A 56933-nucleotide genomic window follows, 5' to 3' on the forward strand; every position below is an offset into this window, starting at 1 on the left:
CACCCGGTTACATTCCGAACCCGGAAGTTAAGCTCTTCAGCGCCGATGGTACTGCACCGGGGACGGTGTGGGAGAGTAGGTCGCCGCCGGACAATCTTTTGTGGGGGGTCATCCTTTGGGGTGGCCCCCCACTTTTTTGTTATGGGTGGTGTGTGGGGGTGGCTGTGGGCCTCCCCCTTTTTTGTTTGTGTTTGGCTGTTGGGGGTGTGCCCTGGTTGTGGGTGGGGTGGTGTTCCAGGCGGGGGTGTCTGGGGTGCGGGGTGGCCGGCGGCTGCCCCTTTTGTGTTTGGCTCCTGGGTTCCAGGGGTGTTTTGATGGAGTCAGCCGGCACGATCGTGGTCGGCCAGGGCTTCTTCGACGAGGCCTTCCTCAACGTTCCTCGGGGAGACGGTCAGCTGCGGTTCAGGGCGACCTTGAGGGCGCCGCTGCGTGCCGGGTCGGCGAACACCTCGTATGCCTGCTCGATGTCGTCGAGGGCGAAACGGTGGGTGATCATGGGGCCGGTGTCGAGTCGCCCGCCGCTCAGCATGGTCAGCAGGTCCGGGGTGGAGAAGGTGTCGACCAGGCCGGTGGTGATGGTCACGTCGCGGATCCACAGTTCCTCCAGGTGGAGAGTGGCGGAGCGGCCGTGGACGCCGATGTTGGCCAGATGACCGCAGGGGCGGATCAGGGTGGCGCACAGTTCGAAGGTCTCCGGCAGCCCGACGGCCTCGATGACCACGTCGGCGCCGAGTCCGCCGGTCAGCGAGCGCACCACCTCCGACGGGTCGTCTTCGGGAGAGGCGGTGACATCGGCGCCGAATCGCCTGGCGGCCTGCAGGCGGGCCTCGGCGGTGTCGATCGCGATGACATTGGCGGGAGAGTACAGACGGGCGGTGAGGATCGCTGCCAACCCGATCGGCCCCGCTCCGACGACGACCACCGTGTCTCCGGGTTTGACCCGGCCGGCCAGCACACCGACCTCGTAGGAGGTGGGCAGGATGTCGGCGAGCAAGACGGCGGCCTCGTCGCCGATCTCGGGGGTGAGTCTGTGGGTGGACAGGTCAGCAAGGGGCAGCCGGGCGTACTGGGCCTGCACGCCGTCGACGCGGTGGCCGAGGATCCATCCGCCGCCTCCCAGGCACTGGCCGTAACGTGCCCGCCGGCAGTAGTGGCAGCGGCCGCAGGCGGAGATGCACGAGGCCAGGACACGATCGCCGGGCCGTAGTTCTGTGACGGCGTCGCCCACGTCGACGACGGTGCCCACGGCTTCGTGGCCCAGGATCCGTCCCGGTTTCACCTCGGGGACGTCTCCGCCGAGGATGTGCAGGTCCGTGCCGCAGATCGTCGTGGTGTCGACCTGGATGATCGCGTCCCGTGGGTCGGTGATCGCCGGATCGGGGACCTCGGTCCAGGTTTTCTTGCCGGGGCCTTCGTACACCAGAGCCTTCATGATTTCTCCTGCTCGTTTCTCCGATGCCGGGGGACGGCCTGTTTCGGTCACCGTCCGGCAGGACTCCTTCTCAGCGTGCGTGGGAGGTGGACGGTCCGGTCAGTGGCCAACGGTCATGCGTCGCGGGACAAAGGTCCCGGTGCTGTGGAGTGGCGTTGACCCCGGCCGTTTCCCACAACGGTGGATCGGCGCCACGTCACCGGACGAGTCGGCTGCCTACGATGCGCGGAGGAACAGTGGAAGGCGGTGTGGCAAGGACCAAGGTCGGTGGGTTCCGGGCCGAAAGGCGGCTCCCACGTCGGGTCCGTTGTTGATGGACTGAACAGGGAGAGGAGCTGCGATGACGAAGGTTCTGGTGGCCTACGGGTCCACACGCGGTTCCACCCGGGAGATCGCCGGATGGATCGGGCAGGTTCTCGCTGAACAGGGGCTGGAGGTCGAGGTCCGGGCCGCCGCCGGGATGAAGGACGTCGGCGGCTACGACGCGGTGGTCCTGGGCGGTGCGGTCTACTACGGCCGCTGGCACCGTCATGCCCGTACCCTGGTCCGGCGTTGCGCGGGGCAGCTGGCGCAGCGGCCTGTCTGGTTGTTCAGCAGCGGCCCGCTGCAGAGGGTCGATGATCGGGACGTGTCTCCGCCCGCGGGGGCGGAGCGGGCCAGGCGCAGAGTCGGTGCCCGGGAGAACGTCGTCTTCGGCGGCTGCCTGCGTGCTGACGCCAAGGGCTTTCCGGCCGCCACCATGGCCAAGACCGCGGCCGGGGACTTCCGCGATGCCGAACGGGTACGCGCCTGGGCCCGCGACATCGCCTACGACCTGAAAGCGGCAGGCTGACAGAGCTGAGTGAGCCATCGCCTTTTCGGCTCCACTTCTGACGAACGGGGACGAGGGTTACGTGGTGGGTCGCGTGTTTCCCGCATGAACCGGTGCCGAACGGAGGCGGAAGGTCCCACGCCGGGAGGACCTTCCGCCCTGCTGGAGCGGCCGCTCTGCGCCGACGATGGAGACGGAGGTGACAGGCCATGAGCGAGACACGCGAGGTCGTGGTCGGTTATGACGGTTCGGACTTCTCCATGCAGGCCCTGGAGTGGGCGATGGACGAGGCCGAGCTCAGAAAGCTGCCGCTGACGGTGGCGCACGCCTGGCGGTGGCCGTATGGGGAGACCGGCGAGGAGGCCAGGTCCCATCTGCGCAAGGCCGCAGAACACGTGCTCTACCACGGCGCCGACTGCGCCCGTTCGTGTAGTTCGATCACCGAGGTCACCACCGACCTGTACGAGGGGGCCGCCGCCGAGCGGCTGACCGAGCTGTCGGCCGGCGCCGAGCTTGTGGTGGTCGGGTCACGTGGCATGGGGACGCTGGCCAGGACTGTGGTCGGGTCGGTGGCCGGTTACGTGGCGGCCCACGCGCGCTGCCCTGTGGTCGTCGTGCGCGGGCCGGGGCCGATCCCGGTGCCGTTGCACCGTGGGGCCGTGGTACTGGGGATCACCGATGACACCCCCGACGTGGCGATCGCCTTCGCCTTCGACGAGGCGGCGTTGCGGGGCCTGGATCTGCTGGCGGTACACGCGGGACACATCCGGGCGGTGGCGTGGGGAACGGCGATGCCGCCGGTGTCCGACGTGGAGATCACCACGCACATGGTCGAGGAGGACCTGCTGCGGCGGCTGCGGCCGTGGCGTGACAGCCATCCGGCGGTGCCGGTGCGGACCCGGTTCGTCACCGCCTCGGCGAAGGAGGCGCTGGTGGAGTTGTCCCGGGAGGCGAGCGTCGTGGTGGTCGGCGGAGCCCGCGCGACCGGCAGGCTCGGCTCGGTGACCAGGGCGGTCCTGCGGCACGGAGCGAGTCCCGTGGCGGTCGTCCCGGTGACGGAGGACATGTCGCAGGCGGGGTCCGCCCCTCCAGGCGAAGACTGAGGGCAAAAGGGAGGCTATGACGTCGCAGGTGCAGGACGTCATGGAGCTGGTGACCATCGCGGTCCGCCCCGTCGGAGCCCCTCACCGTCCGGGAAGGGCCGCGGTGGGCGCTCTCACCGGTCGCGGTCCGTCTTCATCCGCGCCGCCAGCGCGGCCACCTGGGTACGGCGCTGCATGTTGAGCTTGGACAGCAGGTTGGACACGTAGTTCTTCACCGTCTTCTCGGCCAGGAACATCCGTTCGCCGATCTGCCGGTTCGTCAGGCCCTCGCCGATCAGCTCGTCGGTCACCGGCAGCCGCTTGACGCCGTGGTGTTCCATCAGGCGGCCCGCGGTCACCACGGGGGCGTCCACCGGGACGGTGACGGCCGGAGCGCTCATCAGGTCCCGGGCCGTCTCGCGCCCCGGCCGGGGCGACCCAGTGCGGAACCGCTCCCGGCGCACCAGGTCGGCCTCGGAGACGACGCCGACCACGTGGCCGTCGCCGTCCAGGACCGGTACGGCACTGACTCCGTGCTCCAGGAGCGTCCCGGCGATGTCCTTGAAGCAGGTGCCCTCGGTGACCGAGACCACCCGCCGGGTCATGACGTCCTTGACGGTGACACGCATCATCGCCTCTCATCGGATCAGCAGGCCCGGTCGCTCATCGCAGTCTCCTGCGGAAGGGCGACGGCGGCGGGGCGGCGGGTGCGAGCCGTATCCGGACGTCCACGGCGAGCGCGCCGGACGTGGTGACGATCACCGGGTTCAGGTCGAGTTCGGCCACCTGCGGAAGGTCGTCCAGCAGCTGTCCGACCCCGGCGATCTGTTCCCGGAGCGCGGCGACGTCGACGGCGGGGCGTCCCCGGTAGCCCGAGAGCAACGGGGCGCATCGCAGTTCGGCGACCATCGCAGCGGGATCCTGATCGTCGAGCGGAGGTACCCGGAAGGAGTGGTCGGCCATGAGCTCGGCGGCGGCGCCGCCCATGCCGACCATGAGCAACGGGCCGAAGGACTCGTGTGCGACGCCACCGATGATCATCTCCACACCGGGCTCGGCCATCGGCTGGACGATCGCGCCGGTCATCGCCGGTCCGATGGCGTCGGCCATCTCCTGGTAGGCGTGGCGGACCTCGCCGGGAGTGGAGAGGCCGAGGCGGACTCCGCCGACGTCGCTCTTGTGCACCAGGCCGGGCCCGGTGGCCTTGAGCGCGACCGGTAGCCCGGTGGACTCGGCGGCCGCCGCGGCGGTGTCGGGGCCGTCGGCCTTGGTCGAGGCGATGACACGGACGCCGTAGCAGCCGAGCAGGCGGGCCGCGGTGGCGTGGTCGAGCCATCGGCCGCCGGGATGGCGGGCCAGGTCCGCCGCCACGAGGCCACGGGCGGTGACGGTGTCGGCCGCCGGTGGCTTGGCGGGCGCGGCCTGTGGCCTCGCGCGCCACGCCGCGTACCCCACCGTGTGACGCAGTGCCCCCACGGCCTGTTCGGGAAAGGCGTAGCACGGGATCCGTCCGTCCAGCAGGCCGTCGTGCCCGGCGATACAGGCGGCCACGGTCTTGGTCGTCGTGGCGGTCGCGGCGATGATGGCATGGCGGGTGCCGGCCAGTCCGGAGCCGAACGGCGGGGTGTAGACGATCAGGACGGCGTCGATGTCGGGGTCGGCCAGGACGGTCTCCACGGCGAAGGCGAGATCCCGTGCGCTGCCGCCGGCGGTGAGATCAACGGGGTTGGCCACGGCGGCCGAGGCAGGAAGCCGGGAACGCAGGCGTCCACGGGTGAGGGGCGACAGCCCGGGAACCAGCAGGCCGTGCCGCTCGCAGGCGTCGGCGGCCAGGGCTTGAGGTCCGCCGGAGTTGCCGACGACGGCCACCCGCCCGCCACGGGGCAGCGGCTGGGTTCCCAGCAGGCGCGCGGTGTCGAGCATGTCCTGGACGCTGTCGACGCGGATGACTCCCGACGCTTTGAGCAGGGCGTCGACGGCGACGTCCGGGGTGGCGGCGGCCGCGGTGTGGGAGTGGACCGCCCGCTCCCCGGAGACGCCCCGGCCGCTCTTGATCACGATGATCGGCTTGCGTCTGCTCACCCGCCGTGCGATGCGGCCGAATCTGCGGGGGTTGCCGAACGACTCCAGGTACAGGGCGATCACGTCGGTCGCCGGGTCGTCCTCCCAGTACTCCAGCAGGTCGTTCCCGCTGACGTCGGCCTTGTTGCCGACCGAGGCGAAGCCCGACAGGCCGACCCCCAGGGCGTTGGCCCGGTCGATCAGAGCGACCGCGACCGCACCCGACTGCGACATCAGGGCCAGGCGCCCGGGAACGGGAGGATGAGGCAGGAAACTGGCGTTGAGATGGGCCCCGGTGTCGGCGACACCGAGGCAGTTGGGGCCGATCAGACGCATGCCGGATTCACGGCAGATCCTCAGCAGCTCGCCTTCCATACCTGTCTCACCCGCCTCGGCGAATCCGGCCGTGACGACGACGAGGTCGCGCACGCCGTGGCCGGCGCAGTCGCGGGCGATCTCCAGCACGGTACGGGCCGGGGTGGCGACGACCGCCAGGTCGACCGGGCCGGGCACCTGCCGCACGGTCGCGTACGCGGGCAGGCCGAGGATCCTGTCGGCGTGCGGGTTGACCGGGTGGACGGGGCCGGAGAAGCCGGCGTCGAGAATGTTGCGCAGGATGCGGTGGCCGATCCCGCCCGGGGCGCGTCCCGCGCCGATCACCGCGATCGACTCCGGGTGGAACAGCCGCTTCAGGCAGGCGGAGGTCGCCTCGTGGGCGCGTTCCTCGATCCGCTCCAGCAGGCCCGGAGTGGGATGCGGATCCATCCGGATCTCCACCGTCCCGTCGAGGAAGGCCCGCCGGGTGGGCAGTCCGAGATCGTCCAGCACTCGCAGCATGGGGCGGTTGTCGGCCAGTACCTCGGCGACCAGCTCGCGCACGCCCTCGTCGGCGGCCTCCAGCGCCAGGTGCTCGACCAGCAGGGTGCCCAGGCCACGGTGGTGCATCGTGTCGTCGATCAGGATCGCGAGCTCGGCGTCGCCGTCCTGACCGGGGACGTACTCCGCGACCGCCACCAGGCCGCCGTCCACCGCGGCGACCAGGACGCGGCCCGGGTGGTCCGGTTCGGTGACGCGGTCCATGTAGGCGTGGGCGCCGGCCTTGCCTCCGGTGAAGAACCGCAGGTAGGCCGAGCGTTCGGACGACCTGTCGACCAGCCTGTGCAGGGACGGCCCGTCGCCGGGACGCAGGGGGCGGATGTGGGCGATGCCACCCTCACGTAACAGGACATCGCATTCGTCGGGGACGGTTCGCCTCATACCAGCAGCCTCCGCCACCGCCGCGCCGGATCCTAGGGCCGAAGTGCCCTGGTGGCAGGGCCGGTCGTCGTCGGCTACCTGGTCCTGGTCGAGCCGGCCAAGAAGGTGTTCTCCGCGTTCCCGGAGGGTGGTGGGCCCGCCGTCCGGCGCCGTGGACACGCCCACCACGCGCGGCGCCGGGCGTCCCGGCTCAGCCACACCGGCCCCCTGCCGAGTGGAGCCGCGCGGCCCTGACGGTCACATGCGCTAGCCGGTGGTGCTCAGGGCCTCTCGAACAGAACGGCCACCCCGGCCATCGCCCCCAGATGGACCCCCTCCGCCGTGGTTCCGCCCTGCAGGTCCCGTACGTCGTTGTTCAGCGCCTCGACGAGGAAGGGCTGGGAGGCGCCGGGACGTACGTGGGCGAGGACCCCGGCGTGCACGACCGCACTGAGCGTGGAACCGTGGCAGGTGCGGGCCAGGTAGTAGTCCACGGTGCGTGCCGCCATCGCGGAATTCCACGTGTGGCCCAGGCCGGTCAGCGCCTCGCCAAGCCCGTCGGAGCCCAGCAGGTGGAACAACATCAGCACGTCGGCCTGTTTGGAGATCTTGTACCGGTTCGGAGTGTCTCCCTCGGCCTCCAGGATGCGATCAAGCCGCCGAATGTCACCATATTTCCTGCGATAGGAGGCCCAATCCAGCTCCTTCAGGGCGTCGTAGCCCTCGAACTGGCTGATCACCCCGTCGTGGAAGTCCACCCGCATCCGTGCGGCCATGGCGGTGAAGCGGTCGACCTCCTCCTGGCTCACCCTTCCGGCTCCGACCAGGGCGATCATGTCCAGGACGCGGCGCATCAGCCAGGCGGTCATCACGTTGGTGTAGGCGTTGTTGTCCACTCCGGGCTCGGCGCGGTCCGGGTAGCCGTCGTGGTACTCGTCGGGCCCCATCACGCCCCGGATGGAGTACCGATCTCCCTCCCGCACGGCGAGGCAGGCGAAGAACCGGGCGATCTCCACCAGCAGCTCGCCGCCGAAGCCGGCCAGGAAGGCGGTGTCCCCGGTGGCCAGGTAGTGCCGCCAGACGTTGTAGGCCACGGCCAGGCCGATATGCCGCTGCAGATGGGAGTGGTCGGGCAGCCAGCGGCCCGATCGGGGGTTCAGGTGCAGGCGGGGGGTCTCCTCCCGGCCGTCGCTGCCGCTCTGCCAGGGGAACATCGCCCCGGTGTACCCGGCTTCACGCGCGGCCCAGCGCGCCTCGGGCAGCCGCCGCCACCGGTAACGCAGCAACGCCTCGGTGACCTCGGGCAAGCGCGGCGCCAGGAAGGGGAAGGCGAACACCTCGTCCCAGAACACGTGTCCCCGGTAGGCCTCGCCGTGCAGGCCGCGAGCGGGAAGCCCGGCGTCGAGTTCGGTCAGGTGCGGGGAGGCCGTCTGCAACAGGTGAAAGACGTACAGGTTGAGGACCTGCTGGACGTCGGCGTCCTCGGCTGTCACGTGAGCCCGCTGCCAGAGCCGATCCCAGGCTCGCGTGTGCCGTCCGAGCAGTGCCTCGAAGGAACCCGCACGTGCCACCGCGGTCCTGGCGGCGCTCTCACTACCGGCGATGGCCCGGTCACGGGAGGTGTGCAGGGCGACCACCTTCTCCACGACGATCTCCTGGCCCTCGGCCACCTCCACGGTCCGCTCGTCGCTCACCCACTCCTTCCGGGCGTCGTGTGAGACACCGCCGTCGGCATGGTCGCGTCCTCCGGTCAGGGTGGTGCGGGAGGCCAGGGCGATCTCCACGCGAGAGGTGGCGGTACGCGTCAGCAACCCGATCACCCCGTGGGCGGCGTGCGAGCTGATCGGCACCAGGTGCCGACCGGCCAACCCCTGATAGCGGGCGACCCCGGAGTTGACGACACGCCCGTCCAGAGCGGAGCGGACCCGGAGCGTGCCGCTCCAGTTCTCCGGGACGATCGTCGTCCTCAGGGCGGCCAGGTGCGGATCGTCCATCGAGACCAGCCGTCGCTGCTCCAGCCGGGTGATCCGTCCCCGGAAGTCGCGGACACGCAGCAGCCGGGTCAGCACTCCCGCACGTATGTCGAGAACGCGGCGGGCGGTGAGGAACTCAACCGTGCCGGGGGCGAACCAGTCGTCATCGTCGACGCGGAAGGTCAGCGGCAGCCAGTTCGGCACATTGACGAGATCCTCGTTGCCCACCGTACGGCCCGCGACCCGGGAGAAGAGCCGGTCGTAGCAGCCGGCCACGTAGGTGCCGGGATAGCGCACACCGTCGGCGTGCGCCTCCGGTGCGGCTCCGCGGGTGGCGAAGTAGCCGTTGCCGAGCGTCGTCAGTGCCTCCCGCAGTCCCTCGGAGGCGGGATCGTCATCGTCATAGATGAGGAGCCAAGGGTTCACCGCTTCTCCCGGCCAGTCGTAGCTCCGCCAGATCGCCGACGACGATGTCGGCTCCCGCCGCCCGTAACGCGTCCCCCGAGCCGTGCCGGTCGACGCCGATGACGAGGCCGAACCCACCCCGCCTGCCCGCCCGCACCCCGGCGAGGGCGTCCTCGACCACCGCCGTCCGCCGCGGCGACACTTCAAGTTCCTCGGCCGCCTTCAGGAACAGCGCGGGGTCGGGCTTTCCGGCCAGTCCCAGCCGAGCTGCCTCGACACCGTCGACTCGGACGTCGAACAGGTGGTCGGCCGCCGCCGCGCGGAGCACCCGCGCGCAGTTACGGCTCGCCGAGACGACGGCCGTACGCACCCCACGACGCCGGAGCTCACGAACGACCTCGACGGTCGAGGGGAAGGCGGCGACACCGTTCCTGCGGATCTCGGCCAGGAAGAAGGCGTCCTTGCGCGCGGCCAGGTCGGCCACCGTTTCCGGGTCCGGCGCGATGCCCCGGGAGCGGAGGAAGTCCTCCACCCCGTCGCGGCGGGATTTGCCGTCGACATGACGCAGATACTCCCCACCGGCGTCGAAGGGCCGGAACCGCCCCCCGGATCGGTCGGCGTGTTCACGCAGGAAGGGGTCGAACACCTGTTTCCACGCGGCGGCGTGCACCCCGGCCGTGTCGGTGACGACCCCGTCGGTGTCGAAGACCACCGCGGCGATCCGCCCAAGGTCGACGACCGCGGGCAACGGCATGGCGCACCCCCTCACTCGCACGGTACGGCGGCGCGCGCCGCCGCCATCAGGGCTGACCGATCATTGGAGGATCGCGCACGTGGTGGATCACCAGCCACGAGACGGTCGTGCGGCCTCACAGGACGTGCTGGATGCGCCGCCCGCTGATCTCCGCGGGGGTGATCGAGACGTACAGCTCGCGGTCGCCGCCCGCCCACGGCTGGACGCCGGAGGTCTCCGCGTCCGCCTGTTCGTCGCCGGTCACGACGTGGTGGAGACCGCCGCGGATGAGCACGCTCCAGCCCTCTCTGCCGGCCTCGTCGATCCGGTCGACCTGGAAGGCGACCTTGAACTCGGCCCCCTGGACGCCGGTGCGCAGATTGCCGTCGAGCGGGCCGCCGAAGGCCGTGCGGAAGACCACGGCACCGTTGTGCACCGCGTAGTTGACCGGCAGGACCACCGGCCCCTCAGGCTCGTTGAAGGCGACCCTGCCCACGCCGCCGGGAGCGATCAGCCGCAGGCACTCGGCGGGGTCGAGCCTGTTCAGGCGGGGACCCGCGATGGGGCGGCCCCGGCCGGGAGGCAGATCGACCGTCCCACCGAGCAGTTCGGCGACGCCGACGCCCAGAGCGGTGGCCAGCCTGCGCACGGTCTCGGCCGACGGCGCGGCGGGCGTCTCCTCCAGGTACGCCAGGTACAGGGCGTCGATTTCGGCGTGGTCGGCCAGCTGGTCGCGGGTCAGCCCCAGGTCTTCACGCCGTCTGCTCACCCGGCGGCCCAGGTCTCCCGGGGTCGTCATGTGTCCGGTCATCGAGATCTCCCAGCGAGAAAGGGGCGGACCGCCGCAGGTCCGCCATGCCCTCCATTCCATCGCAGGGAAAAGGAGGAGGTGAGGGCCGGAAGTCCCAGGACGACGGGCCTTTCGGGCCGCCGGGAAGGAGAGGCAGCCGGGTGCAGGATGCGCGGTGACACTCACCGCGCCGGGATTTATGGAGAAACGGGTCCAAAGTCACCAAATAGCAGGTCTGTCGTCTCTGGGTTCCTTCACTCCCGCGTCCGACGCTTGATCTGACCGTGGGCTTGTACATGAGGACTCCTGTCCCGCCGATACCTCCAGCAGGGTGGACCCGGTCGTTGTGCGCCTCTCTGCGGCACCGAGGAACGCGGCACCACGTTCACTGTCCGGTGGCGATCCGGTCCTGGGCCCGTGCGGGCCGGCGGATCCGGGCGAGCCGGTTCGCAGCGGGAAGGCTGAGAACATGCGAAAGTTCGGCGGCACCGCGTTCGTGGTGGTCACCGTGGCCGGGCTGGCGGCCGGGGCCGTGTGCCATCTGGCCGGAGCGTCCCCGGCTGGAGACGCCGTGTGGGCGACCGTCACGGTGGTGGCCCTGCTTCCCGCGCTCTGGCAGGTGCTGTCGGCGCTGCGCGAGCGCCGGCTGGGCGTGGACGCCATCGCCGTGCTCGCCCTGGCCGGGGCGCTGGCCGTACGGGAGTATTTCGCCGGTGCGGTGATCGGCGTGATGCTGGCCACCGGCCAGGCGCTGGAGGACTACTCCCTGCGCCGGGCCCGCCGTGACCTGACCGGCCTGTACGAACGTGCTCCGCGCTCGGCGCGTCGCTACGAGGACGGGACGCCCCGCCAGGTGGACGTCGGCCTGGTCCGCCCCGGTGACCTGCTGCTGGTCCCCAGTGGTGAGACCGTCCCTGTGGACGGGGTGGTCGCCGCGGGCCTGGCGTCGCTGGACGAGTCGGCGCTGACAGGGGAGGCGCTGCCGGTCGAACGCCCCGCCGGGCAGGGGGTGCGCAGCGGCGTGGTGAACGCCGGTGCCGCCTTCGACCTGCGGGCCACCCGGATCGCGGCCGAAAGCGCCTATGCGGGAGTGGTACGGCTGGCACGGCAGGCCGAGGCGGGCAGCGCTCCCGTGGTGCGGCTCGCCGACCGGTTCGCCGCCTGGTTCCTGCCCGCGACGTTGCTGCTGGCCGGGGGAGCCTGGCTGCTGTCCGGAGATCCCGTCCGGGCGGTCGCGGTCCTGGTCGTCGCCACCCCCTGCCCGCTGTTGCTGGCCGCGCCCGCCGCCATCGCCTCCGGTCTGTCCCGTACGGCGCGTCATGGCGTGGTGGTCAAAGGAGGGGGAGCACTGGAGAGGCTGGGGCAGGCCCGCACGCTTGTCCTGGACAAGACCGGCACGCTGACCGCGGGGCGCCCCGAGGTGGTCGACGTGGTGGCCGCCCCCGGTGTCCAGGCCGACGACGTGCTGCGTCTGGCGGCCGCGCTGGACCAGATGTCCTCCCACGTGCTCGCCGCCGCGATCGTCGACGCCGCTCACGCTCGCGGCCTCACGCTGCCCCAACCAACCGAGGCGCAGGAGAAGCCGGGCACCGGGACCACGGGGTTGGTCGGGGGACGCCGGGTAGAGGTCGGCAAGGCGGCGGCCCGGTCCGATTCCGAATGGGAACGAGCCCAGCGGGCCAGGGCCACGCTGGACGGCGCCATGACCGTCTGGGTCACGGTCGACGGCCGGACGGCCGGGGTGATCCTGCTGCGCGACGCCGTACGGGCCGACGCCGCGCGGACCCTGCGGCGGCTGCGCACCGCCGGGATCGAAAAGGTGATCATGCTCACCGGAGACAGGGCCGAGGTCGCGGAGAGCGTGGGCACGGTGCTCGGCGTCGACCGGGTGCTGTCCGAGCAGACGCCGGTGGCCAAGGTGGAAGCGGTACGGAGGGAGGTGGCCGAGGCGGTGACCGTGATGGTCGGCGACGGGATCAACGACGCTCCGGCGCTGGCCGCCGCCGACGTCGGGGTGGCCATGGGCGCCCGAGGGTCGGCCGCCTCGGCCCAGGCCGCCGACGTGGTGCTCACCACCGACCACCTGGACCGGCTCGCCGACGCCATGGACGTGGCCCGTCGCTCCCGCCGCATCGCCGTACAGAGCGCCGCCGCGGGGATGGGACTGTCGCTGCTGGCCATGGCTGTGGCCGCGGCCGGAGCACTGCCTCCGGCGGCCGGTGCCCTGTTGCAGGAGGCCATCGACGTCACGGTGATCCTCAACGCGCTGCGGGCGCTGCGTCCCACCAGGGGGACCAGAACGGTGGTCGACGCGGAGACCGAGTCCCTGCTGCGCCGCTTCGAGATGGAGCACTCCTCGCTGAGGCCACCCCTGGAACTGATCCGTGAGACGGCGGACCGGCTCGGCCAGAGCCCCCCGGAGGTGGCTCTCGACCGGCTGCGGGAGGTCCACGACTTCCTCACCGAACGCCTGCTGCCCCACGAACGCGCCGAGGAGAGACGACTGTACCCGGCCATGGGGCAGGCACTGGGTGGTTCGGAGGTCACGATGACCATGAGCAGGGCGCACGCGGAGATCGAACGCCTCATCCGCCGCCTGGACGGCCACCTCGCCCTCACCGGAGCGGAAGGGCTCCGTCCCGAACAACTCGACGACCTGCGTGCCTGCCTCTACGGCCTGTACGCGGTCCTGGTGCTCCACTTCGACCAGGAGGAGGAGGCCTACTTCTCCCTGACCGCCGCTCCGGACTCCGCGCACCCGGTTTTCTCCTCCCTCCGCTCACCGTGAGCCGAACCGGTTGCTCCTTGGTCTCCTCCAGAACAGGACATAAGTCCCACAAAGGGGTGACATCAGGCGGCTGTGATCAATCGGTCCAGAGCATGGGATGGAGTGGAGGCGGGCCTGCCGCGTTCCCGCAACGGTGGGGCGCCCGCCACCAAGAATCCGTGCCGTCCGGCCGCGCGCCGGATGTGAGAACCCCGTCAGGGGGGACGCCATGGCTGCACCGAGTTTTCCCGCCCGCCGCGTAGGTCTCGCGGCTCTGGGCGTCAGCGCCGTTCTGATGGCCTGCGGTGGCCCCGGCGACCTTCATGTCGCGCTCGTCGGGCCGTGGATCGGCGCTCCGGCCGTCTCGTCCACCGGCGTCCTGGCCGAGGAGCACAACGCTCAGGACGTACGCTTCGCCCAGGAGACGATCCTTCACCACCGGCAGACATTGATCATGACCGGGATGGCCGGGACACACACCTCGAACCCCCGGGTCAGGGCATTGGCCGAGCGGATCGGACGGGCCGAGGAAGCCGAGATCGCCCAGCTGACCGCCTGGCTGAGGAGCTGGGGAGAACCGGCTCCCGGCCTGGGTCCGTGCATGACGGGACCACCCGGCGGAGGGGACGACGAGCGGGGTCCGTGCAACCGAGGGCCGGAGGACATGGGACCCGGTATGCACCGGGGCCCGCACATGATGGGCTGGACTGACCTGGAAACCCTGGATGAGGCGTCCGGGACCGACTTTGACCGGATATTTCTGGACATGATGGTCTGGCACCATACTGACGCGATCGGCCTGGCCGCGGCCGAGCGGCGAGACGGCCTTTCTCCACGCGCCACGGCACTGGCCGCCTCGATCATCACCCGCCAGAAAGCCGAGCTCGTTCAGATGCGTTCCATGTTCACACGGCTCTGAACGCCGGCGACACTTCGCGGCAGAGGCCGGTTGACGGCCATGGTGGCCCATCCGTCATTCATCGTCTATCGTCGATGGACGATGAATGGCGAGAAGAAGTCACTGCCCCGTGCGGAGGCCGAACAGTACGCGAGCTGGTTCAAGGCCCTCGCGGACGCCACCCGCATCCAGATCGTGTCGTTGCTGGCCCGGCGGCGCACGCCGATGAGTGTGGGCGAGATCGTGACCGTATCCGGGGTGGGGCAGTCGACCGTCTCGCACCACCTGAAGGTTCTGGCCGAGGTGCGGTTCGTGCTGGTCGAACGGCAGGGCACCACCAGCCTGTATCGGATCAACGAGGCATGCGTGAGCTGTTTCCCCACCGCCGCTGACGTGGTGATGGGCAACCCCGTTCCGGCCGTACCGGTTTGTGAGTGAAGGGAGCCCATGATGACGCACGAGGAGATCGTCCAGGCAGCCAAGCCCGCCGGGCCGGGCCTGGGGATCCGGCCGATGCTCCAGAGCGACGCCGAGCAGGTGCTGGCCATCTACCAGGCGGGCCTGGATACGGGACAGGCCGGCTTCGAGACGACGGCGCCCTCCTGGGAGGGGTTCACCGCGGGCAAGCTGGCGCACCCGCGGTACGTGGCCGTCGACACCGCGACCGGCCAGGTCGTCGGCTGGGTGGCCGCCTCGCCGGTCTCGGCCCGGCCGGTGTACGCCGGGGTGGTCGAGCACAGCGTCTACGTCCACCCGGGTTGCCAGGCGCACGGCATCGGCCGGGCACTGCTGGAGGAGTTCATCGCCGCCAGCGAGGACGCCGGGATCTGGACGATCCAGGCCGGGGTCTTCCCCGGCAACACCGCCAGCCTCGCCCTGCACGGCAAGCTCGGTTTCCGCGTGGTCGGCACCCGCGAACGCGTCGGCTGCCACCGCGGCCTCTGGCGGGACGTGGTCCTGCTGGAACGGCGCAGCGCCGTCACCGGGCAATAAGGCCAGAATGCCCCCGGGGTGGTGGGCGTCCAGGAGATGACGAAGTCGGCGCCCGCTCGTCGCAGGTGGTAGCCCGCCGCGAGCCCGGCTGTACGGCGCCGACGACCACGACATCCGTCAGACGAGCCGCGTCGGGTCATACGGTGAGCAGTTCCACGTCCACCGGGCCGTTCTGTGCTGCGGCGGGGGTGGCGAGCGGGGTGAACAGCGCGCCCAGCTTGTTCACCGCCTCGGGGATGATCCGGTAGTAGACCCAGGTTCCGCGGCGTTCGCCGTCGATCAGCCCGGCGGTGCGCAACACCTTCAGGTGGTGGGAGATGGTGGGGGCGGTCAGGTCGAAGACGCCGGTCAGATCGCACACGCACGCCTCACCGCCCGCGTGGGAGCCGATCATCGACAGCAGCCGCAGCCGCACCGGGTCGGCCACGGCCTTGAGCAGCGTGGCCAGTTCGGTGGCGTCGGCTTCGCTGAGGGGCTCGCGGGCGATCGGCGCACAGCACTGCGCGCCGGTGGAGGCGGGGGCGGTGACGGCCATGGGCGATTCCTTAATTCGATGCTGGTCTAAATTATAGGCGGTGCTAGGCGACCAGCGCGAACACGGCGTACGGCTGTGGCGGGCTCGCCACCCGGGACCCTGGGCGATGGCGGGACATCCGTCGGACACCGGCCTACCGATGGCTGCCACCTCACAGGTGCCGGGCGTCGGCACCGGCCCCGCGCAGAGCGTTGGAGGAGGAGGGGGCTTGCGCGTGGAACGCCTGGGCGACGAGAGCCACCCCTTTTCGCGGCACGAATAAGCCCGCCCGGTGGAGGAGGAGCCGGGCGGGCTTGCTTCGGAGGGGAGGCGGCGAAGTTCTTCGGCGCGCCGTACCCGAGGGGACCGTGCCCCTGTCAGACGGCCCCCGTCAGGCGGCGACGGGCGTGACGGAGGCGATGGGCGAGTAGATCGAGGCGTCGCCGGACAGCACCTCGCTCGGGCGGCCGTCGACGCCCACGGGGACGTCGCCGGCGACGGTGACCCGGTGCAGGCGGCGCGGTTGTGCCCCGAAGTCGTGCACGACCCGGTGCTGGGTCGCCCGGTTGTCCCAGATGGCGACGTCGCCGGGGGACCAGCGCCAGCGGACGGTGTTCTCGACCAGTGTGACCTGCTCCTGGATCAGGCGGATCAGTGAGGCCGACACGTCGTTGGGCAGGCCGATGATCCGTCTGGCGAAGTCACCGAGCAGGATCGAGCGTTCTCCCGTCTCCGGGTGGACGCGGACGACGGGGTGTTCGGTCTCGAAGGAGATGGAGGAGAAGACCTCGGCGTGCCTGCGGGCCTTGTCCGGATCGTCGGAGGCGTTGACCCGCGCGTAGTCGAACTGGTTGGTGTGTACGGCGCGCAGCCCGTCGATCAGCCTCGCCAGCTCCGAGGGGAGGTTCTCGTAGGCGGCCACCGTGTTGGACCACAGGGTGTCGCCTCCTGAGGGAGGGACGACGACGGCCCGGAGCACCGAGGCCAGTGGCGGACGGTCGACGAACGTGACGTCGGTGTGCCACCGGTCGACCTTCTGCCCGCTGCTGTAGTCCAGGTCGAGGATGGGGAAGTCGTCGTTGAGGGCGGGGACGGTCGGGTGGGCGGTGGTCAGCGGGCCGAGCAGGCGGGCGAAGGCCACCTGGCCGGGTTCGTCGAGGTGTTTCTGACCACGGAAGAAGATCACCTTGTGGCGGAGCAGGGCCGCACGGATCTCCTTGACGACTTCGGCGGGCAGTTCACCACCGAGCCGGACGCCGACTATCTCGGCGCCGATGCGCCCGGCGACGGGGGTGATGACGAGTGACGACATCGTGTCTTCCTTCCAACGAGCCAATGGAACCTTCTCAAGACCGGGTGGAAGGACACAGCGCGCTGGCCACGCGGCAGAGGTCCACGTGACCTCGTGTCGTGAGGTACAGCGGGGAGGTCATGCCCTCACGGTAGGCTTCCTCGCCGATAATTGTCAACTAATACGGTAGGAAATTAGGGTTATTGCGGAGGGTCCCGCCGGGTCCGTCCGGCCCATCGGGGACGGACCCGGCGAAAGCCGTATTCGGATGTCAGCCCACGAGGTCGAGATCCTTGACCCGGGGGTCGCCCTCGTCCGCTGTGTAGTGGGCGGGGCTGGTGAGGTCCCCGCCGTCGGCGAGCCTGGCCGCACGGGCGGCGAGGGTGCCGATCGCGGCGACGAGCAGGTTGACGGCCAGGGCGAGCAGGCCCGCGTAGACCGTCATCCTGGTGTCCAGGCCCAGGTTGCTCAGCGGGAACGCGGACCCGGCGAAGTGCGCCTTGCCGGTCACCGGGTTGCCGATGCTGTAGAGCATGAGCACCCCACAGGTCATGCCCGCGGCCCACCCGGCGACCAGGCCGCCCCGGTGGAACCAGCGGGTGTAGAGACCGAGCCCCACCGCGGGCAGTGTCTGCAGGATGATGACGCCGCCGACGAGCTGGAGGTCGATGGAGAAGCCGGTGTCCATGAACAGGATGAACAGCACCGCGCCGACCTTGACGAGCAGGGACACGATCTTCGAGACTCTGGCCTCGTCCGCGTCGGTCGCGGCGGGCTTCAGGAACTCCCGGTAGATGTTGCGGGTGAACAGGTTCGCCGCGGCGATCGACATGATGGCCGCCGGGACCAGCGCGCCGATGCCGACCGCCGCGTAGGCGACGCCGGTGAACCAGTCGGGGAACATCTGGTCGAACAGCTGCGGGACGATCGTGTTGCTGTCGGGCCTGCCCGCCGTCACGATCGGCTTCACCCCGGCCGCGATCGCCATGTAGCCGAGCAGCGCGATCACGCCGAGCAACAGGCTGTAGGCGGGCAGCGCGGACATGTTGCGCTTGATCACGTCGCGGTTCTTCGACGCGAGCACGCCGGTGACGCTGTGCGGGTAGAGGAACAGCGCCAGTGCCGAGCCCAGAGCCAGCGTGATGTACTGCAGCTGGTTGCCACCGTTGAGCAGGATGCCGTCACCCGGCGCGGGCGTGGCGGCGAACTTGGCCTCGGCCGCGTCGAAGATCGCGTCCCAGCCCCCGAGCTTCAGCGGGATCACGACGAGGGCTGCCAGGATCACGATGTAGATCAGCGAGTCCTTGACGAAGGCGATCAGGGCCGGGGCGCGCAGCCCCGACTGGTAGGTGTAGGCGGCGAGGATGGCGAAGGCGATGATGATCGGAAGGTGTCCGGTGACGCCCATCGACTTCAGTACGGCCTCGATGCCGACGAGCTGGAGCGCGATGTAGGGCATGGTCGCCACGATGCCGGTGATCGCGATGAGCAGCGCCAGCGTCGGGGAGCCGAAACGGGCCCTGACGAAGTCGGCGGGCGTCACGAACCCGTGTACGTGCGAGACCGACCAGAGTCTGATCAGCACCAGGAACACGATCGGGTAGGTGATGACCGTGTACGGCATCGCGAAGAAGCCCGTGGCGCCCGCCCCCCACAGCAGGGCGGGCACGGCCACGAAGGTGTAGGCGGTGTAGAGGTCGCCGCCGATGAGGAACCAGGTGACCCACGAGCCGAAGCTCCGGCCGCCGAGTCCCCACTCGTCCAGGCTGGCGAGGTCGTCCGGGCGGCGCCAGCGTGAGGCGACGAACCCCATGACGCTGACGGCCAGGAACAGCACGGTGAAGACGATGATCTCGGTGAGGTGGGCGTTCACGGGTCACCGCCTCCGTTTGGTCATCTGGTAGACGGTCGCGGTACAGGCGACGCCGAGGGCGACGAAGGCGAGCTGCAACCAGTAGAACCGTGGGAAACCCAGAAACCGGGGGTCGAGGGCGTTGTAGAGAAAGGGCAGCAAAGGCACGACGATCGGAATGATCAGCAGCCGGTTCCACGGGCTGCGATCGCCTCTGTCCTTGTCCGGAGTGGCCAATACGGTCTCCTCGGGGCTGGAGAACGGACAACCGAATGGGGGGTTGACTCCTTCGGCTGACCGGAAGCGTAATTACGTGGTTGTTTCATTGCGGTCACGGAGCGCCGAACGGGGTTCTTTACGCGGCGAACGGTAGGTCGATACCCCGGCGACCGGGGCAATTGTGGAGAATTCGCCCTCTCGGTCGAAATATCCGATGCCTTGACAGGATTAGTGGAGGTATGGCGGTCGGCCGCGTCCGGCGAATTCGCAATAGGCTGGTGCCATGCCGAATTTAGGGCCTACGGAACTGGTCATCATCGGTCTGATCCTCATCCTGTTCTTCGGCGGGATCATCGCCGCCCTCGTCCTTCTCGTACGGCGCTCCTCCAGGCCCGCGACGTTTCTGCCGCACCCCGCGCAACCCCCCTCCGCGACTCCGCGTCGCGGCGGCGCCGATCTGGCCTCCCGGGTCCACGACCTCAAGACCTCCGGCCGAGCCGAACAGGCCGTCCTGCTCGTCAGAGGAGAGACCGGTATGACCGAGCCCGACGCGCGGCGCTTCGTCGACGCCGTCGGCTGACCCGACTCCGGCCGCCGCCGGACACGGCGCGAAAACATGACATAAGGTGTCCTGTTTCTTGGGCAGGGTCAGTGGCATGCACACGACACTGCGAGAGAAGGTCGCCCTGGTCGCCGGGGCGACCAGGGGGACGGGCAGGGCCATCGCGACGGCGCTCGGCGAGGCCGGAGCCACGGTCTACTGCACGGGCAGGACGACCCGCGAGCACCGCTCGGAGATGAACCGCCCCGAGACCATCGAGGAGACAGCCGAACTGGTGACGCGGGCCGGCGGCCGGGGCATCGCCGTACAGGTGGACCATCTGGAGTCAGAGCAGGTGCGCGCGCTGGTGGAGCGGATCGACCGTGAGCAGGGCAGGCTCGACCTGCTCGTCAACGACGTCTGGGGCGGCGACCCGCTGGCCGCCTGGGACACCCCGCTCTGGAAGCACTCGCTTGAGGACGGCCTGCGCCTGCTCAGGCTGGCGATCGACACCCACGTCATCACCAGCCACCACGCCCTGCCGTTGCTGACCAGGAACCCCGGCGGCCTGGTCGTCGAGGTGACCGACGGAACCGCCGAGTACAACGCCGTCAACTACCGCGTCTCGTTCTTCTACGACCTGGCCAAGGTCTCGGTCAACCGCCTGGCCTTCTCCCAGGCCCACGAACTGAGGCCGTACGGCTGCGCGGCCGTGTCGCTCACACCGGGCTGGCTGCGCTCGGAGATGATGCTTGAGCACTACGGCGTCACCGAGGAGACCTGGCGTGACGCCCTCGTCAGGGAACCGCACTTCGTGATCTCGGAGTCGCCCGCCTACACCGGGCGCGCGGTCGTCGCCCTGGCCGCCGACCCCGACCGGGTCCGCTGGTCGGGACAGTCCCTCTCCAGCGGGCAGCTGGCCCAGGTCTACGGCTTCACCGACGTGGACGGCAGCAGGCCGGACGCCTGGCGCTACATCGTCGAGGTCCAGGACCAGGACAAGCCCGCGGACGCCACCGGCTACCGCTAGACCTGTCGGTCGTACAGGCCGTGCAGCCGGGCGGCGGCCTCGGCCACGCGGGCGCGCAGGGACGGCGGGTCGAGGACCTCGGCCTCCGGGCCGAACCTGAGGATCTGCGCGTAGGCGACCTCCGGGGACTCGACGGGCAGGTGGAGCGTGACCCACCCCCGCTCGTCGGGCTCCCCGGCGGAGGCGAGCGCGTCGTCGAGGGCCGCCGGGTCGGCGAAGACGGGCAGCGCGCGCAGGCCCTCGGGGCTGAGCCGTACGGTCACCCGCGTCTTGAGCAGGGAACGGGCGAACTCGGCGGCGCGCTCGTTCCAGAAGGCGGCCAGGTCGAAGCCGGGATCGCGGGTGAAACACCGATCGGCGTGGACCTCGACCTCGCTGAGCCGCTCGACCCGGTAGATCACCGAACGGGCCGCGACGTACCAGACCCCGGCCTTGAGCACCAGGCCGTACGGTTCCAGGGTCCGCCGGGCGCCCCGGTAGGCGGCCGTCACCGGATGGTCGCCCCACACGGCCCTGGCCAGCGGCAGCAGGGACTCCGGCGGCGGCCGGTCACGGGCGAACCAGCCGGGAGCGTCCAGGTGGAAGCGCTGCGCCGCGTCCGCCTGGGCGTCCCGCGCGTCCGCGGGCAGCGCGGCCGACGCCTTCAGGCGCGCCACGGCCCCGACCTCGCCCAGGCCCATCTCGCGCAGTGCCTCGGGCACACCGGACAGGAACAGGGCCTGCGCCTGCGCCCGGTCGAGGCCGGTGAGGCGGGTGCGGTACCCGTCGAGCAGGCGGTAACCGCCACCCCTGCCCCGGTCGGCGTAGACCGGGATCCCGGCCTCGGACAGGGCCAGCACGTCCCGGTGAACGGTCCGCTCGGAGACCTCCAGCTCCTCGGACAGTTCGGCGGCGGTCATCCCGCCACGGGCCTGGAGCAACAGCACCAACGACATCAGCCTGGCCGCGCGCACCCTCCGACCCTAACCCCGCCCCGCTCTCAGCCGGCCACGAGCGGCAGCACGACCGCCGAGGGACGGACGGGGTCGTGGAAGACCTCGTGCAGGCAGGCGACCATCGCGCTGCCGGTACCCAGCGGCTCTCCGGTACCGAGGTTGCGGGCGATGCGGGGGTAGGCGCCGCCCGCGACCTGCAGACGGATGCGGTGACCCCTGCGGAAGCGGTGGCCGACCGGCCACAGGTCGACCAGGACACGGCGCACGCCGTCCACGTCGGGCTGGGGAGAGCCGGGAAGCAGGCGGCGCACGCCGTCGCACACGTCGTAGGAGGTGCCGTCGGGGTGCACGTCGCAGACGCGGACGACCACGTCGGCGTGCTCGGTACTCGTCCTGACGTACAGCTCGGCCCGGACCGGGCCGATCACGTCGGTGTCCTCGCGCAGCTCGGGCCCGGTGTAGACGAGCACGTCACGGCGGGCCTCAAGGCGCCGGTTGTCCCGCGGCTCGGAGTTGCCCAGCAGGACGGGGCCGCCCAGCGCGGGGGTCGGGTGCGCGGGGTCGTAGCGGTAGCGGTCCGGCTCGCCGGGGGAGGGGCTGTCCGGGGAGAGAGCCCGGCCGGGCTGCAGGTGCCAGCGTCGTTCCCGCATGCCGGGAACCGGCCAGTCGGGGTAATCGCGCCACTCGCCCGCGCCCGTGACGTACAGCCTGACCGGCTGCCGGCGCAGGCCGGAGGGATCGCCGAGCAGGTGCGCCCTGAACCAGGCGAGCGCGTCGGCATTGGCGGCCCTGCCGTGCCGGACGTCGGCGTGGTACCACGGCCCGATCGTCAGCTGGGGGCGTCTGCCCGCGGCCCGCATCGCCGTGTAGTCCTTGATCTGCCACGGCAGGAACACGTCGTACCAGCCGCCGACCATGGTGACGGCGGCCCCGACCTCGCCGACGGAGGCGGAGAAGTCACGTGCCGCCCAGTAGGACCCGGGGTCGGCGTGGTGGGTCAGCAGGTCCTGGAAGAACGGCAGATCCCGGCCCGCCGACAGCACGTCCATCTCCCCGAGGGGCCGCCCGGACAGCGCCGCCCGCCTGGTCCTGCGCGGCGCGAGGAGGGCGGCGGCACCGCCGAACGGGCCGTCGATCGAGGCGGTCAGCGTGATCCACATCAGCGTGGACTCCAACGCGAACGCCCCGCCCACGTAGGCGGCGTCACGGAACTGGGAGGCGGTCACCGAGGTCGCCATGGCCTTCAGGTCGGGGCCGGCGAACGGGGCGATCGCCCACTGGGCGTAGCCGAGGTAGGAGGGGCCGTGCATCGCGAGGTCGCCGCCGTACCAGGGCTGGGCGCGCAGCCAGGCGAGGGTGGCCAGGCCGTCGTCGTGCTCGTCGCCGAGCGGGTCGAGCAGCCCGCCGGAGCCGAACCCGCCCCGGCAGCTCTGCAGCACGACCTGGAACCCGTGCCGGGCGAACGCCCTGCCGTAGGCGAACCCGAACATCCCCCGCCTGCCGTACGGCGAGCGGACCAGGATGGTCGGCGGGCGCACGGCGCCGACGGGCGCGTAGCGGTCGGCCAGCAGGACGACCCCGTCGGCCATGGGCACGGGCAGATCGCGCTGGATCGTGACCCGGTGCGCGGACCGCGGCCATGTGATCGTCATGCGGCCTCCTCACCTGGCCTTTTACTCGCCGGTAACGAAACTGCCCTCCTCCCTACTGGTAACAGAAGAAGGGGCGTGACGGCTACCCGGCCGCCACGCCGCAGGGGCGGTCACGTTGCATGATCACAGTTTCCGCCGCTAGTCTTGTGGCATGCGACACCCCGAAACCCAGCAGTGGTGGCGCCGCTTCTAGGCGGCGCGGGTTTCGCATTCGCGAGAGCACACAGACGGCCGCCCCGAGTGAGGCGGCCTTTTCTGTGTCAGCCGCCTCTTTGAGGGCCCAGGAGAACCTAGAGGGACGAGGCAGCAGTGGAGACGAGCGGATATACCACCGCGGGGGGCATAGAGGTCGAGGTCACCGCCTCCGACGTGCCCGAGACGATGCTTGAGGATGTCGTCACGACGCTCGGTGAGCGTCGCGGCGGCGTGCTGTCCTCCGGCATGGAGTACCCCGGCCGCTACAGCCGGTGGCATCTCGCCTACGTCGACCCCTGCCTTGAGATCGTGGCCCGGGGACGCAGGATCTCCGCCCGCGCCCTGAACGCCCGCGGCCGGGTCGTGCTGCCCGCCGTCGCCTCCTGCCTGCTCGCCGCGGGCAAGCCGACCGGTGAGCCGACCGCCGACCACGTCGAGGTGTACGTCGCCGAGTCCGAGGACATCCTCCCCGAGGAGATGCGCAGCCGCCGTCCCACCGTCTTCACCGCGATCCGCGAGGTGGTCGCGGCCTTCGCGGGCCAGGACGAGCACCTGGGGCTCTACGGCGCCTTCGGCTACGACCTGGCCTTCCAGTTCGAGCCGATCAGGCAGGTGCTCACCCGCGCCAAGGACCAGCGTGACCTCGTGCTGCACCTGCCCGACCGGGTGATGGTCATCGACCGTAAGCGGGAGACCAGCAAGGAGTTCCGCTACGAGTTCACCGTGGACGGCGTCTCGACCAGGGGCCTGCCCCGCGAGGGGGAGAGCGTCCCGCTGCCCCCGGTCCCCACCGAGCTGCCCGCGGACCCGGAGCGGGGCACCTACGCCCAGGTCGTCGCCGCGGCCAAGGAGAAGTTCGTCCGCGGCGACCTGTTCGAGGTCGTGCCCGGCCAGGTCTTCCACTCCTCCTGCACCGACCCGGCAGCCTTCTACCGGACGCTGCGCAAGGTCAACCCGGCGCCGTACGAGTTCCTGTTCAACCTCGGTGAGGACGAGCACCTCGTCGGCGCCTCCCCCGAGATGTACGTCAGGGTCAACGGCGACCGCGTCGAGACCTGCCCCATCTCCGGCACCATCGCGCGCGGCAGCACCCCGATCGAGGACGCCGAGGCGATCCGCACCCTCCTGTCCAGCGTGAAGGAGGAGTCGGAGCTGACGATGTGCACCGACGTCGACCGCAACGACAAGTCCCGTATCTGCGTGCCGGGGACCGTCCAGGTCATCGGCAGGCGCCAGATCGAGATGTACTCGCGGCTCATCCACACCGTGGACCACATCGAGGGACGCCTGCGGCCCGGGTTCGACGCGCTGGACGCCTTCCTCACCCACATGTGGGCCGTCACCGTCACCGGCGCCCCCAAGACCTGGGCGATGCAGTTCATCGAGGACCACGAGGCGACCACCAGGCGCTGGTACGGCGGCGCGGTCGGCTACATCGGCTTCGACGGCTCCATGAACACCGGCCTCACCCTGCGCACCGCGCAGATCCGCGGCGGGGTCGCCACCGTCAGGGCCGGCGCCACGCTGCTGTTCGACTCCGACCCCGAGGCCGAGGAGCGGGAGACCGAGCTCAAGGCGAGCGCACTGCTCGGCGCTCTGGCGGCGGTCAGCGCGGGACAGACCGACCAGGCGGTCGAGGAGCGGGCCCCCGCCGTACGGCCCGGCGAGGGCATGAAGGTGCTGCTCGTCGACCACGAGGACTCCTTCGTCAACACGCTGGCCGACTACTTCCGCCAGCAGGGCGCCGAGGTCGTCACGCTCAGGCACGGGTTCCCGGTGCGGATGATCGACGAGATCGCGCCGTCGCTCGTGGTGCTGTCGCCCGGACCCGGCTGGCCCTCCGACTTCGGCCTGAGCGGGCTCATCGAGGCGCTCTACGAGCGGGACCTGCCGGTCTTCGGCGTCTGCCTCGGCCTGCAGGGCATGGTCGAGCAGGCGGGCGGAAGCCTCGACCTGCTGTCCTACCCCGAGCACGGCAAGCGGGGCAGGGTCAGGAGGCTCGGTGAGAGCGCGCTGCTCGACGGCCTGCCCGAGGAGTTCACCGCCGCCCGCTACCACTCGCTGCACGCCAAGCAGCCGGGAGTCGCGGGCTTCACCGCGACCGCCCTCACCCCGGACGGCGCGGTGATGGCGATCGAGGACGTGGCCAGGCGGCGCTTCGCCGTACAGTTCCACCCCGAGTCGATCCTCACCGCGGAGGGCGGCGCCGGGGCGAGGATCATCGCCAACGTGCTGGAACTCTGCAGGACCTCGCACTGAGGAGACGCCGGACCGCATGGGAGGGCCGTGAGGCGCCGCTCCCGGTGTGAGGCCGGTGTCGGGCCACGGGCGGATCGGTGCCGGTTCGCCCGTGGCCGCCCCGTGGCCGCCCCGTGGCCGCTTCGCGGCCGGGTTCGGGAAACGCGCGCCGCGTCTGTGGTCTTCTGGGGCCGCCGGTAGGGTTGAGCCGCCCCAACCCCGACGCAGGAGGTCTTCGCCCGTGGACGACAGCAGGCCCCGTTTCCTCGACGACGTCACCGTCGAACTGGTCAAGCACAGCGCCTCGGACTCCGACGTGCTCTGGGCGGCCCGGGTGTCCACCGCGGGGGAGCAGTCCATCGAGGAGATCAACAAGGACCCCGAGCGCTCGAAGGGCCTGATCAACTTCCTGATGCGCGACCGTCACGGCACCCCTTTCGAGCACAACTCCATGACCTTCCTGGTCAGGGCGCCGATCTTCGTCTTCCGTGAGTTCCAGCGCCACAGGGTCGGATGGTGCCTCGCGGGCGACTCCGAGATCACGCTGGTAAGCGAGAAGGGACACATCCGGCGGCGCACGATCGAAGAGCTCTACCGGCTCTGGCATCACGGTGTGCAGGACGCCGTGCCCCGGTCGGGCGGTGGCGTGACCTGGCATCGGAAGGCCGGAAAGTGGAACGCTCAGGTCAAGCGCGCGAACCAGGTGCACTACCTGGGGCTGTACGAGGCGCGGGAAGCCGCTGAGCAAGCGGTGGCGGCTTTCAGGGCGGCGAATCCCACAAGGCGGCTGAGAAGGCTTGAGTCGGTTCGCCGTAACCATGTCCGGTGCTATGACGAGACGACGTTGCTGGCCTCCCGCGCGAAGATCCTCGACGTCATGGAGTCCGGGGTCAAGCAACTGATCCGTCTGACCACCGCGAGCGGGGAGACGCTGAGATGCTCCGTGGACCACGCGGTTCTCACCCCCGACGGATGGCGGAAGGCAGGAGAGCTTGAGGCCGGGGACGCTCTCATGGTCGGGGGAACCGCTCCGAAGCCCTCCGAGGCGCTGATTCCTCCCTCACTGCGCAGAGGAATCGGAGTCTGGACCTCCATGAGGAGGAGCCGGCTCATCAAGGAGTCGGATACGTGCTACCTCTGCTCGGGAGAGTTCGCACGCGATGACCTGGTTCTCGACCATGTAGTCCCCGTTGCGGCCGACCTGCTGAAGGCTCTTGACGAGAGCAACCTCATGCCTGCCTGCCGATCGTGCCACCGCGAGAAGAGCGACACCGAGCAGGCGCTCGCCAAGCGCGGAGGCAAGGTTTCGGTCGCCAAATCCAGCCTGATCGTCTCCATTGAGGAAGACGGTGAGGAAATGACCTATGACCTGGCGGTCGAGGGGCCCTGGCATAACTTCCTCGCCAACAACGTTGTCGTTCACAATTCCTACAACGAGGAGAGCGGGAGATATCGGGAGCTCCAGCCTGACTTCTACGTTCCCGGTCCCGAGCGCAGGCTGGTGCAGGAGGGGCGGCCCGGCAAGTACGTCTTCGTCGAGGGCACCGAGGAGCAGTACAAGATCGTCACAGAGGCGATGGAGTCGGCCTACCGGCAGGCCTACGAGGCCTACCAGGAGATGCTGGAGGCCGGGATCGCCCGCGAGGTGGCCAGGGCCGTGCTGCCGGTCGGCCTGTTCTCCTCGATGTACGCCACGTGCAACGCCCGCTCGCTGATGCACTTCCTGTCGCTGCGCACCAAGAGTGAGCAGGCCAAGGTGCCGTCGTTCCCGCAGCGGGAGATCGAGATGGTCGCCGAGCGGATGGAGGCGGCCTGGGCGGGGCTGATGCCCCTGACCCACGCCGCCTTCGTGACCAACGGCCGGGTCGCCCCGTAGGGGCCTGCCGGGTCTCAGTGCGTGGAGGCCCGGTAGAGGTAGAACCCGAAGGACCAGTAGCCGCTGTTGTCCCCGGGGTTGGGGTCGTTGACGCCGAACAGCAGCCGGACGGGCGGTCCCGACCAGACCGTGCAGCCGCCGAACGCGGTCGCCTGGTGGATCGGCCCCACCCAGCCGCCGGGGTCGTTGTTGAACCGCAGGATCGCCGAGTACTCCAGCGACCCCGGGTACGGCCAGCCGGTGCTCGGCGCCGGGACGCCGTTGCCGTCCGGTGGGTAGCTCGGCCCCCAGGGCCAACTGTCGAACTTGACCTTGTAGTAGCTGGACGACAGCAGGAGGAAGACGTCGCCGTCCTGGAGGAGGTTGGGCGGGTTGCTTCCCTGGGGGATGCCCCCGCCGCCGTTGCCGTAGACCCTGAAGTCGCCGATGCTGAAGTCGGCCGACTCGCTGCGCCGGCAGGCGGCCAGGGCGCCCGCGGTGTCGGCGTGCGCGACCTGTGGTGCGGCGGGTACGGCGGCCAGGGGGACGAGCGCCAGCGCGGCGGAGGCCAGCGCCCTGCCGACGCGGGATCCGCAGGGCCGGGTGCCGGTGTGACGTGACGATCCGGACGGGGACATGGCGAGCCTTTCGAGGACGAGGACGGGACGCCCGGCCGGGGCGTGCCCGGAGGCCCGCCAGAGGCGGCCGGTCGTGTCCTGAGGATCCGGCCGGGTCCGTCCCCGGGAGAAGGGGGAGGCCATATGTCCGTACAAGGCCGTACAGCCTCCCGGTCGCGTTCATCCCAGGCGTTTCTCCAGGAGGGTGCCACGGCGCAGGGTGACGGACATCAGGTCGCTGGGGCCGTCGAGTTCCAGGCGGTGCCAGCGGCCACGCGGGACGACGAAGGCGGTTCCCGCGGTGAGCGTGACCGCCGTCTCGCGCTGTTCCCGGTCCTGCGGCCGCAGGTAGAGCCGGGCGCCGCCGCTCAGCACGCACACCGCCTCGTCGGCGGCCGGGTGCATCTCCCAGTGGTCGGCGTGGACGTCCTCGTCGGTCTCGACGTGGAAGGCGGCGACGGTCCAGCCGCCGGAGTCGCCGGTCATCCGCCGTGGTCCGGGCAGGACCGTCCCGTCGTCGTCGAGGTGGATGCCGAGGGAGAACATGTCGATGGGCGTGGTGTTCACGGTGAGGTCGCCTTTCTGTGGTTATTCGTGGGTTCCGGCTGTGGCCACGGCCTCCGGCGGAGCCGTGGCCCGCAGGGGGTTCGTGGCTTCCAGAGGGGCCTCCAGAGGGGCCTCCGGCGGGGTCTCGGGGGCGGGCCTGACCGTACGGCCGCGCCTGGGCAGCACCGTCACGGCGACGGCGACCGCGGCGGCCAGCAGGACGCCGGAGACGGCCAGGCCGAGGGAGTAGCCCGAGGTGACGGCGGCGGGGGTGGTGCCCGTTCCGGTACGGCCCGCCGCGACGGTGGTCAGGGCGGCCAGGCCCACGGAGCCGCCGAGCTGCCTTGAGCTGTTGAGCAGTCCGGAGGCCATGCCCGCCTCGTGTGGCGCGACGCCCGCCGTTCCCGCGGCGGCCAGCGGGGCGAAGCACATGCCCAGGCCGACGCTGGTGACCAGCGAGGGGCCGAGGACGTCCACGGCGAAGTTTCCCGAGGGGTCGATCAGGCTGAACCAGCCGAAGCCGATCGCGGCGAGCACGCCACCGGGGATCAGCAGGGTGCGGGGAGCGTGCCGGGCGGAGACCCCGGTGGCGATGACGGTTCCCACCACCGTGCCGAAGGTGAAGGGCAGGAACGCCAGGCCGGTCGCGGTCGCGCTCATGCGCAGCACGCCCTGCATGTAGAGGGAGACGAAGTAGAAGGCGGCGAACATGCCCGCGCCCGCCAGGAAGATGAACAGGTTGGCCCCGGCGATCGAACGGTTCCGCAGCAGGCCGAGCCGGATCATCGGGGTTCTCGGGCCCCTGGACCGTGCGGCCTCGACCAGGACGAACACGGCCAGCAGCGCGACGGCCGCCGCGAGCGTGCCCAGCGTGACCGCCGAGGTCCAGCCCTCCTCGCTCGCGCGGACGACGCCGAGGACCAGCAGGGTCACCCCGCAGGTGCCGAGGAACGCGCCGAGCAGGTCGGGACGCTCCCCCTGGGCCCGGCGCCGGTCGGCGGGGACGGACGTCACGGTGAGCGCCAGCGCGGCCACCACGACGGGCACGTTGACCAGCATCACCCAGCGCCATCCCACGTGGTCGGTCAGCAGGCCTCCGGCGAGCACTCCCGTGGCTCCGCCGGCGGCGTTGACCGCGCTCCACACCCCCAGCGCCCTGGTACGGCCCGGGCCTTCGGGGAAGGTCGTGGTCAGTGTCGCCAGTGCGGCGGGGACCAGTGCCGCGGCGGCCAGGCCCTGGACCGCGCGGGCGGCCACCAGCAGGTCCGCCGACTGGGCCAGTCCTCCGGCCAGGGAGGACAGGCCGAACAGGCCGAGGCCCACGGAGAGGAGTCCGCGTCTGCCGTACAGGTCGGACATCCTGCCGCCGAGCAGCAGCAGGCCGCCGAAGGCCAGCGTGTAGGCGTGGACGACCCACTGCAGCCGGGCGGCGCCGAAGCCCAGGTCGGCGCGGATCGCGGGCAGCGCGACATTGACGATCGAGATGTCGAGGGCCGCCATGAACTGCGCGGCGGCCACCGCCGTCAGTATCAGCCCGGGGTGGCCGATGCCTTTTTTGTACATGTATAAAAACTAGCCCGGCCGGGACGCGGGCGTCAACGCCACGGGGTGGGCCATCATGGATCCCATGTCACAGTCGGTTCCGCAACGCCCGCGGGTGGGCAGGCCACCACGGATCTCCCGGGAGGAGGTCCTGGCCGCCGCCCGCAGGATCGTCGAGGAGGGCGGCGTGGGAAGCCTGACGATGCGGCGGCTGGCCGCGGAGGTCGGCAGCACGCCGATGGCGCTCTACCACCACGTCAAGGACAAGGAGGAGTTGCTGCTGCTGCTCCTGGACGACTACGCCGCGGGACTGGCGCGCCCGGCACTGCCGGAGGAGCCCAGGGAACGGCTGGTCACCGCCGCGCTGGCGATGCACGACGCGCTCGCCGGATGCCCGTGGGTCGTCGAGGTCCTCGTCGCCGACGACCTGATGTCCGACGCCGGGCTCTGGTACGCGGAGCACATCGTCGAGGCGGCCGTGGCCTGCGGTCTCACCCCGGAACAGGCCGTTCACGCCTACCGGTCCGTCTGGTACTACACCGCCGGGGAGATCATCATCAGGGCGGCAGGGCGCAGGCGCGCCGCCGAGGACCGGCCGACCCACCGCGAACGGGTCTTCGCCGACCTGGACCGGGAGGCGCTGCCCAGACTGGCGTCGATCGGCGGTCGGTGGACCGCGCTCACCGCGGAGGACACCTACCGCCAGGGGCTCGAAGCCCTCGTCGGGGGACTGCTCCCACGCGCGTAGGCCGCCGGGGGCCGCGTACTCGGGCTGGGTGCCGGAACGATCCTCAGCCGCCTCGGCCGCGGCTCGTCGGCGGGACGCCGCACCTGGCCGCCAGGCGTTCCTCCAGACGGGCGTGCCGGAACTGGTACACCGCGCCCACCTGGCGCAACACCCCCCGCCGGTGCGCGTCGTCGAGGAAGCGCATGAGGTGGAGCGGGATGTGCCCCCGGGCGGCCAGCCAGAGCCGGACGACGGTGAAGGCGCCCCACGCGCGGGCGAGGCCGACCGTGAGTCCCCCCGCGAGGCCGAACAGCGCGCCCACCGTCAGGGCGTTGGCGAGGCTGGGCGCGCGGGAGAAGATCAGTCCGCCGACCACGGTTCCGGCGAGCCCGTACGCCGCACCGCCGAGGTTGCCCAGCAGGAAACGGCCCAGCAGTCCCGACGCCAGGCCTGCGGCGCAGGCGAGTCCGAGGTCGAAGGTTCCCCCCAGGACGGGGACGAACCGGATCTCGCGTGTGAAGGCGAAGGCCACGGTGTAGAACAGCCCCAGCGACGCCATGAAGGACAGGGTGAACGCCCAGGTGGCGATGCGGTCGTTGCGCAGCACGAGGGGCGGGCTGGAAACGCGGTTGACGTCGACCGGGGTGGCCAGCCAGACGTGCAGGCCGACGCCGAGACCGAAGACGGTGGCGAGCAGGCCGATCATCTCCGCGGACAACGACCAGCCGAGGCCGAGGCTGACCCCGATCACCACTCCGATCCCGAAGCGCCCCAGGAATCTCGTCGCGGTGCTGCGAAAGTGCAGCTCCACCCGCAGCGGCCCCGGACGCCGCCCCAGCGTGTGGACGCCGCAGCCCGCCGCCGCGAAGAACAGCCCGTAGACCAGTCCGATCAGCGGGCCGCCCGCGAGCCACCCGGTGATCCAGAACAGCAGGGCGGCGGGCATGCCGAGCAGCAGGCCGCCGACGGGCCTCGGCACGGCGCGGTCGAGCCGCCACCAGGCGAGGTCGTGGGTGCGGGTCCGGTTCAGGTGCCGGGCGAGGAAGGCCAGCCACCGTTCGGCGTGGTCGACGTCGTAGGCACGCGCGGGCACGGGCCGCTCGTGCCGCAGGGGCGGCTCCGGCCAGGACGCGTAGACGGCCGGTAGGTAGGCGTCCAGCAGGTGCCCCTCTATCGCGGCCCGATCGCCGAACCGGGCCGGGTCGCACAGCTCGGCGGGCACGGTCGACGGGTGGGCGTAGGCCGTACGGGCGAGATCGATCATCAGGGGGGTGCGCAGTGACTGGGCGAGCGCGCCGCCCGGGTGCCGCCGCAGGTGGTCGATCACGGGCTGCCAGCGCTCCTCACCCACCCGCCTGCGCGCGGTGAGGAAGTCGACGGCGTCTTCGAGGGCGACGGGCTCGATCTCCACGACCGCCGCGCGCGCGAGGATCGCGCCCGCCTGGTCCGCCGCCAGCTCGTACTCCTCGCTACGGCAGGTCACCACCAGGGGCCGGTCACCCGCCACGGCCCTGTCGAGGGCGTCGATGGCCGCCGCGCGCAGGCCGGGCGGTATCTCGTCGAGGCCGTCGAGCACGGGCAGGACCCGGTTCTCGACCACCAGCCGCGTCGTCGCGTCCCGTCCGTAGACGGCGGTGTTCGCCAGCCCGGGGTACTCCTGGACGAGCGTGCGGGCGAGCCAGCGGTGTATGTGCTCCCGGTGCGGGTTCCACGAGGCCAGCGAGAACAGCACCGGCACCGGCTCGCCGGGCCGGTGGTCCGCGAGCAGACCGAGGGTGAACAGGATCGCCAGCACCGACTTGCCCGCGCCGGGGCCGCCCAGCACCACCAGTTGGCGCGTGGGCACCTGCCGGAACCTGGCGAGCAGGTCGGTGAGGCCACCGCTCGGCATCGGCCGGTCCGGGTCCTCGGCCGATCGGCCGTACGGCGGTGCGGCGGCCACCGCCGCCACCTGACGCCTGGTCTCCGACCATCTCAGCGGCACCGGTTCCGGCCGGTTCAGCGAGCGCACCTCGGCCTCGGCCGTCCACTGCCGGGTGATCACCATGACCAGCTCCTGCACCGCCCGGTCGAGACGGGGCGGCTCCGGGGCGGCGGGCCCCGGTCGCGGAGCCGGCGCGGATCCCGGCTCCCGCACGGCGGGCACGGGCGGGGAGAGGTCCACCTCGCCGCGCAGGACACGTTCGTACAGCTCACGGACCTCGGCCCCGGGGTCGACGCCGAGTTCCTCGGCGAGCCTTTCCCGCAGCCGGTGGAACACCTCTATCGCCTCGGCCTGCCTGCCGCAGCGGGTCAACGCGAGCATCAGTTGCGCGTGCGGCCTTTCCCGCAGCGGGTGCTCGGTGACGAGTTCCACCAGCTCGTCCGCGACCTCGCGGTGCTCACCCAGCGCCAGTTGCCAGTCCACGCACTGTTCGAGCGCGTCGAGCCGCTGCTCGTCGAGCCGCCTGGCGCGGGCGGTCAGCGCGGCGGTGCCCAGGCCGTCGAGCGCGGGGCCGCGCCACAGCCGCAGCGCCGAGCGCATCTCCAGTACGGCCTCCGCCGGCTCGCCGGCCGCCGCGAGCACACGCGCGGTGGCGATCCGGCGGGTGAAGCAGAGCAGGTCCAGTTGGTCCTCGGTCACGGCCACGCGGTATCCCCGGCCGTCGGTGGCGATGACCTGGCATTCGGTGTCCCCGAGACGCCCCCGCAACGCCGAGACACAGTTCTGGATCTGCTTGGTCGCCGTCGCGGGCGGCTCGTCGTCCCAGGTCGCCTCGACCAGCTTCGACACCGGTACCACGGCGCCGGGCGTCAGCAGCAGCATCGCGAGCACCCGCTGGTGCCGGGTGCTGGGCAGGGTCACCCTGTTCTGGCCGTCCCAGACTTCCAATGTCCCGAGTACGAGAAATTTCATCTCAATGATTTCCCCCCAAAACCGATGCTATCTGGCCAATTAGCGGCCGGGAGTGATTTCGAAGGACGCCGTGATGACGGCGCGATGACGCCGTGAGGACGGTCTCCGCCACGGTGGGAGTCGTCCGGTTCGCACGCCGGACGACGGAAAGAGGCGAGAAGTCGTGGATCGCGAAAGGAGAATGCCCGTGGCCTGAATCTCGCGGCGAGAACCGCTCACGGTGACCGTGACATCGGCGGTGGTCCGGCCAAGGACGGACGCCACCGCCGGCGCTCCGCGCGGAAGATCCCTTCACCGGATCGTCCTCTCCTCCCCTCGGGTGAAGTTCGACGGGGACCACCGAACTGTCCTTACGGGGATCGAGGGCGCCTCACCGCACGACGGAGCGCTGCGTTGGAACTCCCTGCTTTCTTCGTTTTCGGGCAGCCGGAAAATCCGGAACTGCCGGAGGCGTTCGGTTTATACGGCCCCGGGGGCGGTCGCGGATATTTCGAATCGCCGAACAAGCCAAGAAAGCGTGGCAACGACGGTTTTCCCGTCATTCCACCACAACCGGTACGAATCTCTTCAGGAGGACTCATGAGCAAACTGAGCGCGTCCGCGCTGGCACTGTTCGCCGCGGCCGGGCTGAGCCTGGCGGCCGTTCCGGCGGCGCAGGCCCAGTCCGCCGCCCAGCCGGCAGGCGTGACCGCGCAGGTGCTGGGCAACGCGCCCTCCTGCGTCACCGTCTGGCAGAAGACAGGCAGGATCACCAAGACCGGCTACGCCCGCAACGACTGCAGAGGCCGTACCCTCAACCTCAAGATCGTGTGGGCGCACGGCGCGGACGGCTCCTGCCAGACCGTGAGGCCGGGCGGGACCATCAGCAGCAAGGTCGCGCGGGGCGGCCGCACATTCGACGGCGCGAACATCTGCTGAACCGAAGGCGCGGGGCCCCTCCGGAACCACTCCGGAGAAAGGCGGTGAGATCCCGCTCCCGGTCGTCCCGGCCGGGCGGGATCTCCAGGGAGGCCGCCGGACGAGGGACGTGGTGACACGAGGACGGGGGCCGGTCATGGCCCGCCACGGTGGCGGGCCATGACCCACGGCGTCCTCCTCCGGCAGGAGGGTCAGTGGTCGATGACGTGGAAGGCCGGGGAGGTCGTGGTGAGGCGGGTGGCGCCCTGGGGGGCGCAGACCGCGATGTCGGCCACCCTCGCGCCGAACAGCTCCGGCAGGTAGATCGACGGCTCCAGGCACACCGTCATGCCGGAGGTCAGTACGGTCTCGTCGCCGGGGACGAGCCAGGGGGCCTCGTCGGGGCCGAGGCCGATGCCTCGTCCTGGGCGTGGCCCGGCGTAGTTGCCGTAGCCGCTGCCCTCGATCACCTCCCGCGCGATCCGCCCGACCTCCGCCGCCGTCACGCCGGGCCGCAGCGCGTCCAGGGCGGCGTGTTGCGCGGCGAGGACGACCGAGTACATCGCCTCGAAGTCCTCCGGCGGCTCGGCGACCGCGAACACGCGGGCCACCTCGGAGCAGTAGCCGCCCCACCTGCCGCAGACCGAGACCAGCAGCGCGTCGCCCGGGTTGATCACCCGGTCGCACGGCACGTGCCGGGGCAGGGCGGTGTGCTCACCGGCGGCGACGAGCACCGACAGCACCTCCTCGCACCCCGTCTCGACCATCATGGCCCACAGCCTGCGCGCCATCGCTCGCTCGGTGGTGCCGAACCACGCCAGCTCGCGGGCCATGAGCAGGACGGCGTCCGCCGCCGAGGCCGCGCGTTCCGTCGCCGCGACCTCGGCGGGACCTCTGCGCGACCTGAGCGGGGCCAGCACGGCCGAGGCCAGCACGACCTCGGCCTCGACGCGCAGGGAGAACAGCTCCCACGCGCGCATCTCCGGGTCCACGCCGACGCGGCGCGCCGAGGGCGGGATGAGCGCCGCGGCCTCCAGCGGCTCCGCCGCGGCGGTGGGCGGACGGTCATGGGTCAGGACGAGGTATCCGTCGCCCTGGCCGCCCAGATAGCGGAAGTCGGGGGAGGGGCGCAGCACCAGGGCGTCGATCCCCTCCTCGGCCATCCTGAGCCGCACCTCGTCGATCATGCGGCGGTCACGCGGGCTCGTGCAGCCAGCAGGCGACCGGTCCGAAGGCCGGTTCGCGCTCCCGGCACACGTCCATCGCCACCGGGCAGCGCGGATGGAAGCGGCACCCCGGCGGCGGGGCGGCCGGGTCGGGCACGTCACCGGGCAGCTCCGCGGGCAGCGTGCCCGCGCCGTCGGGGGCGGGGATGGCGCTCAGCAGGGCCCGGGTGTAGGGGTGGCGGGGGTCGTTCCACACCTCCTCGGTACGGCCCACCTCCACGATCTTCCCGAGGTACATCACCGCGATCCGGTCGGCGATCAGCCGTACCACCGACAGGTCGTGACTGATGAACAGCAGGCCCGCGCCCGAGGAGACCGCGAGGTCGCGCATCAGCCTGGCCACCTGCGCCTGCGCCGAGGCGTCGAGGGCGGAGATGGGCTCGTCGCCGATCAGCAGGGACGGCCTGGCGGCCAGGGCCCTGGCGATCGCGATCCGCTGCCGCTGCCCGCCGGAGAACTCGTGCGGGTGCCGCCCGGCGAAGTCGCGGGGCAGCCCGACCCGTTCGAGCATGTCGGCGGGGGAGGAGGCGGTGTCGCGCCCGGTGCGCAGGCCGTCGGCGATCTGGGCGCCGACCCGGCGCCGGGGGTTCAGCGACGAGTAGGGGTCCTGGAAGACCATCTGGATGCCGGACAGCGCCGGGTTCCTGCGGCGCAGTCCCAGCGGGGTCACCCGGTGGCCGTCGAAGGTGATCGACCCCGAGGTCACGGGGTTGAGCCCGCACACCGCGCGGGCCAGTGTCGACTTGCCGCAGCCGGACTCCCCGACCAGGCCGACGACCTCGCCCGCCGCGACGCTCAGGCTCGCCCCGGCCACGGCACGGACCAGGGGACGGCCGGGGGTGCGGTGTTCGACGACCAGGTCGTCCACGGTCAGCAGCGTCGTGCTCTCCGTCATGCCTTCTCCCCGGGCAGCGAGTCCAGCAGGGCACGGGTGTAGGGGTGCTCGGGATCGCGGAGCACCCGCCCGCGCGGGCCCGTCTCGACGACCAGGCCCTCCTTCATCACGCTCACCTCGTCGGCGACCGCCGACATCACGCCGAGGTCGTGGGTGACGAGCAGTACGGCCAGCCCCAGGTCGTCGCAGAGGCCGCGCAGCAGCCGCAGCACCCCGGCCTGGACCGTCACGTCGAGGGCGGTCGTCGGTTCGTCGGCGATGAGCACCTTGGGCGAGCAGGCCAGCGCGATGGCGATCGCGATGCGCTGGCGCATGCCGCCGGAGAACTGGTGCGGGTAGCGGTCGATCGCCGACTCCGGGCCGGGGATGCGCACCTGCCCGAGCAGTTCGATCGCCCTGGCCCTGGCCTGCTTCCTGTCCAGGCGCAGGTGGTGACGCATGTGCTCGGTGAGCTGGCGGCCGATCGACAGCATCGGGTGCATGCTCGTCGCCGGGTCCTGGAAGACCATGGCGACCTCGCCGCCGCGCACCGTGTTGAGCTCCTTGGCCGACATGCCCAGCAGGTCGCGCTCGCCGAGGGCGATCCGGCCGGTGGCCCTGGCGCCGTGCGGGAGCAGGCCGAGCACGGCCAGGCCGGTCATCGTCTTGCCCGAGCCGCTCTCGCCCGCCAGGCCGTGCACACGCCCCGGCTGCAGGTCGAGGTCGACGCCCCGCAGGATCTCCCGGTCGCCGACGGCGACCTTCAGACCGGAGATGGTGAGGGTCATAGCGCACGCTCCTTGATGGCGCGGGCCGTACGGGGGTCCAGGGCGTCGCGCAGCGTGTCGCCGAGGAAGTTGAAGGCCAGGACGACGGTCAGGATGGCCAGGCCCGGGAAGGTCGCCACCCACCAGCTGTCGAAGACCTCCACGCCGGAGGCGACCATGGCGCCCCACTCGGGGGAGGGCGGCTTGGCGCCGAGCCCGAGGAAGGACAGGCCGCTCAGCAGCAGCAGCGCGGTGCCGATGTCGAGGGTCGCGAGGACCAGGATCGGGCCGGTGATGTTCGGCAGCACGTCGACGCGCAGGGAGCGCCAGGCGGAGAAGCCCAGCAGCCGCCCGCTGATCACGAACTCCCGCCCGCGCACGCCGAGCACCAGCCCGCGGGTCACCCTGGCGTAGGAGGGCCAGGCGACGACGAGTACGGCGAGCACGGCGTTGGCCAGGCTCGCGCCGAGCGCGGCGGCGACGACCATGGCCAGGATGACGGTGGGGAAGGCGAAGACGAGGTCGGCGAACCGCATGATCGTCTCATCAGCCCATTTACCGAAATATCCGGCGCAGGCGCCGAGCAGGCCACCGACCAGCACCGAGAGCGTGACCAGCAGCAGCGTCAGCGGGATCGACAGGCGCGCGCCGTACATGACCCTGCTCAGGATGTCGCGGCCGAGCTGGTCGGTGCCGAACCAGTGCCCGGGGCCGGGCGGGGCCAGCCTGGGCAGGTCCTGAGCGAGCGGGTCGTGCGGCGCCAGCAGCGGGGCGGCCACCGTGATCACGATCCAGGCGAGCGCCACAACCCCGCCGACGATCGCCAGCGGCTGCCGCCAGGCTTGGGGGAGTTTCACGTGAGTCTCACTCTGGGGTCGATGACGCCGTACAGCACGTCGACGATCAGGTTGATGACGAGGTAGACCGCGCCGATGACCAGGCCGACGCCCATCACGGCGGGCAGGTCGAGGCCGGTCGCGCTCTTGTAGGCGTACTGCCCGACGCCGGGCCAGGCGAAGATCGCCTCGACCAGGACGGTGCCGGACAGCAGGCTGCCGAAGGCCAGGCCCGCGACCGTGATGATCGGCACCAGCGCCGAGCGCAGCACGTAGCGGAACAGGATCACCCGGCCGGGCAGGCCCTTGGCCCGCGCGGCGCGCACGTAGTCCTGACCCATCACCTCCAGCACCGCCGACCTGGTGAAGCGGGTGAGCAGGCCGATCGTGTAGAGGGCGAGCACCAGCGCGGGGGTGGCCAGGTGGCCGATCGCGGAGGAGAACACGTCCCACTGCCCGGCCAGCGCGGCGTCCACCGTGTACAGGCCGGTCACGTGGGGCGGCGCGGTCATGCCGGGGTCGATCCGGCCGCTGCCCGGGGTGATCTGCAGGCGGTAGAAGAAGATGTAGAAGGTCGTCAGCGCCAGCCAGAACGTCGGCACCGAGATGCCGACCAGGCTGAGGACGCGCAGCACGTGGTCGGAGAGCCGGTCACGGCGCAGCGCCGCGATCACGCCGAACGCCACGCCTGCCACGAGGGAGATCAGGATCGCGGTGCCCGCGAGCTCCAGGGTGGCGGGGACGGCCTCGGCCAGGTCGTCGAGCACCGGGCGGTGGCTCTGCTGGCTGGTGCCCAGGTCGCCCTGCAGCACGCCCTGCAGGTGCAGCAGGTACTGCTGAGGGAGCGGCTTGTCCAGGCCGTGATCGGCCCGCCACTGCGCCACGATGGCCGGGTCCCCGAGGGCGCGCTGGCCCAGGTTGGCCGCCACCGGGTCGCCGGGGACGAGGTTGGTCAGGACGAAGGTGACCAGCGTGATGCCCACGGCCAGCAGCAGCGCGGTGAGCACCCTGCGGACCAGGAAGCGCACCAGCGGGTTGGGGCCGCCACCCCGGCCCGGGCGGCGCGCGGCCGTACCGGCGCCCCCCGGGCCGGAGGCCACCTTGGCGCCGTCGCGCTCCGGGGTGGCCTCCGGGTCCTTACTTGGCACCGAGGTCGGCGACATCGATGGTCCAGACCGGGTGGAACTCCATGCCGGTGACGGAGGCGGCCGTCACGATGTTCTGGCTCGGCTGGATGAGCGGGATGAACGGGCTTGAGGCGTTCAGCTTCGTCTGGACGTCGACGTAGGCCTGCTTGCGGGCGTCGTCGCCGATCGCGGCCGCGGCCTTGTCACCGGCCGCCTCGATCTCCTTGTCCGCGCCCGCCTTCCAGCCGGCCCGCAGACCGACGGTCTTGCCCGGCAGGAACACCAGGTAGTCGCTGGGGTCGGGGTAGTCCGGACCCCACCACCACAGGCCGAGCTCCTCCTTGCCGTTGCGGTAGTTGTCCAGCGCGGTGGTGACCGGCGAGGGCGCCAGCTCCACGGTGATGCCGACCTCCTTGAGGTTGGCCTGGATGCGCTCGGCGATGCCCTGCAGGGACAGGCCGTTGAGGGTCAGCTCGCTGGGGTACTCCAGCTTGACCTTGGGGTCGGCGACGCCGCTCTCCTTGAGGGCGGCCTTGGCGCCCTCGACGTCGCGCTTGGCGGCCTGGTCGGCGGGGAGCGCGCCCAGGAACATCGAGGGGATGACGCCCGGCGCCTGCACCGAACCCTCACCGGCCAGTTCGAGCAGGCCCGTGTAGTCGATGCCCTTGCGGACGGCCTCGGCGAACTTGGGGTTGGCGGTGATCGCGCTGACCGAGGAGTTCCGGTTGGCCAGCAGGAAGACCACGTTCGCCGACGGCGTCTTGGTGACCTGCAGGGTGCCCGGCAGTCCGTTGACCTGGTCGCCGGACAGGTCGAGCGCGACCTGGCTGTCGCCGCGCGAGACGTTGAGCTTCTGCGTCGCCGACTCGACGTTGCGGATCACGACCTTGTCGTAGACCGGCTTCTTCGGGCCCCAGTACTTGGCGTTGGCCTTGAGCACGACCTGGCTGCTGATGTTCACCGACTCGATCGTGTACGGTCCCGAGCCCAGCGAGGTGGAGTTGAGGTACTGCTCGGCCTTGTCGCCGGGGTCCGCGGTGGCGCCGTGCTCCTTGGCGACCTTGGAGTTGATGATGCCCAGCGCGGGGTTGGGCAGGATGTACGGCAGCGCCGGGTTGGGGTTCTTCGAGGTCAGGGTGACCGTCGTCTCGTCGGTCTTTTCGACCTCGACCCCGTCGAGCAGGAAGGACGGGGTGCCCTTCATGTCGCGCACCCGGTTGAGGGAGAAGACGACGTCGTCCGCGGTGACGGGGGAGCCGTCGGCGAAGGTGGCGCCCTGGTGGAGCTTGAGGGTCAGCTTCTTGCCGTCCGCCGACAGCTCGTAGGAGTCGGCGAGGGAGGGCACCGGCTTGGTGACGTCGGAGCCGTCGAAGGTCAGCAGGGTGTCGTAGGCGGCCTTGCCGACGGTCAGGCCGGTCGGCTCGTAGGTGCGCCCCGGGTCGGCCGTCTTGAGGTTGAAGGACGTGTCGACCACGAGTGTCTTGGCGGCGGTGCCGCCGCCTGTCTGCGACGCGGGGGTGGACGAGCCGCCGCTGGAGCAGGCGGCAAGGGCGAGGGCGCCGGTGAGCAGCACCGGCAGCAGCGCCGCCTTCGCCGTGGGGCGCCGGGAACGGATCGCCATTTTTGTGTCCTCCGAAAAGGGGCCGTGGTGGACGTTTGGTGGTCGATCGTCCAGGATTGACAGGCAGAAAGTCCAGGTCATGGCAGTAAACTGAGACAAATCCGACCCGAAGGGTATGATCATGACCGAAACGTCAAGGAACATGTCTCCAGATGGCGGTCAGGCTGGACGGATCGGTATCGGCCTTGACCTCGACGCGACGCACCTGAGAATTCTGGAGGTCCTGAGGGAGAACGGCAGGATCTCCGTGGCCGCCCTGGCCGAGCGCGTCGGCATCTCCAGGGCGAACGCCTACACCCGTTTCGAGGCGCTGCGCGCCGACGGCGCGATCAGGCGTTTCACCGCGGAGATCGACCACGTCCGCGCCGGTCTCGGCATCACGGCGCTGATCTTCGTCACCGTCAGGCAGCAGATGTGGCGCCAGTTCCGCGCCCAGCTCGCCCACATGCCCGAGGTCGAGTACTGCGCGGTCACCACAGGCCAGCACGACGCGATGATCCAGGTCCGCATGACGGACGTGGCCGCCGTGCACACGATGGTGACCGAAAGGCTGGCCAGCATCCCCGCCGTCAAGGCGACCGAAACCGTCTTCATCCTCGACGAGGTCATCAGACGGCCCTACGTCCTGCCGAGCGACCGGGGCCCGGCGTGGTCGACCCGCCGCCCGGCCCCCGATCCGGCGGGCGGCGAGGTCCCCCTCGGCAAGATGCGTTTCGTGGGCGCGGCGGAGGGCCGCGCCCAGCTTCAGCGCGACGTCTGACCCGGTTCTCGGTCGGCCAGAGGTCAGAAGGCGGTCAGGCGACCTCGGCGCACACGCTCACGTGCACCGTGTCGTCCCCGGCGAACTGGAACTCCTCGACCAGGCGCAGCCGCCCGTCGGCGAGCGGCTCGATCCGGCTTCCGCTTTTGCCGCTCGCGCGTTCGCCGTTCTTGAGCAGGTGCACGTAGGTCAGCTCGATCCGGTCGCCGTCCCGGACACCGACGAACCGCCCGGTGACCACGGTGTCGCCGGTGTAGTCGCCCCAGATGAGGCCGTCGGACTCCTGGTAGGTGAACGAGGTCGGCCCGTCCGGGTCAACGGCGCTCGCGGTCGAGCTGACCATGACGAACCTGCGGCCGTCGAGATTGAGAAGGTTGTTGTCATCCACGGTCCGCATGGTGCCGTTCCGTCCGCCGTACGCAACCCGGGCTGGACGTTTCTCCCGGCGGAGGAGGAACAGGATGGTGATCCGTCCAGCGGGAGGGGTCCATCACGTCCCACGCCGAGATCCGGCGGCCGGGTGCTTCGAGCGCCGGAGAGGCCGGGCCGTACGGCCACGCCCCGCGCCGGGATCCGGCGTGACGGCTCAGTCGGTGCTTGAGGCGCCCTCGCGGGAGCTGACACCGACGACGTCGGGCATCTCCCCGAGGGCGGCGGTCAGCTCGGGGATCGACCCCTTGCCCTCCAGGACGAGCGTCACCGCGACGGTCCGCCGCGGGGGCCGCGGCTCGCGGTCACGCCCGTGATCACGACCGCGGTCGTGTCCCGGCTCCGCTGCCTCACCGGGCACCTCACGCTCGACGGAGACCTCGGCCACCACGAAGTCCCGCTGGGTGCACTCCACCAGCACCCGGCGCAGCGCCCCGGTCCCGTCGAGGTAGACGATGCGCAGCTGGATCGGCGCGCGCCGCGACAGCGGCAACCTGCGGCCCAGCGCGTTGAGGCCGTAGACGGTGAGGAAGTGGCAGGCGGTCACGGCCACGGCGAGCACCGGCAGCCCGCCCCCGCAGGCCATCCCCACCGCCGCGGTGACCCACACGACCGCGGCGGTGGTCAGCCCCCGTACGGCGTCGCGCCGCACGAAGATCAGGCCGCCTCCGATGAACCCGATGCCCGAGACGATCTGCGCGGCCACCCGTGAGGGGTCGAGGGAGACGTGCGCGCCGGGCACGTCGCTGAAGCCGTACTTGCTGACCAGCATGAACAGCGCCGCGCCCAGGCCGACGAGCGTGTGGGTGCGCAGCCCGGCGCTCTTGTTACGGGCCTCGCGCTCCAGCCCGATGGCGAAGGAGAGCACCAGCGCCAGCACGAGCTCGGCGATCTGTGGCAACCCCTGACCGGGCGACAACGTGATCACCTGAGGGTTCTACCCACTTATCGGTGACGGGGTCAGCCACCCTCGCCGTCACCGGGAGAGGCCCCGGTGACGGCCTGTATCTCCCGCTGGATGATCTCCTGGAACGGCGCTCCGTCGTGGTTGCCGAGGACGACGCCGACCCAGCCGGTGTACGGATAGATGTTCCAGCTGGCGAAGCTGCCGGGATTGACACCGGCACGACCGAACACCCACTGACCGCCGACGATCGCGACCGGCATCGAGTAGGCCCCGAAGGCGTCCTTGCCGAGAGGGACCTTGGCTCCGGTGAGGATCTCGGCGTGGGGCCGGTCCAGCAGGGTGCCGTCGCCCAGCGCGTGCGCGAACCGGACAAGATCCGGCGCGGTGGCGAAACCGCCGTCCCCGGGGGCGTCGACGAAGAGGCGGCCCGGGTTCTTGCCCAGCTGGTACGGGTCGGGGCTGCCCTTGTCCAGATTGCGGACGGCGTCCACCACACCGCCGTCGGCCTGCCGCATGTACGAGTGCGCGATGTGCTCGTCGGTGAGCCACTGCGGCCTGGTGTAGAACGCCGTGCCGGTCATGCCGCAGCGCCGGAAGACGTGCTCCTCGACGTGGTCCCAGTACGTCCTGCCGGTCACGGCCTCCACGATCAGCGCGGGGATGGCGACCTCGGCCCCGGCGTGGTCGGTCGGCGTGCCGGGGGGAGCCACCTGCTTCGCGCGCCGGGCCCACTGCTCGTAGAACTCGTGCACCTCCTCCCGGCTCTGGAAGACACGCTGCAGGTCCTCCTCCGGGGAGTTCAGCCCGGAGGTGCCGGAGAGCAGGTGGTGGACGGTCACCCGCTCGGCGATCTCCTTGGGGAAGCCCGTCAGGTAGGTGCCCACCGTGTCCGACAGCTTCACCTTTCCCTGCTGCACCAGCTGCAGGACGGCCACCGCGCCGAACGGCTTGCCCGCCGAGCTGAGGTTGAACGCGACGCCCCTGTGGTTGGGGATCCCCTTCTCCCTGTCGGCCATGCCGTAGCCGCGGGAGAGCACGGTCCGGCCCCGGTGCGAGAGCAGTACCACGCCGGAGAACCTGCCTTCGGCGGCCAGCTTCGCCACGTACCGGTCGTAGGCCCCGCCGGGCCGGGTGTCCGGCGGGATCACGTCACGGGCGGCCGGGGGAGCGTCACGGGTGGCCGGGAGAGGGGAGGGGCGGCCGAGGTGGGCGCCGACCAGCGGCGCGCCGGCCGCCAATCCGCCCCACCTGAGCAGCCGTCGCCGGTCGACACCGCGTACGGAGTCCGAATCCATGATCATGAACCTTTCTTGATCGACGAACCGTGGGTTTTCCGACACGCCGGGCCTCGGGCTCAGGAAGCCGGCGCGAGCCTGCGGGGGGAGGACACCGTGGCGGAGATCGCGACAGCCCGGTCACCCCAGACGTCGAACGGCTCGTCCGTCCGGTATCCGGGGAACACGCCGGGATGGGGCAGCCGCCGGGGCGGCACGCCTTCGCGGTCCGGGCGGTACTCGAAGTGCCACCACTCGTTGTCGTAGACGCGGTAGAGGTCGTGGCGGGCGCCGTGCTCCTCAAGCCATCGCGCGCCCTCGTGCGGGCGCACGTCCAGCGCGAGGCCCTTGACGTGGCTGGACTCCGCCGGCGGCAGCACGAGCATCCGGGCCAGGGCCGGGGAGCCGGAGCGACGCACCTCCTCGTCGAACATCCGCTGCTGGACGGCGGGGTCGCGGTACCCCGAGGTGAGGCCGATGAGCTGGCCGTGCCGCCAGAACGCCTCGGTGCGCGCCGCGGTGAACGCCGCCAGGGCGCCGTCGGTGAGCCCGGTCAGATCCTCGGCGGGGAAGCGCATCCGCAGCGCCCAGCGGCAGGCCAGTTCGAGGGCGCGGCCAGGACGGCAGGCGAGCGCCACGGGCAACAGGAGTACGGCGAGCACCAGCGTGACCACGGCGAACAGCCGGTCTCGGGGCCGAGAGGGGATGGTGCGTGGTTCATTCATGGCGATTACGATTGGCGCCAAATGTGTGTGCTTTGTCTGCCGTATGTCACCGTTTCTCGACGGCGATCGTCGGCACGACCGTGACACAACCAAGACATCGCGCGGACGGGGCGGTGACAGGGCCGGTCGACAGTGGACGGAGTCGACCGGCGGACAAGGTACGGAGCGTGCGGTGAAACCCGGCAACGTGTCACGAGTGCTGTTGATCGAGGACGATCCGGCCGTGCGGGAGAGCCTTGAGCTGGCCCTGACCCGGCACGGACACCGGGTGCGCGGGGTGGAGTCCGGCGAGCAGGGGCTGGAGTGGCTGCGCGCGGACCTTCCCGACGTCGTCGTGCTCGACCTGATGTTGCCTGGAATGGATGGGTTCGAGGTCTGCCGCCGCATCCGGGCCGCCAGGGAGATACCGATCATCATGCTGACCGCGCGCGGCGACGACATCGACGTGGTGGCCGGGCTTGAGGCGGGCGCCGACGACTACGTGGTCAAGCCGGTGCAGCCCAGGGTGCTCGAAGCGCGCATCCGCGCGGTGCTCCGGCGGGTCGGCCGCGACCAGGCCGAACTTGAGCGGTACGGGGACCTGACCATCGACCGGGCCTCCCTGGTGGTCTCCAAACGAGGCACGCAGGTCGGCCTCACCCCGACCGAGATGCGCCTGCTGCTCGAACTCTCCGGCACACCGGGCCGGGTGCACAGCCGCCAGCAGCTGCTGGAGTCGGTGTGGGAACACGGGTACTTCGGCGACTCACGACTCGTGGACGCGTGCGTGCAGCGGTTGCGCGCGAAGATCGAGGACGACTCGGCGGCGCCCGTCTACGTGCAGACGGTCCGTGGGTTCGGGTACCGGTTCGGCCCGGTGTGACACTCCGGCTGAACCTGGGACTGCGCGCCCGGCTGCTGGCCGCGTTCGCACTGCTGTGCGTGGTCACCGCGGCCTCGGTCGCCGGAGGGATGTACGTCGTGGCCCGCAACGAGATCCTGGAGCGGACCCAGAACGCCGCGGTCGAGGCGATGAGAGACCGCCTGCAGGCGCTCTTCCCGTTGCGGGACCCGACGCCGGGCCCGGACGAACTCAGCGAGATCGTCAGCGTCGTGGCGGAAAGGAACAGCGACGCGGTCGCCGTCTACCACGGGACACGCTCGCCCGCCGGCCCCGCCCGGCCCTGCCTGCCCTTCGGCCGCCCGTGCAGGCAGGGTCTGGCCCCCGGGACGATCCCCGGCGAGCTGCGGCGGGCGGTGGCCGACGGCGTCATCGCGTGGCAACGCGTGGTGTGGGAGGACGGACCCTATCTGATCATCGGCACGCCGTTGCTGATCGTCGAGGAAGATCGGTCGACCCGGGCGTCCGACATCGAGGTCTACGTCGCGCGCAGCCTGGCCTCCGAACAGCGCGCCATCGACAACCTCGCCGTGCTCGCCTGGCTCATGGGCGGGGTGGCCCTGGCGTTCGCGGTCGTTCTGACGGCGCTGGCCACCCGTGGTGTGCTGCGCCCGGTGCGCGAACTCGGCCGGGCGGCGCGGCTGCTGGGCGAGGGCGAGCTGCGGACCAGGATCGCGGTGCGCGGCTCCGACGAACTGGCCGAGGTGGCACGCACGTTCAACGACACCGCCGCCGAGCTGGAACGACACGTCGAACAGCTCCGTGAGATGGAGGCCGACGCCCGCCGGTTCGTGGCCGACGTCTCCCACGAACTGCGCACCCCGCTGGCCGCGCTCACCGCGGTCGCCGAGGTCCTGGACGAGGAGGCGGCCGAACTGCCCGAACACGCGGGCAGAGCCGCCAGGCTGGTCAGCCAGGAGACGCTCAACCTCACCGCCCTGGTGAACGACCTCATCGAGATCAGCAGGTTCGACTCCGGCGTCGCGGCCCTCGCGCTGAACGAGGTCGACGTGGCCGAGCTGGTACGCGCGACCCTGCGCACCCGGGGCTGGTCGGAACAGGTGAGCACCGAGTTCCCACCCGGGGTGACGGCGCGGCTGGACCCGCGCAGGGCGGACGTCATCCTCGCGAACCTGGTCGGCAACGCCCTGCGGCACGGCGAACCCCCGGTGTCGGTACGGCTGCGCGCCGACCCGCACTGGATCACCGTCGAGGTCCGCGACCACGGGCCGGGGCTGGACGAGGCGGTGCTGCCGCACGTGTTCGACCGGTTCTACAAGGCCAGCGCCGCCAGGGCCAGGTCCGAGGGCAGCGGCCTGGGCCTGGCCATCGCGAGGGAGAACGCGCGCCTGCACCAGGGCGACATCACCGTCACCAACGCTCCCGACGGCGGCGCCGTGTTCACCCTGCGCCTGCCACGTGGAGAACACAACCCGGAAGGAGGTCCCGAATGAGGGCTGCCACACCGGGCGCACGTCCGGGCCGAGGGTCCCGAACGGGGACCGTCACGCCGGGCACCCGCTCGGGACAGGGGTTCCGAGCGAGGGCCGGGATCGCCCGCCGCGCGCTCGCCGCGGGTCTTGTGTCGCTCGTCGCCGTGGCCGGTTGCGGTGTGCGCCCCAGCGACGGTGCCATCGACGCGGGCGAGCCGCCGCGCGGAGTCGTCGCGCCCGGCTGGAAGATCACCCTCTACCTGGTGAGGGACGGCAGGCTCAGCGCGGTGACACGGCCCAGCGACCGGCCGGTGTTCCGGAAGGACACGCTCGCGCTGCTGGCGGCCGGACCCACCGTGATGGAACGGTCGGACGGGCTCACCACCGACGTCCCACCCGGGGCCGCCCCGTTCTCGGTCACCACCAAGCGGGCGGGCCACCTGGTGGTGACCCTGTCCACCCCGGCCGGTGAGCTTTCCCGACTGGCCATCGAACAGATCGTGTGCACGACCGCCGCCACGCTGCGGGAAAGCCCCGCCCAGATCACGGTCACCGGCGCCAGGAAGAGCATCGACCCCCACGACTGCCCGGCGTGACGCCTGCCTGCTCTGGTGTCCGAGGCCGCACCGGGGATTTTCTTCCCCAAAGTGGCTGCCCCTGAGTTTCGCCATACCGTGGAAAATGATGAATCGCTTTTCATGAGACTGTTGAGGATATCGCTGTGGTGTCCTGAGATGTCGACGGGCCTATTGTGGAAGCTGTCCTTCCTGGCTTCAGGGCCACGCCACGAGTTCGAACCAGACGGATTTGCCGTGGGGGTTGGGGAGCCAGCCCCAGGCGTGGGAGAGCTCCTTGACGACGGTGAGTCCCCTGCCGGAGGCCTCCATGGAGGCCGCGCTCCTGATCTGGGGGACCGCGCTTGAGAAGTCGCAGGCTTCGACCACCATCAGCCTGCCCTCTCTCATGACCGAGACCTGGACGGGACGTGCGGCGGCGTGGACGACGGCATTGGTGACGATCTCCGAGGTGAGGAGTTCGGCGATTTCCGGGATGCCTTCGGCCGCTTTCCAGTCGACGGCGATCTCTCGGACGAACCGGCGGGCGGACGCCACATATCTCGCCTCGCGAGGAATCCACCTCTCGCCCAGCACGGAGAGGGCCAGATCCATTGAGTGGAGGCGTTCGCTCGGTGCCACGCTCGTTTCGAGAATCTCTTCCATGGGGTTTCTCTTCCGCTCTCGGTTTTGTATGTTCAGGATGCCGAGCGGTGACTACGCTTGGTGATGAAACGATTACCAATGTCGAGCTCTGGGATTCAAGGCGCCGTCATTGAATTCCGGCAAGGGGGGCATCGTGGTCAACCTCTACACGCCTCAGGCGATATGGGGCAGGGAGCTGCGTCACTACCGGAAGGCCGCGAATCTCACCCAGGGGCAGCTCGCCGAGCGGATCCACTTCAGCGAGTCCCTGATCAGCGGGGTCGAGACAGGCCAGCTCCCGGCCAGTCCGGACTTCGCCGAGACATGCGACAGGGTCCTCGACACGGGCGGAGCCCTCCACCGCCTCCTCGACTGGAGGAAGGGCCAGGTCTTCCCCTCCTGGTTCGGGAAGTGGCGCGACAAGGAGCAGAACGCTGTAACTCTGCGGATATACGAGCCGATGGTCGTGCCGGGACTGCTGCAGACCGAGGCCTACGCGCGTGCTCTGTTGGGTGACGCCATCGCGGCTGCAGCCCGACTTGAGCGGCAGGCCATCCTGACCCGCGAGGACCCTCCGCCGCCCACCCTCCGATGCGTGATCGACGAACTGGTTCTGCACCGTCTGGTGGGCAGCCCGGAAATCGTCTACGAACAGCTGAAGCATCTGGTGGAAATCGCCGGTCCTCAGATCAGCGTTCAGGTCGTTCCGCATGGCTGCGTGCGCACGGGCATTCTGGCGGGGTTCGCGATCGCCACCCTGCAGGGCGGTGTCGAGATAGCGTATTTGGAGACGGCCATTCACGGGTTGACGACCGGTGACCGGGACGAGGTGGCGGCGGCCGTCAAGCAGTTCGAGGCCATTCGGATAGAGGCGTTGCCTCTGAGCATGTCGTTGGATCTCATCAAGAGAACGGCAGAGGAAAAATGGACGTGAGCAAGGTGCGGTGGCGTAGGTCAAGCCTCAGCGGCAACAACGGCGGGAACTGTGTTGAGGTCGCTGAGTTGAAGGGTGCCGGGCACGCTGATCTGGTCGCTGTGCGTGACTCGAAGGACCCTGAGGGCCCGAAGCTGTTCTTCACTCCTGCTGAGTGGAATGCCTTCCTCAACGGTGTGAAGGCTGGGGAGTTCGGCTCGTCCCTCGGCGACTGAGAAACCCGAGGTCAATCTTCCGCCCCGGCTCCACGGCGAACCGTAGGGAGTCGGGGCGGGAAACAACTCTGGTCTCCATCTGGGTCAACACCCCGGGCGGAGCCGCACCGTCATCGACGTCTCGTCGAAAGCCACGAAGCCTGGCCGGCGGGGTGAAACCGTACGCTCCGCTACGTCCGCCTGTACGGCGGTGCCGGACTAAGATCACTTTCCGTGCTTTCGGATGGTTTCTGGCGTATCACCAGGATTGGGTTAGTAGGCCTGTCCCTTGTGGCGGCGGTCGTGGGCCTGGTGCTCGGCGACGCCTGGCTCTGGGCGGCCGTCGAATGGACATCGCCGGTCTACGCGAGGTTCTACGTGGACGGCGAGTTCGACGCCGCGACAGTCGTGGCGCTGCTCGTGGCCGCCCTGGTGAAGGCCGCGCTCCTGTGGCTGATCCTGCGTACCCCCGCGCCGGGGCCACTGGACCGTCGGACGAGGGTGTTGCGCCGACTGCTGTATCTGGCGGTGGCGTACTCCCTCGTGCTGTGGATTCCGATCGGGATGCTCCCCGACGCGGTCGATGTGGCGTTCCAACTCGTACTGTGGACCGCGATCGACGTTCTCTACCTGCTCGTCATCCGCTGGCGATCCCGCATGCTGCGCGTGGTGGCCGGAGCGATCTTCGCGGTCGAGCTGGCCGGGATCGCCGACGAACTCCTCGACGAACTCGACCTCCCGGAGATCGGGACGGGCTACGTTTTCGGATTCGGCATGATGCTGGGCGGAGTGGCGGCGACCGTCATCACGATCGTCGGACAGCGGCGCGACGGCCGGTGGAGCCGTGGTACGCAGATCGCGGGGTGGTTGTCGGTCGGTGACTACGCGCTGATGATCGCGATCAGCGTTCTCTTCCGATGGGACTTCTACGCCAATCCGGTGGCACCGGTTGTAACGGACGTGCTGGAGCTCGTCAGCACCGTGTGGATCGCGGCGACCGCTCGTGAACTGTCCGTTGGGGGCCGGCCGGTGGGCCCTCCGCCCGCGCGGAGCAAAGCGGTCCGCATCGTGGCGGCGGCCGTGGTCGTCCTGCCGATCACCGTGATGATCCACCCGGAGCAGACCCCACACCTCACCTACACCGGCTGGTCGATGGACTGCTATGACCGGCCCAGCTTCGGCGACCTGAAACCCACCGAACGCGACGCCGCGTTCCTGTGCCGGGCACGGATCACAGCGGACGGAATGCCACCCCTGTTCCCGGACAGCCTGTCGGACCAGGGAATCCTCGGGTACGGACGGACTCTGTGCCGCACGAAGGATCGCGAGGAACAGAAGGCGATCCTGACGCGGGCCGGGAGCGAGCGGCCCGCCTGGGGCGTGGACCCGTGGGACCTCGTCTACATCTGCCCGGAGATCATCGGCGCGACCAATCCCGAGCTGCTGCAGTCGACCAAGGAGACGGAGGACGCGGGTGCCGCCTACGTGGCCGAGGAGAACGCGAAGTGCCGCGACCCGTGGCCCCGGACGAAGGGCGTCGTCCAGGCCACGGCCAAATACTTCCTGTTCGCCGACGGCGACCACGGCTACCTGGTCCACGACCCGAAGGTCGAAGAGGTCGAGAAGGCGGCGGAACAGGCGACGGACAGGCTCTACGACGACAACACCCTCGTCGGGGCGTTCGACAGCGCGGTGCTTGTAGGACACCTCGAAGACGTCATCGATCTGTGCCTCACGGTGAAGGCCTTCCGTACCGCGCCGCCACAGCGGATAGCCGGGTGGGACCAGGTCACCGAGGTACCGGTCGTCAGTCGCAGCGGCTGGCTCAAGGTGCCGGAGGCGGACGGGGGAGACGTGGGCGCGGGCGCCCCGATGCCGAACCTGGCGATCGCGGGAAAGGGCCACTACCGGCTCCGGGCCTACATACGAATGGGCAAAACGGGAGAGGAACACCTGGTCACCGTGTTCCCGGGCACGTCAAGGAAGAAGCTCAAACTGAAGCCGTGAACGGTGGCTGGGGCGGCCTCTCCTCCATCGTCCTTTTGGACTTGCACGCCGATCTCTGTCCAGTCCGAGACGTCTTCCTGGTCAGCGGCGTGGCGCCGTGCCGAAGGTCAGGCCGCCTCCGATGAACCCGATGCCCGAGACGATCTGCGCGGCCACCCGCGAGGGGTCGAGGGAGACGTGCGCGCCGGGCACGTCGCTGAAGCCGTACTTGCTGACCAGCATGAACAGCGCCGCGCCCAGGCCGACGAGCGTGTGGGTGCGCAGCCCGGCGCTCTTGTTACGGGCCTCGCGCTCCAGCCCGATGGCGAAGGAGAGCACCAGCGCCAGCACGAGCTCGGCGATCTGCGGCAACCCCTGACCGGGCGACAACGTGATCACCTGAGGGTTCTACCAACTGTCCCATATCCGATTCGGATTGGCATAGGGGTGAAACCACCACCAACGGGTAGCCGTTGTGCGACCCTTGAGGCAACACTGACCGTACTTCGTTGAGCACCGACGGTTGGGCACCATCATGGCCACGGTGTGGCTCCGGGACTTCGGGTGAGGAACGCGGGACGTCTTCACGCTCGTGTGCGAAGTCATGGCTGTTCTCGTACGTTCGGCGAACGGGCGGGGCCAACCGAAACCCGATGGTGATGCCTTCTCGCTCGAGGCACTCTGGCGCGAACCGGAACGACGGGGCCGCTGCCGCTCCTTGAGTGAACTGGCGTGAGTCGCATGCAGTAATTTTGTGATTCAAGTTCACAGTCAAACTGTCGCTTATTGAAGTTAAGATGCTTCTGATATACCTTCCTGTACACGGAAGCCGTCGCTGGGTGAACAGGCGCGTCTCTGGTCGCACAGAGCGGGCTCCGGTCAGACAAACCATCCGTCCTGGGCCTTCGGCGTGCTCCGCCGGAGATGGAGGTGGCCTGGATCGTGAAGCGGATCCGTTGCCGGTGCGGCGACTCCGAACACCCGGCCCCGCTGGGGTCGCTCTCGCGTTTCGACTGTTTTCGGCATGTGGACCGGGTGCTGGCGGGCGCCACGGTCAGGGTGACCGCCGAGGACTTCCTGGCAGCCGTCGGGCATTACCCTCCAGAGGGACGGCAGGCGATCTTCCGTCTGGTGGGGCTGCCCAGCCTGAAGGTGATAACCCCGTCGGCCGCAGCGAACCTCGTCGGCATGTTGCGCGGTTCGGATATCACGCGGTCAAGGCTCGTCGACGCCCTGAGCAGGTTGGTCACGTGGGCCTTCGAAAACCGCGACGACCTGTCCGCTGAAGACTGCGTCCTCCTGCTGAACGCGGAGACCGCGGAGAAGGTGCTGGTGGAGGCCGGCTACATCGGGACGGCGCTGCAGAGGACGGCGCCGTTGCCCGCGAACCTGGTCGACCTCATCCTCGCAGACGTCCTCCGCAGGGACCTGCCGCTCTCCGCCGTCGCCCTGGGCATGCTGGTCCCCTCGGCTCACAGGCTGGGAGCCGAGGCCGAAACGGTCGTCAGGGAACTGTGGCGGCAGGCCCGGGACGAGACGTCCGACCTGCCGGAGACCCCAGCCGGAGCCGACGTCCTGTGCGAGCTCGCCCTGACGCCCCCGCCGGCGTCCCCGCCCGGTGCCGTCACCGTCGAAGAGGAAGGCGGGCAGATGCCCGAGGAGCACCTGATCGGCCCTTCCGTCCCCGACCTCCGCCACTCCCTGCGGCGGCTCGAAGAGCACTTCGCGGCGGCCGCTGAGGCGGCCGGGCGCGTGCACGGAGATCTGTCCGGTGGGGTACGGCCCTCTGACGCGGACGTCGACACGATCGTGCAGGCCCTGGACGGGTTCGACGAGGTGAGGGAACGGCTCCGGGACGCGGGCGCGGCGGAGATCACGGGGACCACGCTGGCCGGACTGGGGAACACCCTCGACCAGGTCGAGGACAGGCGGGTTCGGGCCGAACGTGTGGGCGCCCTGGCGGGTCTGCGGGGACCGGATCTTCTCGACGAACTGCTAGACGAGGTCCGCGAAGCCGCCGCGAAGGGGCCTTCGGCCGGGCTTGAGGCTCTGGTGGAGCTGATCGAATTGTCCGCCGACCCGGACGCGGTGCTGCTCGCCGACGACCCTGAGGAGTCCGCCAGGAGGGAGCTGCCCTCGCGGTGGCAGCCGGTGATCCGGGCGGCCCTGGGCGGACGTCTGAGGCTGGAACCACCGACCGGCGACGCCCTCCCCGCGAAGGTCGCGACCGTGGAGGCGCAGGAGGACAGGCCGGGGCCGGACGACGAAGGAGGGGCCGAGCCTTCCCCCGCCCCCGACGACGAACCCCCTCCGGGAGACACTACGGCCGATCCGGAGGAGACGCGGGAGCCGGATCTGGCGAGCCTGGACAGCATGCTGGAGAGCAGGTTCGGCCTCCGGTCCGAGACGAGCGTGGTTCAGCCCGCGTCGTCCACGGCGCCGAAGCACTCGGTGACCGCGGACCCGGAACCGCCCCGGGCCGCGCGGATCGTCGTCCCCGGACCTCCGCTCACCGAGAACCCCGAGAAGGCGTCCGAAAACTCCACGGAGGCGCCCGGGAACCCTGACGGGACGCCCGGGAGGTGTGGCCCGGAGGAGGTCGCGGCGCTTCACGCGCGGCGTTTCGGTCTCGCGGCCTGGATTCGCGCGGCCGAGGGGCGTCCGGAGTCTGAGATCGCCGCACGACGGTGTGCCGCGCTGGCCGCTGACATGAGCGCGTTCGCCGGGCGGCTCTCCGCGGCATTCGCCGAGACGGCCCAGCGGATCGTGGCCGATGACCTGGCCGACGACTCCGCAGGCCGCCTCCTCGCCTGGGCGGCGTCGATCCGTGCGGGACTCGTCCACCCCACCCACGCATCCGAGCGCCTGGTGGAGGAGCTGGCCTCGACGGTCCTGGGGTATCCGGCCATGACCGCGTGCGGGGAGGCCTTCCGGCAGGCACTGCGCTCCGGTGTCTACCTCGTTCCTGGGCTCTCCGGCCAGATGCGCGACTCGGCGCGGGCTGAACGCGACCACGAACGCACGGTCGTCGCGTGCGCGCGCCTGCTTGAGGAGGGGCCGCACCGGAACATCAAGTTCGCCGCGGCCACCGTGGTGTGGAAGTCGCTCATCCAGCCGGACGGAGCCGTGGGCGATCTGGTCGGAGTCGCGGCCCGAGACGATGTCCGCCTCCTGGAGGAGACCGTCCAGAAGCTGGACGGGCTGCGTACGGCCGGCAGGATCGACCGTCTGATCGACGCCGAGGCGAAACGCTCGTCGGGCTCCCGAAAGACCAAGATCATCGCAGGGGCTCGGGCCAAGCTGGTCGAGATGGTCGAGGAGTCCCTGGATCTCGTTGCGGACTGGGCCAATGCCGTTCGGGGAGTCCAGATCCGGCGTGGCAACGGGGCGAACGAATGGCCGTCACAGGAGCTGTCGAAGCTCCGGGCGGCGGTCGGCCCGCACAGGGCGAATCTCGCCAAGGAGTTCAGCGCTCTGGCGAAGGCGGGAGATCCCGTGCTGGCGGCCGCCGCTGCGGGAGCGGCGCATCTGATCACCGACACACTTCACCTGCTTGACGGTGAGGCGCTGAGCGAGACGGAACCGACGGTGGCCACAGTGCTCAACCAGGACCTTCTTCTCGCCCCCGAGGTGAGGCTCGACCCTGGGACCCTGCGTCCCAGGGAGACTCCGGCACCGGAGACGCTGGCCCGGCTCGCGACAGCGGACGCCCCCGACTGGAAGAAGGCCTTCGAGGCCCGGGCTGCCCTTGGCGACCACGAGGGGACACGCGCGGTGGTGACGGCGGTCGAGCGACAGGACCCGGAACTCGCGACGGAGCTGCGAGCGCGCAGGAAGAAGCTCGTCGAGGAAGCGCGGGAGAGCAGGGACGAGCGAATCGAGGCGCTCAGGGACCTACTGGCCGACCGGCGCAGGAAGGGGGTGTTCACCGAGGCCGACGCGAGGAGGATGACCGGCAGGTTGCAGGCCCTGGCAGAGCCAGGACGGGAGGACTTCGGCGTTGTCGCGGAGAGCGCCCAGGAGGTAGAGGCCGAGATGGAGGCGGTCTACGTCGCGCGGATCGCAGAAGAGGAGGCTCGACTGGAGGAGAAGAGTGCCAAGCACCCTGACGTGCGAGAAGCGGCGCCCCGCATCAGGGAGCGTCTTGCCAGGGGCGAGCTGACGACAGCCCGCGAGTATCTGGTCCAGGCGGAGGCGAGCATGTCGTTGCCTACCGACCAGGGGTCCTTTGACCACTTCAGTCGTTTCTTTCCGAGTTTCCCCCAGGCCTTCGAGAACATGTCCATCCTCTCCTCGGGAGGGCGGGCCATGAAGCGGGAGAGCGACGAGTGGGTCAGGAACCTGCTGGAGGCCATCCGGAGCGGGCGGGACGTCGCCGACCCGGAGCTGCACAGTGTCATCTCGGGAGCGGGGCTCGATCTCCAGGCATTGCCCGCCGGGCGGCGTGAGGAGGTGAGAAACGGGCTGCGCCTGTGGAAATCTCTGGCTGAGGGGCCCAAGTCCGCCGGCAACCTGAAGGGCGCGATCGAGGCCGTGCTGCGAATGATCGGACTGGAGGGTCGGCAGGAGCCGGGAGAGACGGCGCAGAACCGGCTGTGGGTGACTCTGAACGAGGTTCGGACGGGTGACGCGCTGCTTCCGGCGTTTGGCTCGAAGATGAGCCCGTCGGGAGACAGTCTGCGGCTGCTGTTCGTCTGGCGCAGGCCTGGGCCGCAGCAACTGATCGAGTGGCTCAGGGACGAGCCCCCGGACCAGGCCGTCCTGGTGTTCTACTTCGGGGTGCTGTCACCGGGGCAGCGGGAGCAGCTGGCAACCGCCGCTCGCAGGCGCCCCCGGCCTGCCACGATGATGATCGACGACGCCGCGGTCAGCTACCTCGCCGCGCTGCCCGAGGCGAGCTGGACGGCCGTGGTCAGCCTGCTCGCGCCGTTCAGCGCGGCCAACCCCTACGCCCCCACCGGGGACGTGCCGATGGAGATGTTCTACGGCCGCGACGCCCAACTGGAGAGCGTGATCAGCGGCTCGGGCTCGTC

49 protein-coding genes, 1 rRNA gene and 1 pseudogene (1 of these 51 running past the window's edge) are annotated in these 56933 nt (G+C 70.4%); 22 read left to right on the forward strand and 29 right to left on the reverse strand.

What is annotated here, in order from left to right; genetic code table 11:
• Window positions 1-92: ribosomal RNA gene (rrf, locus tag ABT340_RS17265) — 5S ribosomal RNA — on the forward strand; the annotation flags it as partial.
• A gap of 299 nt (window positions 93-391) precedes the next feature.
• Here rrf and ABT340_RS17270 read toward each other — a convergent pair.
• Window positions 392-1432, reverse strand: coding sequence for a zinc-dependent alcohol dehydrogenase family protein (locus ABT340_RS17270; RefSeq protein WP_352011737.1), 1041 nt, complete (start codon window positions 1430-1432; stop codon window positions 392-394).
• 340 nt (window positions 1433-1772) lie between these two features.
• On the opposite strand from ABT340_RS17270, the gene ABT340_RS17275 reads away from it, so the two are divergent.
• Both ABT340_RS17275 and ABT340_RS17280 read left to right on the forward strand, forming a co-directional pair.
• Window positions 1773-2264, forward strand: coding sequence for a flavodoxin domain-containing protein (locus tag ABT340_RS17275; RefSeq protein ID WP_352011738.1), 492 nt, complete (start codon window positions 1773-1775; stop codon window positions 2262-2264).
• Window positions 2265-2452: 188 nt separating this feature from the next.
• Window positions 2453-3346 carry a universal stress protein gene (locus tag ABT340_RS17280; RefSeq protein ID WP_352011739.1) on the forward strand — a complete coding sequence of 298 codons (894 nt, stop codon included), beginning with the start codon at window positions 2453-2455 and terminating at the stop codon, window positions 3344-3346.
• 113 nt (window positions 3347-3459) lie between these two features.
• Here the strand turns inward: ABT340_RS17280 and ABT340_RS42475 are convergent, their stop codons facing one another.
• Window positions 3460-3954 (reverse strand): CBS domain-containing protein, encoded by a 495-nt coding sequence (locus ABT340_RS42475; RefSeq protein WP_502992514.1) that lies wholly within the window; start codon window positions 3952-3954, stop codon window positions 3460-3462.
• Window positions 3955-3988: 34 nt separating this feature from the next.
• Window positions 3989-6643, reverse strand: coding sequence for a bifunctional acetate--CoA ligase family protein/GNAT family N-acetyltransferase (locus tag ABT340_RS17295; protein ID WP_352011740.1), 2655 nt, complete (start codon window positions 6641-6643; stop codon window positions 3989-3991).
• A gap of 51 nt (window positions 6644-6694) precedes the next feature.
• Between ABT340_RS17295 and ABT340_RS17300 the strand changes: the two genes are divergently transcribed.
• The gene (locus tag ABT340_RS17300; protein WP_352011741.1) at window positions 6695-6877 is read left to right on the forward strand and encodes a hypothetical protein; all 183 of its coding nucleotides are present in this window, start codon (window positions 6695-6697) and stop codon (window positions 6875-6877) included.
• A gap of 26 nt (window positions 6878-6903) precedes the next feature.
• Here the strand turns inward: ABT340_RS17300 and ABT340_RS17305 are convergent, their stop codons facing one another.
• The 3 genes from ABT340_RS17305 to ABT340_RS17315 form a co-directional block, all read right to left on the reverse strand.
• Window positions 6904-9021: a glycoside hydrolase family 65 protein gene (locus ABT340_RS17305; RefSeq protein ID WP_352011742.1), complete on the reverse strand. Its 2118-nt coding sequence runs from the start codon at window positions 9019-9021 to the stop codon at window positions 6904-6906.
• Window positions 8996-9754, reverse strand: coding sequence for an HAD family hydrolase (locus tag ABT340_RS17310; protein ID WP_352011743.1), 759 nt, complete (start codon window positions 9752-9754; stop codon window positions 8996-8998). Before ABT340_RS17310 ends, ABT340_RS17305 begins: the two co-directional genes overlap by 26 nt.
• A 115-nt stretch (window positions 9755-9869) precedes the next feature.
• Window positions 9870-10544, reverse strand: coding sequence for a pyridoxamine 5'-phosphate oxidase family protein (locus ABT340_RS17315; RefSeq protein WP_352011744.1), 675 nt, complete (start codon window positions 10542-10544; stop codon window positions 9870-9872).
• Window positions 10545-10992: 448 nt separating this feature from the next.
• Between ABT340_RS17315 and ABT340_RS17320 the strand changes: the two genes are divergently transcribed.
• From ABT340_RS17320 to ABT340_RS17335, 4 genes are all read left to right on the forward strand, one after another.
• On the forward strand, window positions 10993-13311 hold the full coding sequence (locus ABT340_RS17320; RefSeq protein ID WP_352011745.1) for a heavy metal translocating P-type ATPase: 2319 nt from the start codon (window positions 10993-10995) through the stop codon (window positions 13309-13311).
• Window positions 13312-13519: 208 nt separating this feature from the next.
• Complete coding sequence (locus tag ABT340_RS17325) at window positions 13520-14209, forward strand: DUF305 domain-containing protein (RefSeq protein WP_352011746.1); 690 nt, start codon at window positions 13520-13522, stop codon at window positions 14207-14209.
• Between the two features lie 39 nt (window positions 14210-14248).
• Entirely contained in the window at window positions 14249-14626 is a 378-nt protein-coding gene (locus ABT340_RS17330; protein WP_352012078.1) for an ArsR/SmtB family transcription factor, read from the forward strand.
• A 9-nt stretch (window positions 14627-14635) separates the two neighbouring features.
• Window positions 14636-15181, forward strand: coding sequence for a GNAT family N-acetyltransferase (locus ABT340_RS17335; protein WP_352011747.1), 546 nt, complete (start codon window positions 14636-14638; stop codon window positions 15179-15181).
• Window positions 15182-15317: 136 nt separating this feature from the next.
• On the opposite strand, the gene ABT340_RS17340 is transcribed toward ABT340_RS17335, so the two are convergent.
• From ABT340_RS17340 to ABT340_RS17360, 5 genes are all read right to left on the reverse strand, one after another.
• A complete protein-coding gene (locus ABT340_RS17340) occupies window positions 15318-15716 on the reverse strand; it encodes a metalloregulator ArsR/SmtB family transcription factor (protein WP_352011748.1) in 399 nt (132 codons plus the stop codon).
• 370 nt (window positions 15717-16086) lie between these two features.
• Complete coding sequence (locus ABT340_RS17345) at window positions 16087-17007, reverse strand: TauD/TfdA dioxygenase family protein (RefSeq protein WP_352011749.1); 921 nt, start codon at window positions 17005-17007, stop codon at window positions 16087-16089.
• Window positions 17008-17041: 34 nt separating this feature from the next.
• Window positions 17042-17128 (reverse strand): putative leader peptide, encoded by an 87-nt coding sequence (locus tag ABT340_RS17350; RefSeq protein ID WP_352012079.1) that lies wholly within the window; start codon window positions 17126-17128, stop codon window positions 17042-17044.
• 129 nt (window positions 17129-17257) lie between these two features.
• On the reverse strand, window positions 17258-18859 hold the full coding sequence (gene mctP, locus ABT340_RS17355) for a monocarboxylate uptake permease MctP (RefSeq protein ID WP_352011750.1): 1602 nt from the start codon (window positions 18857-18859) through the stop codon (window positions 17258-17260).
• Window positions 18860-18862: 3 nt separating this feature from the next.
• The gene (locus ABT340_RS17360) at window positions 18863-19075 is read right to left on the reverse strand and encodes a DUF3311 domain-containing protein (protein WP_352011751.1); all 213 of its coding nucleotides are present in this window, start codon (window positions 19073-19075) and stop codon (window positions 18863-18865) included.
• A 265-nt stretch (window positions 19076-19340) separates the two neighbouring features.
• Here ABT340_RS17360 and ABT340_RS17365 point away from each other — a divergent pair, with 265 nt between their 5' ends.
• Together ABT340_RS17365 and ABT340_RS17370 are read left to right on the forward strand one after the other, a co-directional pair.
• Window positions 19341-19637: a hypothetical protein gene (locus tag ABT340_RS17365; RefSeq protein WP_352011752.1), complete on the forward strand. Its 297-nt coding sequence runs from the start codon at window positions 19341-19343 to the stop codon at window positions 19635-19637.
• Window positions 19638-19713: 76 nt separating this feature from the next.
• A complete protein-coding gene (locus ABT340_RS17370; RefSeq protein WP_352011753.1) occupies window positions 19714-20628 on the forward strand; it encodes an SDR family oxidoreductase in 915 nt (304 codons plus the stop codon).
• On the opposite strand, the gene ABT340_RS17375 is transcribed toward ABT340_RS17370, so the two are convergent.
• On the reverse strand, window positions 20625-21581 hold the full coding sequence (locus ABT340_RS17375; protein ID WP_352011754.1) for a helix-turn-helix transcriptional regulator: 957 nt from the start codon (window positions 21579-21581) through the stop codon (window positions 20625-20627). The two genes, ABT340_RS17370 and ABT340_RS17375, sit on opposite strands and share 4 nt — an antisense overlap.
• Before the next feature lie 26 nt (window positions 21582-21607).
• Window positions 21608-23215, reverse strand: a complete 1608-nt coding sequence (locus ABT340_RS17380) for a CocE/NonD family hydrolase (protein WP_352011755.1) — start codon at window positions 23213-23215, stop codon at window positions 21608-21610.
• A gap of 309 nt (window positions 23216-23524) precedes the next feature.
• Between ABT340_RS17380 and ABT340_RS17385 the strand changes: the two genes are divergently transcribed.
• A complete protein-coding gene (locus ABT340_RS17385; RefSeq protein ID WP_352011756.1) occupies window positions 23525-25669 on the forward strand; it encodes an anthranilate synthase component I in 2145 nt (714 codons plus the stop codon).
• Between the two features lie 220 nt (window positions 25670-25889).
• Window positions 25890-27524, forward strand: coding sequence for an FAD-dependent thymidylate synthase (gene thyX / locus ABT340_RS17390; protein WP_352011757.1), 1635 nt, complete (start codon window positions 25890-25892; stop codon window positions 27522-27524).
• A gap of 14 nt (window positions 27525-27538) precedes the next feature.
• On the opposite strand, the gene ABT340_RS17395 is transcribed toward thyX, so the two are convergent.
• From ABT340_RS17395 to ABT340_RS17405, 3 genes are read right to left on the reverse strand one after another with little or no spacing between them, the layout of a single operon-like run.
• Entirely contained in the window at window positions 27539-28276 is a 738-nt protein-coding gene (locus tag ABT340_RS17395; protein ID WP_352011758.1) for a hypothetical protein, read from the reverse strand.
• A gap of 24 nt (window positions 28277-28300) precedes the next feature.
• Window positions 28301-28687, reverse strand: coding sequence for a cupin domain-containing protein (locus ABT340_RS17400; RefSeq protein WP_352011759.1), 387 nt, complete (start codon window positions 28685-28687; stop codon window positions 28301-28303).
• A gap of 21 nt (window positions 28688-28708) precedes the next feature.
• A complete protein-coding gene (locus tag ABT340_RS17405) occupies window positions 28709-30229 on the reverse strand; it encodes an MFS transporter (RefSeq protein ID WP_352011760.1) in 1521 nt (506 codons plus the stop codon).
• A gap of 64 nt (window positions 30230-30293) precedes the next feature.
• On the opposite strand from ABT340_RS17405, the gene ABT340_RS17410 reads away from it, so the two are divergent.
• Entirely contained in the window at window positions 30294-30956 is a 663-nt protein-coding gene (locus tag ABT340_RS17410; protein ID WP_352011761.1) for a TetR/AcrR family transcriptional regulator, read from the forward strand.
• 43 nt (window positions 30957-30999) lie between these two features.
• On the opposite strand, the gene ABT340_RS17415 is transcribed toward ABT340_RS17410, so the two are convergent.
• Window positions 31000-33831 carry a BTAD domain-containing putative transcriptional regulator gene (locus ABT340_RS17415; RefSeq protein ID WP_352011762.1) on the reverse strand — a complete coding sequence of 944 codons (2832 nt, stop codon included), beginning with the start codon at window positions 33829-33831 and terminating at the stop codon, window positions 31000-31002.
• A gap of 579 nt (window positions 33832-34410) precedes the next feature.
• On the opposite strand from ABT340_RS17415, the gene ABT340_RS17420 reads away from it, so the two are divergent.
• Window positions 34411-34749 (forward strand): alpha-amylase inhibitor, encoded by a 339-nt coding sequence (locus tag ABT340_RS17420; protein WP_352011763.1) that lies wholly within the window; start codon window positions 34411-34413, stop codon window positions 34747-34749.
• A gap of 191 nt (window positions 34750-34940) precedes the next feature.
• Here ABT340_RS17420 and ABT340_RS17425 read toward each other — a convergent pair whose 3' ends face one another.
• The 6 genes from ABT340_RS17425 to ABT340_RS17450 are packed head-to-tail and all read right to left on the reverse strand — an operon-like array spanning window position 34941 to window position 41179.
• The gene (locus tag ABT340_RS17425; RefSeq protein ID WP_352011764.1) at window positions 34941-35915 is read right to left on the reverse strand and encodes a M24 family metallopeptidase; all 975 of its coding nucleotides are present in this window, start codon (window positions 35913-35915) and stop codon (window positions 34941-34943) included.
• Between the two features lie 7 nt (window positions 35916-35922).
• Window positions 35923-36849, reverse strand: coding sequence for an ABC transporter ATP-binding protein (locus ABT340_RS17430; protein ID WP_352011765.1), 927 nt, complete (start codon window positions 36847-36849; stop codon window positions 35923-35925).
• Window positions 36846-37616 (reverse strand): ABC transporter ATP-binding protein, encoded by a 771-nt coding sequence (locus ABT340_RS17435; RefSeq protein WP_352011766.1) that lies wholly within the window; start codon window positions 37614-37616, stop codon window positions 36846-36848. Before ABT340_RS17435 ends, ABT340_RS17430 begins: the two co-directional genes overlap by 4 nt.
• On the reverse strand, window positions 37613-38452 hold the full coding sequence (locus ABT340_RS17440; protein ID WP_352011767.1) for an ABC transporter permease: 840 nt from the start codon (window positions 38450-38452) through the stop codon (window positions 37613-37615). Before ABT340_RS17440 ends, ABT340_RS17435 begins: the two co-directional genes overlap by 4 nt.
• Window positions 38449-39594, reverse strand: a complete 1146-nt coding sequence (locus tag ABT340_RS17445; RefSeq protein ID WP_352011768.1) for an ABC transporter permease — start codon at window positions 39592-39594, stop codon at window positions 38449-38451. Before ABT340_RS17445 ends, ABT340_RS17440 begins: the two co-directional genes overlap by 4 nt.
• Window positions 39569-41179 carry an ABC transporter substrate-binding protein gene (locus ABT340_RS17450; protein ID WP_352011769.1) on the reverse strand — a complete coding sequence of 537 codons (1611 nt, stop codon included), beginning with the start codon at window positions 41177-41179 and terminating at the stop codon, window positions 39569-39571. Before ABT340_RS17450 ends, ABT340_RS17445 begins: the two co-directional genes overlap by 26 nt.
• 121 nt (window positions 41180-41300) lie before the next feature.
• Between ABT340_RS17450 and ABT340_RS17455 the strand changes: the two genes are divergently transcribed.
• Entirely contained in the window at window positions 41301-41939 is a 639-nt protein-coding gene (locus ABT340_RS17455; protein ID WP_352011770.1) for an Lrp/AsnC family transcriptional regulator, read from the forward strand.
• 34 nt (window positions 41940-41973) lie between these two features.
• On the opposite strand, the gene ABT340_RS17460 is transcribed toward ABT340_RS17455, so the two are convergent.
• The 4 genes from ABT340_RS17460 to vanY-N all read right to left on the reverse strand — a co-directional run bounded on the left by ABT340_RS17460 (window position 41974) and on the right by vanY-N (window position 45274).
• Window positions 41974-42327: an avidin-fold protein gene (locus ABT340_RS17460; protein ID WP_352011771.1), complete on the reverse strand. Its 354-nt coding sequence runs from the start codon at window positions 42325-42327 to the stop codon at window positions 41974-41976.
• A 198-nt stretch (window positions 42328-42525) separates the two neighbouring features.
• Entirely contained in the window at window positions 42526-43296 is a 771-nt protein-coding gene (locus ABT340_RS17465; protein ID WP_352011772.1) for an MgtC/SapB family protein, read from the reverse strand.
• 32 nt (window positions 43297-43328) lie between these two features.
• A complete protein-coding gene (locus ABT340_RS17470) occupies window positions 43329-44570 on the reverse strand; it encodes a serine hydrolase domain-containing protein (RefSeq protein WP_352011773.1) in 1242 nt (413 codons plus the stop codon).
• A 59-nt stretch (window positions 44571-44629) separates the two neighbouring features.
• The gene (gene vanY-N, locus ABT340_RS17475; RefSeq protein ID WP_352011774.1) at window positions 44630-45274 is read right to left on the reverse strand and encodes a D,D-peptidase/D,D-carboxypeptidase VanY-N; all 645 of its coding nucleotides are present in this window, start codon (window positions 45272-45274) and stop codon (window positions 44630-44632) included.
• Between the two features lie 187 nt (window positions 45275-45461).
• On the opposite strand from vanY-N, the gene ABT340_RS17480 reads away from it, so the two are divergent.
• From ABT340_RS17480 to ABT340_RS17490, 3 genes are read left to right on the forward strand one after another with little or no spacing between them, the layout of a single operon-like run.
• Window positions 45462-46136 (forward strand): response regulator, encoded by a 675-nt coding sequence (locus ABT340_RS17480; protein ID WP_352012080.1) that lies wholly within the window; start codon window positions 45462-45464, stop codon window positions 46134-46136.
• Window positions 46133-47608 (forward strand): ATP-binding protein, encoded by a 1476-nt coding sequence (locus ABT340_RS17485; RefSeq protein ID WP_352011775.1) that lies wholly within the window; start codon window positions 46133-46135, stop codon window positions 47606-47608. The genes ABT340_RS17480 and ABT340_RS17485 overlap by 4 nt, the downstream gene beginning before the upstream one ends.
• Window positions 47605-48183: a GerMN domain-containing protein gene (locus ABT340_RS17490; RefSeq protein WP_352011776.1), complete on the forward strand. Its 579-nt coding sequence runs from the start codon at window positions 47605-47607 to the stop codon at window positions 48181-48183. The genes ABT340_RS17485 and ABT340_RS17490 overlap by 4 nt, the downstream gene beginning before the upstream one ends.
• 177 nt (window positions 48184-48360) lie before the next feature.
• On the opposite strand, the gene ABT340_RS17495 is transcribed toward ABT340_RS17490, so the two are convergent.
• On the reverse strand, window positions 48361-48756 hold the full coding sequence (locus ABT340_RS17495) for an ATP-binding protein (protein ID WP_352011777.1): 396 nt from the start codon (window positions 48754-48756) through the stop codon (window positions 48361-48363).
• Between the two features lie 184 nt (window positions 48757-48940).
• Here ABT340_RS17495 and ABT340_RS17500 point away from each other — a divergent pair, with 184 nt between their 5' ends.
• From ABT340_RS17500 to ABT340_RS17510, 3 genes are all read left to right on the forward strand, one after another.
• Window positions 48941-49720 carry a helix-turn-helix domain-containing protein gene (locus tag ABT340_RS17500; protein WP_352011778.1) on the forward strand — a complete coding sequence of 260 codons (780 nt, stop codon included), beginning with the start codon at window positions 48941-48943 and terminating at the stop codon, window positions 49718-49720.
• On the forward strand, window positions 49711-49935 hold the full coding sequence (locus ABT340_RS17505) for a DUF397 domain-containing protein (RefSeq protein ID WP_352011779.1): 225 nt from the start codon (window positions 49711-49713) through the stop codon (window positions 49933-49935). Before ABT340_RS17500 ends, ABT340_RS17505 begins: the two co-directional genes overlap by 10 nt.
• A 270-nt stretch (window positions 49936-50205) precedes the next feature.
• Window positions 50206-51921, forward strand: coding sequence for a hypothetical protein (locus ABT340_RS17510; protein ID WP_352011780.1), 1716 nt, complete (start codon window positions 50206-50208; stop codon window positions 51919-51921).
• Between the two features lie 102 nt (window positions 51922-52023).
• Here the strand turns inward: ABT340_RS17510 and ABT340_RS17515 are convergent.
• Window positions 52024-52299, reverse strand: a pseudogene (locus ABT340_RS17515) (MgtC/SapB family protein); the annotation flags it as partial.
• Window positions 52300-52830: 531 nt separating this feature from the next.
• Here ABT340_RS17515 and ABT340_RS17520 point away from each other — a divergent pair.
• Window positions 52831-56933, forward strand: partial view of a hypothetical protein gene (locus ABT340_RS17520; RefSeq protein ID WP_352011781.1) — the 5' portion only. It continues 2017 nt past the right edge of the window; 4103 of the gene's 6120 nt are visible here — the first part of the coding sequence; it begins with the start codon at window positions 52831-52833; the stop codon falls past the right edge of the window.

It is taken from the genome of Streptosporangium sp. NPDC000239 (assembly GCF_040300765.1).
Lineage (GTDB): Bacteria > Actinomycetota > Actinomycetes > Streptosporangiales > Streptosporangiaceae > Streptosporangium.

Excerpts from the sequence above, each read along its gene's own strand:
- ABT340_RS17420 (WP_352011763.1), top strand. The coding sequence starts at position 34,411 with ATGAGCAAACTGAGCGCGTCCGCGCTGGCACTGTTCGCCGCGGCCGGG.
- ABT340_RS17435 (WP_352011766.1), bottom strand. The coding sequence starts at position 37,616 with ATGACCCTCACCATCTCCGGTCTGAAGGTCGCCGTCGGCGACCGGGAG.
- ABT340_RS17320 (WP_352011745.1), top strand. The coding sequence starts at position 10,993 with ATGCGAAAGTTCGGCGGCACCGCGTTCGTGGTGGTCACCGTGGCCGGG.
- ABT340_RS17450 (WP_352011769.1), bottom strand. The coding sequence starts at position 41,179 with ATGGCGATCCGTTCCCGGCGCCCCACGGCGAAGGCGGCGCTGCTGCCG.
- ABT340_RS17270 (WP_352011737.1), bottom strand. The coding sequence starts at position 1,432 with ATGAAGGCTCTGGTGTACGAAGGCCCCGGCAAGAAAACCTGGACCGAG.
- ABT340_RS42475 (WP_502992514.1), bottom strand. The coding sequence starts at position 3,954 with ATGCGTGTCACCGTCAAGGACGTCATGACCCGGCGGGTGGTCTCGGTC.
- ABT340_RS17405 (WP_352011760.1), bottom strand. The coding sequence starts at position 30,229 with ATGTACAAAAAAGGCATCGGCCACCCCGGGCTGATACTGACGGCGGTG.
- ABT340_RS17415 (WP_352011762.1), bottom strand. The coding sequence starts at position 33,831 with ATGAAATTTCTCGTACTCGGGACATTGGAAGTCTGGGACGGCCAGAAC.
- ABT340_RS17280 (WP_352011739.1), top strand. The coding sequence starts at position 2,453 with ATGAGCGAGACACGCGAGGTCGTGGTCGGTTATGACGGTTCGGACTTC.
- vanY-N (WP_352011774.1), bottom strand. The coding sequence starts at position 45,274 with ATGAATGAACCACGCACCATCCCCTCTCGGCCCCGAGACCGGCTGTTC.
- ABT340_RS17425 (WP_352011764.1), bottom strand. The coding sequence starts at position 35,915 with ATGATCGACGAGGTGCGGCTCAGGATGGCCGAGGAGGGGATCGACGCC.
- ABT340_RS17455 (WP_352011770.1), top strand. The coding sequence starts at position 41,301 with ATGACCGAAACGTCAAGGAACATGTCTCCAGATGGCGGTCAGGCTGGA.
- ABT340_RS17370 (WP_352011753.1), top strand. The coding sequence starts at position 19,714 with ATGCACACGACACTGCGAGAGAAGGTCGCCCTGGTCGCCGGGGCGACC.
- ABT340_RS17470 (WP_352011773.1), bottom strand. The coding sequence starts at position 44,570 with ATGGATTCGGACTCCGTACGCGGTGTCGACCGGCGACGGCTGCTCAGG.
- ABT340_RS17295 (WP_352011740.1), bottom strand. The coding sequence starts at position 6,643 with ATGAGGCGAACCGTCCCCGACGAATGCGATGTCCTGTTACGTGAGGGT.
- ABT340_RS17410 (WP_352011761.1), top strand. The coding sequence starts at position 30,294 with ATGTCACAGTCGGTTCCGCAACGCCCGCGGGTGGGCAGGCCACCACGG.
- ABT340_RS17380 (WP_352011755.1), bottom strand. The coding sequence starts at position 23,215 with ATGACGATCACATGGCCGCGGTCCGCGCACCGGGTCACGATCCAGCGC.
- ABT340_RS17330 (WP_352012078.1), top strand. The coding sequence starts at position 14,249 with ATGGTGGCCCATCCGTCATTCATCGTCTATCGTCGATGGACGATGAAT.
- ABT340_RS17315 (WP_352011744.1), bottom strand. The coding sequence starts at position 10,544 with ATGACCGGACACATGACGACCCCGGGAGACCTGGGCCGCCGGGTGAGC.
- ABT340_RS17345 (WP_352011749.1), bottom strand. The coding sequence starts at position 17,007 with ATGTCGTCACTCGTCATCACCCCCGTCGCCGGGCGCATCGGCGCCGAG.
- ABT340_RS17490 (WP_352011776.1), top strand. The coding sequence starts at position 47,605 with ATGAGGGCTGCCACACCGGGCGCACGTCCGGGCCGAGGGTCCCGAACG.
- ABT340_RS17335 (WP_352011747.1), top strand. The coding sequence starts at position 14,636 with ATGATGACGCACGAGGAGATCGTCCAGGCAGCCAAGCCCGCCGGGCCG.
- ABT340_RS17340 (WP_352011748.1), bottom strand. The coding sequence starts at position 15,716 with ATGGCCGTCACCGCCCCCGCCTCCACCGGCGCGCAGTGCTGTGCGCCG.
- ABT340_RS17365 (WP_352011752.1), top strand. The coding sequence starts at position 19,341 with ATGCCGAATTTAGGGCCTACGGAACTGGTCATCATCGGTCTGATCCTC.
- ABT340_RS17445 (WP_352011768.1), bottom strand. The coding sequence starts at position 39,594 with ATGTCGCCGACCTCGGTGCCAAGTAAGGACCCGGAGGCCACCCCGGAG.
- ABT340_RS17325 (WP_352011746.1), top strand. The coding sequence starts at position 13,520 with ATGGCTGCACCGAGTTTTCCCGCCCGCCGCGTAGGTCTCGCGGCTCTG.
- ABT340_RS17430 (WP_352011765.1), bottom strand. The coding sequence starts at position 36,849 with ATGACGGAGAGCACGACGCTGCTGACCGTGGACGACCTGGTCGTCGAA.
- ABT340_RS17495 (WP_352011777.1), bottom strand. The coding sequence starts at position 48,756 with ATGGATCTGGCCCTCTCCGTGCTGGGCGAGAGGTGGATTCCTCGCGAG.
- ABT340_RS17310 (WP_352011743.1), bottom strand. The coding sequence starts at position 9,754 with ATGCCGTTGCCCGCGGTCGTCGACCTTGGGCGGATCGCCGCGGTGGTC.
- ABT340_RS17275 (WP_352011738.1), top strand. The coding sequence starts at position 1,773 with ATGACGAAGGTTCTGGTGGCCTACGGGTCCACACGCGGTTCCACCCGG.
- ABT340_RS17505 (WP_352011779.1), top strand. The coding sequence starts at position 49,711 with ATGGACGTGAGCAAGGTGCGGTGGCGTAGGTCAAGCCTCAGCGGCAAC.
- ABT340_RS17350 (WP_352012079.1), bottom strand. The coding sequence starts at position 17,128 with ATGACCTCCCCGCTGTACCTCACGACACGAGGTCACGTGGACCTCTGC.